Here is a 54,158-nt window from a genome sequence, read left to right as displayed (position 1 = left end):
GATCACGCGGCCGTAGTCCTTGTGGCCTTCGTAGCTCGGGTCCATCAACACCAGCGCGCGGCGGGTCGAGGGCGGCACCTGGCCCTTGAGCCCATCGAAGCCGTCGGTGTCATACACCTCGGCACCCTTCACGGCGCCGATGTACGAAGCGAGGATGCGGTGGTCGGTGGGGTGCAGCTCGAACAGGCGCAACTGGTCTTGCGCGCGCAAGAGCATTTGCGCGAAGGCCGGGGAGCCGGGGTATTGCTCGAGCCGGCCGTCGGCGTTGAACTGGCGCACCAGCGCCACGTAGTCGGCCACGGCGGGAGGCAGGTCGGTGCGGTCCCAGAGGCGAAGAATGCCTTGCTCGAATTCGCCCTTCTTCTGCGCGTAGCGGCCTTCGAGCGAATAACCACCGGCACCGGCGTGGGTGTCGATCACGCGGTAGGGCTTGTCCTTGCCGTTCATGTAGCGCAGCACGAGCGTGAGCACGGTGTGCTTGAGCACGTCGGCGTGGTTGCCCGCGTGAAAGGCGTGTCGGTAGGCGAGCATGGTGTTTCCAGGAATCCGGAGCGGACTGTATCGCGCCCGCCTTCGCGCGAGGCGTCTATAGCCGGTTTGCGTCAACTCCGTTGCCGGCAATGTTGTTGTCGCCGGCCCTAGCATCGGCTCATTCAACTTCAACACCAAAGCATGACCAGCCTCTTCGAACCCACCCGCTTCGGCGACATCGCTACTGCCAACCGCATCGTGATGGCGCCGCTGACGCGCGACCGCGCCGGCCCCGGCCAGGTGCCTACGCCGATGATGGCGACCTACTATGAGCAGCGTGCGAGCGCCGGGCTGATCGTCACAGAAGCGACGCAGATCTCGGCCGAAGGCCAGGGTTACCTCGACACGCCCGGCATCTACAGCGCCGAGCAGGTGGCCGGCTGGCGCCGCGTGACCGACGCCGTGCACGCGAAGGGCGGCAAGATCGTGGTGCAGCTCTGGCACGTGGGGCGCATCTCGCACGTGTCGCTCCAGCCGAACGGGCAGCCGCCGGTCTCGAGCACGGCGCGGCGTGCGGTCGGCAAGACCTTCACGGCCAAGGGCTTCGAAGACGTGTCGGAGCCGCGCGCCTTGCGGCTCGACGAGCTGCCGCGCATCGTGGCCGAATACCGGCAGGCGGCGCGCAACGCGATCGATGCCGGCTTCGACGGTGTCGAGGTGCACAGCGCCAACGGCTACCTGCTGGAGCAGTTCCTGCGCGACAGCGTCAACGACCGCACCGATGCGTACGGCGGCCCGAAAGAGAACCGGGCGCGTCTGCTGATCGAAGTGATGACGGCTATCGTCGCCGAGATTGGCGCCGGCCGCACCGGCGTGCGCCTGTCACCGGTCACACCGGCCAACGATGCGAAGCAGGACAGCGACGCGCAGGGTCTGTTCAACCACGTGGTCGAGCAGTTGGCACCGTTGAAGCTCGCGTTCATCCACGTCGTCGAAGGCGCAACCGGCGGCGCGCGCGACGTGGCGCCGTTCGACTACGCCGCGCTGCGCAGCCGCTTCAAGAGCGGCAACGAACACGGCGCGTGGATGGTCAACAACGGCTACACACGCGCCATGTCGCTCGACGTGGTGGCCAGCGGTGCGGCCGACCTCGTGGCTTTCGGCAAGCCTTTCATCAGCAACCCGGATCTCGTGCGCCGGCTGCGTGAAGACGCGCCGCTCGCGCCGCTGAACCGCGACACGCTGTACGGCGGCGGCGCGGCGGGTTACATCGACTACCCGCCGCTGGAGATGGTGCCCCTCGCCTGACGGTTACGTCAGGCGATCCCCCGAGGGGATGCGGGCCGGCTTGGGGCGGCCCGGCGCTCGGCCCGCCACCGCCGCGCATGTTCAGGCGGGGATGCGCAGCAGCTGCCCCGGATAGATCTTGTCCGGGTGGCTCAGCATCGGCTTGTTGGCCTCGAAGATCTTCGGGTACTGGTTGGCGTTGCCGTACATGGCTTTCGCGATGGCCGAGAGCGTGTCGCCGCGCACCACGGTGTAGTAGCGCGACTCGTCGGCCGGCTCGCGCACCACCAGCATGTCGTTGACCTGGGCCACGCCGTGCACGTTGCCGCAGCACAGCACGACCTTCTCTTTTGTCGCCTGATCGGCGGTTTCGCCCGACACGGTCACGGCGCCGCTGGCGCCGTCGAAACTCACGTCGAGCCCGTCGACTTTCAGGCCTTGCGTGTTGATGTAGCCGGCGATCGCGGTGGCCGCAGTCTGGTTCGCGGCATCGGCCTGGGCCTGCAGCGCGGCGGCATCAGGCGCAGCGGCGGCGGCCGGCTTGCTGCCGAAGAGTTTTTCGCCGGCGTCCTTGAAGAAACTGATGAGGCTCATGGCATTCTTTCGTGGTGAGGTGGATCGAAGGGCGAGCGATAGCAGCGGCGGGAGCCGCAACAGCGCTACCGGCAATGTAATTGCGGGCTGAATCAGGGCGTGTAGGACGCCGCCGTTGATGCCACAAGCGGCGCGCAAGTTGCCGTCAGCGTCGCCCACCCGAGACACGCGCGCGGAACAGTTCCGTGATGCCGACTTCGCGCGGGCCCGGTATCACCTCGAAGCTCTCTCCGGCGCGCAGCGTGCCCGCGACCCGCACCGCCAGGTAGAAGCCGCACCACGCGTTTGCGACCATGAGTTTCGAGGCCTGGTTGAAGCCCATCACGGCGTTGAACTTGAAACACGGGTAGCGCGGTTCGCTGACGGCGAGCTCGCAGTCGGCGAAGCGCAGCACGTCGCCGATCCACACGCCGGTTTCGAGCAGGCCTTGCAGCGTGAGGTTCTCTCCCATCGAACCGGGCGGCAGCACCGCTTCCCAGGCCGCCACTTTCGCCTGCGCGCGCACCGTCTGCCAGAAACCGTAGTGTTCGACCGGGTAGGCATAGACGGCCTTGCTCAGGCCGCCGTGCACCGACAGGTCGGCCTGCTCGTCGCCCGCCAGGCCCAGGGCCCGCACCTCGACCGGGCCGGCGACCGCGCGCTTGACGATGCCGCTCATCACTTCGCGGCCGTCGATGACGAGCGGGTGGGCGGCGGCGATGTTCAGGCTGACGACGGAAGCCGGCATGGCTCAGGCCGCAGCCGCCTTGTAGCCACGGTGCCCGGCCGCCACGCGCCGCCCCTTCGGCCCGCCGACCCAGTCGACGAACAGCTTGCCCGCGGGGTGGTTGGCGCGGAAGGGGCGCATCACGTGCACCGGCTCGGCCAGCAGCGGGTCGGCGTCGACCAGCACGGCCAGCGGCGCGCCGCCATACGCCGCCCACACGCCGCGTTCGACCAGCGCATAGGCGTTGAGCGCACGCGCCTGCGCCGCCAGGCCGATCGCCGGTTCGGCCATCGTGTACCAAGGCGCGGCAGGCGTGGCCTTGGCCGCGCGCCACAGCGCCTGTTCGGCCAGGTGGGTGCCCGAGCCGTCGTTGGCCGACAGGAAACTCAGCGACCCCGGCGTCGCGGCCACGGCCTCGCGGAGCTGGGTCAACGCCTGCGCCACGTCCTTGCCACCGGCAATGCCGGCCGGGTCGCGCACCTTGCCTTTGACCGCCGGCCCGACGATCACGTACTCGCCCCGGGCAACCAGGCGACGGTCGTGCACCAGCGTCTGCTTTTCGAGCCTGGCCTCGGCCTCGGGTGCGTTGCAGAGAACGGCATCGATCTCGCCCCGCTCGACGGCCGCCAGCAGCGCCTGCGCCGGGCTGCGCACCAGCTCGACGGGCACGCCGGTGTCGCGGCCGAAACCCTGGCGCAGCGCCTGCGCCAGGCCCGAATCCACGAGTGCGTTGTCCGCGCCGAAGCGCAAGGGGTCGGACAGCGCTCGGCGCTGTTGGCCCCAGGCAGAAGTCAGGGGCGCAGCCAAGCTGCCCAGCAGGAAGATTCGGCGCGAAGTCATGGCGCCGATTATTGCTTCGCAGCAAAAAAAGCGCGGGGGCCGCTCGGACCTGAAGCTGGATGGGAGAGGCCCGCATGAACCCATGCCGGAATTGCATGACCCCCCGAATATCGGTGGTTACGACGACATTACACTCGCCCGACAATTCTTCGACCGAGCTGGCCCACAGACGCACGCGCCCTCACCCGGGCCCAGCGTGAAACTCGCCGTAACCCACCCGTTGCGGCGAGGGGCCCAGCTTCCCCTTTTGCCCGCAGCGGCATTGGGCAAGTCGCTCCAGGCCTGTGCCCCGCAGGCTGCGCCGGTTTGCCCAATCCCGCTTTTTTTGACTTCAATGATTGGACTTCCGATGAACCGTCCCGTGCTGGAAGGCTTGCGCCTGAACGTTCCCGCCTACGTGCGCCACGCCAAGCTGATCGACTGGGTGGCCAGCATGGCGGCGCTGACCGAAGCGAAAGAGGTTTACTGGTGCGACGGCAGCACCGCCGAATACGACCGCCTGTGCGCCCAGCTCGTCGCCGCCGGCACGTTCAAGAAGCTCAACCCCGAACTGCGCCCCAACAGCTACCTCGCCTGCAGCAGCCCGAGCGACGTGGCGCGTGTCGAAGACCGCACCTTCATCTGCTCGGCCAAACAGGAAGACGCCGGCCCGACCAACCACTGGATGGCGCCCGAGCAGATGCGCGCGCTGCTTCAGACCGGCCAGGCCGACGGCACGCCGGCGCTCTTCAAGGGCAGCATGCGCGGCCGCACGATGTATGTGGTGCCGTTCTCGATGGGCCCGCTGGGCTCGCCGATCGCCCACATCGGCGTCGAGCTTTCCGACAGCGCCTATGTCGCCGTCAACATGCAGATCATGACCCGCATGGGCCGCAAGGTGCTCGACGTGCTCGGCACCGACGGCCATTTCGTGCCTTGCATCCACACCGTCGGCGCGCCGCTCGAAGCCGGCCAGAAAGACGTGGCCTGGCCGTGCAACGACACCAAGTACATCGTGCACTACCCCGAAACGCAGGAAATCTGGAGCTACGGCTCGGGTTATGGCGGCAACGCGCTGCTCGGCAAGAAGTGCTTCGCGCTGCGCATCGCGTCGACCATGGGCCGCGAGCAGGGCTGGCTCGCCGAGCACATGCTGATCCTGGGCGTGACCTCGCCCGAAGGCAAGAAGCACCACGTGGCCGCCGCGTTCCCCAGCGCCTGCGGCAAGACCAACTTCGCGATGCTGATCCCGCCGGCCGGCCTGTCGGGCTGGAAGGTCACGACCATCGGCGACGACATCGCCTGGATCAAGCCCAACGCCGACGGCCGCATGTACGCCATCAACCCCGAAGCCGGTTATTTCGGCGTGGCCCCGGGCACCAACGACAAGACCAACTTCAACTGCATGGCCAGCCTGAAGCGCGACGTGATCTTCACCAACGTGGCGCTCACCGACGACGGCGACGTGTGGTGGGAAGGCATGACCGAGCAGCCGCCCGCCCACCTGATCGACTGGCAGGGTAAGGACTGGACACCGGCCATCGCGAAAGAAACCGGCGCCAAGGCAGCCCACCCGAACTCGCGCTTCACCGTGGCCGCCGCCAACAACCCGGCACTCGACCCGGAGTGGGACAACCCCGCCGGCGTGCCGATCGACGCTTTCATCTTCGGCGGCCGCCGCTCGACCACCGTGCCGCTCGTGACCGAAGCCCGCAACTGGGTCGAAGGCGTGTACATGGCCGCGACCATGGGCTCGGAGACGACCGCCGCGATGGCCGGCGGCAACGGCGCCGTGCGCCGCGACCCGTTCGCGATGCTGCCGTTCATCGGCTACAACATGAGCGACTACTTCCAGCACTGGCTCGACATCGGCGCGAAGCTCGCCGCCAGCGGTGCCACGCTGCCGAAGATCTACTGCGTGAACTGGTTCCGCAAAGGCGCCGACGGCCAGTTCGTCTGGCCGGGCTACGGCGAGAACATGCGCGTGCTGCAGTGGATGATGGAGCGCGTGGCGGGCACGGCCGGTGGCGTCGAAAACGCTTTCGGCACCACGCCGAGCTACGCCGACCTGAACTGGTCCGGGCTCGACTTCAGCCGCGCCCAGTACGACACCGTCACAAGTTTCGACCGCGATGCCTGGAAGACCGAGCTGGGCCTGCACGAAACCTTGTTCCAGCAGCTGGCGTATCACCTGCCGGCAGACATCCTGGCCAACAAGGCCCGCTTCGAAGAGCGCTTGGCCGCCTGAGTCGCCAGTCGCCTACGCAAAAGGCCGACATTGCCGGCCTTTTGTCTTTCAGCGCGAGGGCGCTCGGTCGCGGTAGACCGACGCGACAGCGCGCAGCAATTGAACCATCACTGCAGCGGCGGCGAGAGCGCCTCGCGGCGTTTGAACCCGGGCTGGAACACGAATTTGCAAGGTGGTCATGACGAGATCCTCTATGGGGTGGATCGGCCGGCACGATCAGCCGTGCAGCCCTTCGTGGCGCGCCGCGGCGGCGTACAGGTCAGAAGCGAAACCCGGGTCGGTCTTCGAGTACGAATAGGCCAGGTCGCGCACCTTCTGGGCTTCTTGCGAGGCCTTGTCGGCCGCCGTCAGCACCAGCGGTGCCGAGGTGAACCAGCTGCGCAGCGCCGCCGGGGCGAGGCCGGCCAGTGCCGACAGGGCGTGGTGGCTGAAACGGCTGCGTTGCACTTTCAGGTGCAGGGTGGTGGTGTTCATGGTGTGTTTCCTTGGGTTCTGGTGGGGCCGGCGTGCGGCGTTCGCACGATCTGGCCGATGATTGTTGGTAGTTGCCGCGTTAGCGAGTGCTTGCTCAATAAGAGCGTTCGCAAGCCGCGCGCAGTTCCTTGGCGAGTTCGGGCTGGTTGACCTCGTACTGGTTGGCCAGCACCCGCAATTCGCGGCGGGCCCGGGCGCGGCCGACTTCCTCGAGCCACTTCCACAGCGAGGCGCCGACCCGTGCGGCGAAGCCCGGGGCTTCGGCACGCGCCGGCAGCGAAGTCATCGGCACAGGCGTGATCAAAGTGTTCATTCGGATTCCCTTCAGCAGCAGCACGGACTCTCCGCGCTTCGATGGCAGTACATTAGGGTTAACCCGCAAATTGCACCAGACAATGTTGTGAATCTTCGATATTCGCGCCGCTTATGCCTTCCACCGCCGCCCTGAACTTCCGCACGCTCGACCTGAACCTGCTCCGCGTCTTCGACGTGGTGATGGCGGAACGCAACCTCACGCGCGCCGCCGAACGCCTCTCGCTCACGCAGCCTGCGGTGAGCAACGCCTTGAAGCGCCTGAAAGAATCGGTAGGTGAAGACTTGCTCACACGCGCGGCGTTCGGCGTCAAGCCGACCCCGCGTGCCGAAGCCTTGTGGCCGGAAGTGCGGGCCGCGCTGGGCAACCTGCGTGACGCGCTCGCACCCGACGCGTTCGACCCGCAGGCCGACGCCACCAGCTTTCGCCTCGCGATGGCCGACGCCACCGCCGCCGCTTTCATGCCGACGCTGGTCGGCGAGATCGAGAATTCCAGCGCGCTGGTCGACCTGCGCATCCTGCCGCTGACCAGCCGCGACCCGCGCCCCGTGCTCGAGCGCGGCGACGCCGACGTGGCGATCGGCTCGTTCCCCGAAGTGCTCTCGGAATTGCGCGCACTCGGCGGCGAAGCCCGCTTCCACCACGAACGACTGAGCCAGAGCGACTACGTGTGCGTCATGCGCCAGGGCCACCCCCTCGCCAAGGGCCGCCTGTCGCTCGACGCCTACTGCAGCGCGCACCACCTGCTCGTCAGCCTGTCGGGCCGCGCTCATGGCCTGGCCGACCAGGCCTTGGCTGCGCTGAACCGCGAACGCCGCATCGTGCTGACCGTGAACCAGTACTTCACGGCCGGCCGGGTGGTCGCCAACAGCAACTTGCTGACAGTGTTGCCGGCGTTCTTCGTCGAGTCGACCGGCTTCCGCGAGAAAGTTGTCACCCGGCCCCTGCCGTTCGGCCTGCCCAGCCTCTTCGTCGACATGCTGTGGCACCAGCGCCACGACCGCACGAGCAGCCACCAGTGGCTGCGCCAGCGCCTGACCGACGCGGCGCGCTCCGCGCCGGGCTGACCGGGCCGCGAACGGCGCCGGCGTGCGGCGCGGTTGACGGCGCCGCCGACTTCTTGCATGCTCGCGGCAAAGTGGTCTAGACCACTTTGCCCACCGCCTGCCTGAAAGCCGCCGCCCATGAACTCCAGCACCGACCTGAACTCCATCGCCGACGCCGCCGCGCGCGGCGCCCGCTCTGCCCCGGGCCGCGTGGTACGCGCGCCGCGCGGAACCACACTGTCGTGCAAATCGTGGCTCACCGAGGCGGCCTACCGCATGCTGCAGAACAACCTCGACCCCGACGTGGCCGAGCGCCCCGAAGAGCTGGTGGTCTACGGTGGCATCGGCCGCGCCGCACGCGACTGGGCCTGCTTCGACAAGATCCTCGAGTGCCTGCGCACGCTCGAAGGCGACGAGTCGCTGCTGATCCAGTCGGGCAAGCCGGTCGGTGTGTTCAAGACGCACGCCGACGCGCCGCGGGTGCTGCTCGCCAATTCGAACCTGGTGCCGAAGTGGGCCACGTGGGAGCACTTCCACGAGCTCGACCGCCAGGGCCTGTTCATGTACGGGCAGATGACGGCCGGGTCTTGGATCTACATCGGCACCCAGGGCATCGTGCAAGGCACCTACGAAACCTTCGCCGAAGCCGGCCGCCAGCATTACGGTGGCAGCCTCGCCGGGCAATGGATCCTGACCGCCGGCCTCGGCGGCATGGGCGGCGCGCAACCGCTGGCCGCCACCTTCGCCGGTGCGGTGTCGCTGAACATCGAGTGCCGGCAGTCAAGCATCGACTTCCGTCTGCGCACACGCTACGTCGACGAGCAGGCCACCGACCTCGACGACGCGCTCGCCCGCATCGCGAAGTACACCGCCGAGAAGAAGGCCGTCTCGATCGCGCTGCTCGGCAACGCCGCGCGCATCGTGCCGGCGCTGGCAGAGCTCTTCAAGAACGGGGCCGTCGGCCTCACACCACGCCCGGCGCTGGTGACCGACCAGACCTCGGCGCACGACCTGATCCACGGTTACCTGCCGTCTGGCTGGTCGGTCGACGAGTGGCTGGCCGCGCAGGCCGACTCGTCGCGCCATGCCGAGCTGAAGGCCGCCGCAGCGAAGAGTTGCGCCGAGCATGTGAAGGCCATGTTGCAGTTCCAGGCGATGGGCGTGCCCACGGTCGACTACGGCAACAACATCCGCCAGGTGGCCTTCGACGAAGGGCTGAAGAACGCGTTCGACTTTCCCGGCTTCGTGCCCGCCTACATCCGACCGCTGTTCTGCGAAGGCAAGGGCCCGTTCCGCTGGGTTGCGCTGTCGGGCGACCCCGAAGACATCCACAAGACCGACCGCAAGATCAAGGAGCTGTTCCCGAACAACCAGCACGTGCACCGCTGGCTCGACATGGCGGGCGAACGCATCGCGTTCCAGGGCCTGCCGGCGCGCATCTGCTGGCTCGGCCTGGGCGAACGCCACCTGGCCGGCCTGGCCTTCAACGAAATGGTGAAAAGCGGCGAGTTGAAAGCGCCGATCGTGATCGGCCGCGACCACCTCGACACCGGTTCCGTCGCGAGCCCGAACCGAGAAACCGAGTCGATGAAAGACGGCACCGACGCCGTGTCCGACTGGCCGCTGCTGAACGCGCTGCTCAACTGCGCCGGCGGCGCCACCTGGGTGTCGCTGCACCACGGCGGCGGCGTGGGCATGGGCTACTCGCAGCACTCGGGCATGGTGATCGTGGCCGACGGCAGCGACGACGCCGCGAAGCGCCTGGCGCGCGTGCTCGTGAACGACAGCGGCTCGGGCGTGATGCGCCACGCCGACGCCGGCTACGAGCTGGCGGCGCAGACGGCGCGTGCGCAAGGCTTGAAGCTGCCGATGCTCGGCGCGTGAGTTCGTCGCCCGAGCGCTTCGACCTGCGCCGCATCGAACCGCAGCCGTGGAAGAACGGCGCGGGCATCACGCGCGAGATCGCGGTCGGGCCGAAGGGTGCCGGCGCGAACGACTTCGAGTGGCGAATCAGCCTGGCCGAAGTCGAACGTGACGCTCCGTTCTCGGCGTTCCCCGGCATCGACCGCTGCATCGTGTTGCTGCGCGGCGCCGGCATGCGGCTGCGTTCAGAGCAGGGCGATCTCGACCACCCGCTAGACCAGCCGCTCGTGCCGTTTCACTTCAGCGGCGACACGCCGCTGTCGGCCACGCTCGTCAGTGGCCCGAGCAGCGACTTCAACGTGATGACGCGACGCGGCGCGTGGGTTGCGGAGCTGACGACGCACCACGCTGCCTTCGAGCCGGCACGAGCCGGTGCCTTGCTGCTGCTGTGCTGCGAAGGCGAATGGCGTGTCGACGCCGCATCACGCGAAACACTGGGGCCGATGCAGGCCTTGCTGTGGCGCGAACCCACGCCCCGAATCCGCGCGTCACCGCCACCCGGCGGCGCGCTGTTGCTCGTGCGTTTGTGCCACGATCAAGCCCCATGACCGCGCCCCCCGACCCGCAGCGTTCGCTCTTCGCCGCCCACGCCCTGTTGCCGCAAGGCTGGGCCAGCGATGTGCTGCTCGGCTGGGACGCGAGCGGCACACTGACCGAGGTGCGCAGCGTCGATGCTTCGGCCGCAGCGCCGCTGCCGCGTGCCCGCGGGCCGGTCGTCGCGGGCATGCCCAACCTGCATTCGCACGCTTTCCAGCGGGCCTTCGCCGGCCTGTCGGAATACCGCAGCGCGGGCAGCGACAACGACAGCTTCTGGACCTGGCGTGACCTGATGTACCGCTTCGCACGCTCGCTCTCGCCCGAGCAGCTCGAAGACATCGCGACCCACCTGTACATCGAGATGCTGCAGGCCGGCTACACCTCGGTCTGCGAGTTCCAGTACCTGCACCACAGCGCCTCTGGCCAGCCCTACGGCGACCCGGCAGAAATGTCGCTTCGCCTGCTCACCGCCGCGCGGCGCGCCGGCATCGATATCACGCTGCTGCCGGTGCTGTACCAGAACGCCGGCTTCGGCGGCCTGCCACCGCGCGCCGACCAGCGGCGTTTCATCAACAGCGTCGACGGCTTGTTGCGCATCGTCGAGCGCAGCCGCGCGCAGGGCGCACGCACCGGCGTGGCGCCGCACTCGATTCGCGCCGTGACGCCGCCAGCGCTCGCCGAACTGGTCTCGGGCTTGAACTCGATCGACCCCAGCGCACCGATCCACATCCACATCGCCGAGCAGGCGCAGGAGGTGCAGGACTGCCTTGCCTGGAGCGGCCAGCGCCCGGTGCAATGGCTGCTCGATCATGCGGCCGTCGATGCCCGCTGGTGCCTGGTGCACGCGACCCACATGAACGCCGCCGAAACACGCGCTGCCGCCGCCAGCGGCGCAACGGCCGGCGTCTGCCCGAGCACCGAAGCGAACCTCGGCGACGGTGTGTTCGACGCGGTCGGCTGGGCAGCAGCCAGCGGCTACTGGGGTGTCGGTTCCGACAGCCACGCCAGCGTCGATGCGGCCGAAGAACTGCGGCTGCTCGAATACTCGCAGCGCCTCACGCGCCAGCAACGCAACGTGCTCGCGAGTGCTCGCCACCCGCAGGTGGCCGACCACCTCTGGCTCGCCGGCGCCAGCGGCGGCGCGCGCGCCAGTGGCCGCCCGGTCGGCACGCTCGCGGTCGGCGCGCAGGCCGACTTCGTCGTGCTCGACACCTCGCAGGCGCTCGCCGGCCTGAGCCCGTCGCAGACGCTGGCGAACCACGTCTTCGCCAGCCAGGGCCGCAACACCGTGCGCGACGTGTGGGTGGGTGGCCAGCAGCGCATCATCCATGGGCAGCATGCGCTCGAAGGCCCATCGTGCGAACGTTTCGTCGCCGCACGAAGCCAATTGCTGCGCGAGGTCTGAATCGCCATGACGAACACCCAGCCGCCCCACATCGACCTGCTGATCCGCAATGCGCGCGTGGTCACCTGCGCCGACGACGCCTGCAGCGTTTCGGCGGCCGGCATCGTGGCCGTCACGGGTGGCCGCATCGTCGGCGTCGGCCGCGCCGACCAGCTGAACGCGGCTGTGCCGGTGCACACCGAACTCGACGCCGAAGGCGCGCTGCTCACGCCCGGCCTGATCGACTGCCACACCCACCTCGTGTACGCCGGCGACCGCGCGCGCGAGTTCGAGATGCGCTTGCAGGGCGCCAGCTACGAAGACATCGCCAAGGCCGGCGGCGGCATCCTCTCCACTTTGCGCCAGACGCGCGACGCGCAAAGCGCCGATCTGCTCGCGCAGTCGGCACGCCGGCTGCGCAGCCTGATGCAGCACGGCGTGACCACGGTCGAGATCAAGTCGGGCTACGGGCTGTCGCAGAAGGCCGAGCTGAAGTGCCTGCACGTGGCGCGCGAACTCGGTGAGCACTTTCCCGTCGACGTGCGCACCACGCTGCTCGCCGCCCACGCGGTGCCGCCCGAATTCACGGGCCGGCCCGACGCCTACATCGACGAGATCGTCGAACACATCCTGCCCGAAGCGGCCAGGCTGAAGCTCGCCGACGCGGTCGATGCCTTCTGCGAAACCATCGGCTTCACGCCAGCGCAGACACGCCGCGTGTTCGAGGCGGCGCGCGCGCAGGGCTTGCCGGTCAAGCTGCACGCCGAGCAGCTCTCGAACCAGGGTGGCGCGGCGCTCGCGGCCGAGTTCGGCGCTTTGTCGGCCGACCATCTCGAGCACCTCGACGAAGCCGGCGTGATCGCGATGGCGCGTGCCGGCACCGTGGCGGTGATGCTGCCCGGCGCGTACTACTTCCTGCGCGACACCCAGCCCCCGCCGATCGCGCTGCTGCGCCAGCACGGCGTGCCGATGGCCGTGTCGACCGACTGCAACCCCGGCACGAGCCCGAGCACCCACCTGCCGCTGATGATGAACATGGCGTGCACGCTGTTCCGGCTGACCCCGGCCGAGACACTGCTCGGCGTCACCCGCCACGCGGCCACCGCACTCGGGCTGTCGGCCACGCACGGCAGCGTCGAAGTGGGCAAGCAGGCCGACCTGTGCCTGTGGAATGTCGACCACCCGGCCGAGCTGTCTTACGCGATCGGCGCGAGCCCGCTGCGCGCGCGCATCCACCGCGGTGTGCAGACGGCGCTGCTCTGAAGCAGCCGCGCCGTTCGATCAGCCGGCGCGCGCTTTCATCACCGCGTCGAGCATGCCCTGAAGCAGCGGCTGCACCTGGGCCGCCAGGTCGGGCCGGTAGGCGAACGGCGCCGTTTCGTCCATGTAGGTGCTCTGGCACATCTCGAGCTGCAGCGCGTGCACGCCGCTTTTCGGCGCGCCGTAGTGCCGCGTGATGTGGCCGCCCTTGAAGCGGCCGTTGCTCACAAACGTGAACGCCGGCTGCCCTTGCAGAACCGCCTCGACCGCCGCCTGCAGATGCGGCGCGCAGGACTGCCCGTCGGCCGTGCCGAGGTTCATGTCGGGCAGCTTTCCGTCGAAGAAACGGGGCAGCCGGCTGGCGATGGAATGCGCGTCCCACAGCACCACCGAACCGTGCGCGGCGCGCAGGCGATCGAGCTCGGCACGCAGCGCGTCGTGGTACGGCTGCCAGTAGCGCCCGCGGCGCTCTTCGACTTCGGCCGCCAGGGGCACCTGGCCGGGCAGGTACAGCGGCTCCTTGCGAAAAGTGTCGAGCGGCAGCAGCCCGGTCACGTCCTGGCCCGGGTACAGGCTCGTGCCTTCGGGCGGGCGGTTCAGGTCGATCACGTGGCGAGCGAAGCGGGCGGCGAGCAGGCTCGCGCCCATCTCTCTGGCAAAGGCGTAGAGCTGCGGCAGATGCCAGTCGACGTCGGCGAGCTGCAGCGCCTGGGGCGTCATGCGCGCCGCCAGCGCGTCGGGGATCTGCGTTCCGGCGTGCGGAAACGACACCAGCAAGGGCAGGGTGCCGCGGTGCAGCGTGTAGAGCGTCGAATCCATGGGCGGCGGGCTCCGAAGTGGTCTAGACAAGTCAGGGCCAAAGTGTAGACTCCGGCACGCGCCTTGCATCAGGCAGCGCACCCCACCCCACGCCCAGGAGAGATGATGACCTTCAAGCTTGCCCAGCTCGCTGCCCTAGCCGGCCTGATCGCCGCCGCGCCCGCTTTCGCCCAGGACACCAAGGTCACGATCGCCATGTCGGGCTGGACCGGCTTCGCCCCTCTCACGCTCGCCAAGGAGGCAGGCCTGTTCAAGAAGTTCGGCCTAGACGTGTCGATCAAGAAGATCCCGCAGAAAGACCGCCACCTCGCCATCGCTTCGGGCGACGTGCAATGCGCCGCCACCACGGTCGAAACCTGGGTCGTCTGGAACGCCAACGGCGTGGCCACCACGCAGATCTTCCAGCTCGACAAGAGTTACGGCGCCGACGGCATGGTCACGCGCAACAGCACCGCCAAGATCGCCGACCTGAAAGGCAAGACCATTGCCGCGTCGGCCCCCGGCACCGCCCCGTACTTCACGCTGGCCTGGATGCTGAAGAAGAACGGCCTGTCGGTCAAAGACGTGAAGGTCGTGACGCTCGAGCCGCAGGCCGCCGCCAACGCTTTCGTGGCCAACGCCGGCGACCTCGACGCCGCCATGACCTACGAGCCCTACCTGTCGACCGTGCGCGCCAAGCCCGAAGCCGGCAAGATCATCGCGACCACGCTCGACTACCCGATGATCATGGACACCTTCGGCTGCACGCCGAAGTTCCTGCAAGAGAACCCGAAGGCCGCCAAGGCGCTGGCCGACGGTTATTTCGCCGCGCTCGACATGATCAAGAGCGACCCGAAGAAGTCGTTCGAGATCATGGGCGCCGACGTCAAGCAGAGTGGCGAAGCCTTCGAGAAATCGCAGGCCTACCTGCGCTGGCAAGACCGCGCGGCGAACCAGAAGTTCTTCGCCAGCGAACACGCCACGTTCAGCAAGGAAGCGGCCGACCTGCTGCTCGAGATCGGCAGCATCAAGGCGCTGCCCGACATGAAGGCGCTGGCCGACACCAGCTTCATCAAGTAAGACCGGCAGCGACCGCTTGAAGCCGCTGCGCGAGGTCAGCCCGGGCCGCCGAACGGCCCTGGGCGTCCTCTTCTTCGTGCTCTTCTTCGCCGTGTGGGGTGTGGCCACGCTCGGCGGCTTCGTGCCGAAGACCTTTCTGGCCGACCCGATCATGATGGTCAAGTCGGGCTGGGTGCTGCTCACCGAGCAGGGCTTCGCGAAAGACATCGGCTACACGATCTGGCGCGTGCTCGGTGGCTTCATCCTCGCGGCGCTCGTCGCCGTGCCGCTCGGCGTGTTGATGGGCGCCTACAAGGGCATCGAGGCCTTCTTCGAGCCCTTCGTGTCGTTTGCGCGTTACCTGCCGGCGTCGGCGTTCATTCCGCTGCTGATCCTGTGGGCCGGCATCGGCGAAGCGCAGAAACTATGGCTGATCTTCATCGGCTCGTTCTTCCAGCTCGTGCTGATGATCGCCATGCAGGTCGGCGGCACACGGCGTGACCTGGTCGAGGCGGCCTACACGCTCGGCGCGAGCGACTTCGGCATCGTGAAAAGGGTGTTGATCCCGGCCGCCGCGCCGCAGATCGCCGAAACGCTGCGCCTCGTGCTCGGCTGGGCCTGGACGTACGTGATCGTGGCCGAGTTGATCGGCGCGTCCAACGGCATCGGCCACATGATCACCGACAGCCAGGCCTTGCTGGCCACCGACCAGATCATCTTCGGCATCATCACGATCGGCGTGATCGGGCTCGTGTCCGACGTGGCCTTCAAGCGCGCCAACCGCGCGATGTTTCGCTGGGCGGCGCTGTGAGCTCGCTGGGCCGCCCCAAGAGCGAACACCGGAATGCGTAGCATGCAGGTTTCCTCATGAGCAAGCTGTCGATTCAAGGCGTGGGCCGAACCTTCCCCGGTGTGAACGGCGGCCAGCCTACGCTGGCGCTGCAACCCACGAGTCTCGAAGTCGCGAACAACGACTTCATCACCGTGCTCGGCCCGTCGGGTTGTGGCAAGTCGACGCTGCTGCGCATCGTTGCCGGGCTCGACACACCGACGGTCGGCCAGGTGCTGCTCGACGGCCAGGCCGTGACCGGCCCGGGCGCCGACCGCGGCATGGTGTTCCAGAGCTACACGCTCTTTCCGTGGCTCACCGTGCGCGAGAACATCTGCTTCGGGCTGCGCGAGAAAGGCATGTTGCCGGCGGCGCAGGCTGAGATCGCACAACGGTTCATCGCCGAGGTCGGACTCACCGGTTTCGAAGCGCACTTTCCCAAGCAGCTGTCAGGCGGCATGCAGCAACGTGTGGCGCTGGCGCGGGCGCTGGCCAACGACCCGAAGATCCTGCTGCTCGACGAACCTTTCGGCGCGCTCGACAACCAGACCCGCGCATTGATGCAGGAGCTGCTGCTGTCGATCTGGGAACTGCACAAGAAGACCGTATTGTTCGTGACGCACGACATCGACGAAGCGATCTTCATGGCCAACCGCTGCGCCGTGTTCAGCGCGCGGCCAGGGCGCATCAAGAACGAACTCGCGATCGACCTGCCGTACCCGCGCCACTACACCGTGAAGACGACGCCGCGCTTCTCGGAGCTGAAGGCAATCGTCACCGAAGACATCCGCGTCGAGAGCCTCAAGGCGGTGTTGATGGAGCACTGACGCGCCGCGTCAGCGCGGCGCCGTCACCCCTTGCTCGACGAGCACGGTGGCCGCTTCGATGTCGGGCGCGATCAGCCGGTCCACGCTCAGGCGCGGCACCTTCACGCGCAGGCGCGCCAGCAGCGCCTCGATCGCGTCGGACGACTTCAGCGGCCGGTGAAACTCCAGCGCCTGCGCCGCGCACAACCACTCGATGCCGACCACGCCAGCCGTGTTGTCGAGCATCGTGTGCAGGCGCCGCGCCGCGAAGGTGGCCATCGAGACATGGTCTTCCTGGTTGGCCGAGGTCGGCAGCGAGTCCACGCTTGCCGGGTGCGCGAGCGACTTGTTCTCGGAAGCGAGCGCGGCCGAGGTCACCTGCGCGATCATGAAGCCCGAGTTGAGCCCGCCGTGTTCGACCAGGAAGGCCGGCAGGCCCGAGAGCACCGGGTCCATCAGCATGGCGGTGCGGCGCTCTGCCAGCGCGCCGATCTCGGCGATCGCCAACGCCAGGTTGTCGGCGGCGAACGCCACCGGCTCGGCGTGGAAGTTGCCGCCCGACAAGGCCTGCAGCGAGTCGGCGAAGACGAGCGGGTTGTCAGAGACGCCGTTGGCTTCGATCAACAAGATCTTCCACGCGTGTTCGGCCTGGTCGAGGCAGGCGCCCATCACCTGCGGCTGGCAGCGGAGGCAGTACGGGTCTTGCACGCGGTCGCAGTCGAGGTGCGAGACCCGCAAGGCGCTGCCTGCGAGCCAGGCGCGGTAGCGCGCCGCCACCTCACGCTGGCCGAGCTGGCCGCGCGCGGCGTGGATGCGGTCGTCGAACGGGGTGTCGGAGCCTTTGGCCGCGTCGACCGTCATCGCGCCCACGGCCACCGCCGCGTCGAACACGCGCCCGAGGCGTTGTGCGGCGTGGATGGCGAGCGCCGTCGAGGCCTGCGTGCCGTTCAGCAGCGCCAGCCCCTCTTTGGGGCCGAGCTCGATCGCGCTCAGCCCGGCGTGGGCCAGCGCCTGCGCGGCCGGCACGCGCGCGCCGTTCACGAAACCTTCACCGACCCCGATCAGAAGCGAACTCATGTGTGCCAGCGGCGCCAGGTCGCCCGAGGCGCCGACCGAGCCCTTTTCGGGCACGACCGGCAGCACGTCGGCGTTCAGCAGCGCGAGCAGCGCATCAATGACCTCGGGCCGCACGCCCGACACACCGTGCGCGAGGCTCGCCGCCTTCAGCAGCAGCATCAGGCGCACCACCGGCGCACTCATCGGCTTGCCCACGCCGGCGCAGTGCGACAGCACCAGGTTCTTCTGCAATTGCGCCAGGTCGGCGTCGGCGATGCGGGTCTGCGCCAGTTTGCCGAAGCCGGTGTTGATGCCGTAGACCGGTGCGTTGCGCGCCACCAGCTCGCGCACCGCAGCCACGCTGGCCTCGATCGCCGGCCGGGCCGAAGCCGCGATCGACCAGCGCGCACCACCGCGGGCCGCCTGTTCGAGCAAGGCCCTGTCGAGATGCCCCGGGGTGATGGTGTGCTGCGGAGTGGTCATCGAAGGCGCCCTCAAGTGGTCTAGACAACTTTAGCACGCACCTGACTAGAATGGCTCGATGCAAGCCACCCGCACCCTGCCCTACGCCACCGTCAAGGCCTCGCTGCGTGAACGCATCGCGCGCGGCGGCTGGCAGCCGGGCGTGCGCCTGCCGTCGGAGCGTGAGCTGGTGCAGGAATTCGGCTGCGCCCGAATGACCGTGCACCGCGCGCTGCGCGAGCTCGAGGAAGAAGGCCTGATCGAGCGCCGCCAGGGCTCGGGCTCGTTCGTCGCCGAGCTGCACCCGATCTCGAACCTGCTGCGCGTTCGCGACATCGCCGAAGAGATTCGCGAACGTGGCCACAGCCACAGCACCCGCGTGCTCGGCGTCGCACGCGAGAAGGCCGACGCCGCCACCAGCGCGGCGATGCGCCTGCCCCGTGGCGCGGTGGTGGTCCATGTGCGGCTCGTGCACCTGGAGAGCGGCGTGCCGATCCAGCTCGAAGACCGGCACGTGAACCCGATGCTCGCGCCCGACCTGATGAACTGCGATTTCACGCAAGTCACGCCCTCGCACGTGCTGTTCGAACACGCGCCGCTGACCGAAGCCGAGCAGGTGGTCGAAGCGGTGCTGGCGACGAAAGAACAGGCCCGGTTGCTCGACGTGGCCGAGGGCAGCGCGCTGCTGATGGTCTCGCGGCGCACCGTGTCGCAGGGGGCGGTGGCTTCGATCGCGCGGCTTTACCACCCTGGTGCGCGCTACCGGCTGATCGGGCAGTTCTCGGTATGAGCACAATGGCGGACGCATCTCACCGAACGTCACCCGAAAGCCACCATGCCGCCGAACCCCCTGCCCACCAACGCCACCCGCGCGCATGACCTGACCGACGCCGAGTTCGCCGAGCTCGACGACCTGCTCGCCGCCACCCCCGAACCGCTGGAGCCGCTCGACGCGGTGATGCTCGACGGTTACCTGTGCGGCGTGATCGTGCAGCCGGTGTTGCTCGAATCGGCCACCTGGCTCGCGCACGTGTTCGACTTCGACGGCACGCCGCTGCCCGACGATGTCGACGCGACCTGGCTCGCCCGCACCACCACGCTGATCCTGCGCCGGCACGCGGCGCTGAACCGCGCGATCGAAGAAGACGGCTGGTTCGACCCGCTGGTGCTGGAATTCGACGACGAACATCCGCGAGAGCCGGTGCCCGAAGGCGAGGCCGATCCGATGGCCGGCCTGAGCCCGGTGTCGCAGTCGCTGATGCCCTGGGCCGCCGGTTTCCAGCACGCGACCGTCGTGTTCCCCGACCTGGCCGAGATGCCAGATGACGCGGTGATGGCCGCACTCGCCCGCATCTACAGGCACCTGCCGGCCGAAACGCCGGAAGAGATCGAGGTGGTTGCCACGCTCGACCGCGAGCACCCGCTGGCCACGCTCGACGAGGCGATGGAAGACATGGTCGTCGCGATCGCCGACCTGCAAGACCTGACGCGCGAGCAGCGCTACAAGGTCGAGACCGTGAAGCGCGAAACGCCGAAGGTCGGCCGCAACGACCCATGCCCTTGCGGCAGCGGAAAGAAGTTCAAAGTCTGCCACGGCGCGACTTGAGTCTTGCGCTTTCAGCTTCTCTCTGACCTGCACCTCGAAACCGAGGTCTACGAGCCCGAGCCGGCGCGAGATGCCGAGCTGCTCGTGCTGGCAGGTGACATCGACAGCAGCTGGGCCGCGCTCGAGAAGTTTCGCGGCTGGCCGGTGCCGGTGTTGATGATCGCCGGCAACCACGAGTTCGACGAGCGAGAGCTCACGCAGGCCTGGCCGGCGCTGCGCGAGCGCTGTGCGCATCTGTCGATCACCCTTCTCGAATGCGAACGCCTCGTGCTCACCGACCGCGAAGGCCAGCGCATCCGCTTCGTCGGCACCACGCGCTGGTCGGACTTCGACCTGTTCGGAGCGAAGAATCGCGAACGCGCCATGCGCGCCGCCGGCTACTTCGTGAAGATCATGCGCGCCACGCGCCGCGGCGCCGTGCTCGACGCGGCCGGCGTGCGTGAAGAATCATTGGCCTGCCGCGCCTGGCTCGAGGCCGAACTCTCGCAACCGGCGAGCGGCTGGGACAAGACCGTCGTCGTCACCCACTTCGCGCCCAGCTTCAGGAGCGCCGACCCGCGCTACGGCGCGCAGCCCGGCACCGCGAGCTTCTGCAATGCCGACGACGATTTGCTGCCGCATGCCGACCTCTGGATCCACGGCCATCTGCATTGCCAGCACGACTATCTGGTGCCACACGCGGGCGGGCAGACGCGGGTCGTCTGCAACGCGCGAGGGCACGCGGTGAAGGGTGAACCGCAAGGGCACCAGCCGCAGCTGGTCGTGCAGGTCTGAGTTGGCGCTGAAAGAGCGCGTCAGGCCGCCTGCGCCGTGGCGTGGCCACGGGCAGCCTTCGCGGGCGTGCCCACGGCCGCCAGCCCCTGGAAACAGGTCACCAGCAGCATCTCGATGATCTGATCGTTGGCGTAGTTGCCACCGGCCTTCAGCAAACCGAGAACCGGGTCGCAGGCGCGCGCGAAGATCGTGTAGAGCACCAGCTCGGGCGGCAGCGCTGCGTTGAGGCTGCCGTTCTTCTGCGCCGCTGTGATCCACACGCCGAGCAGGTCGCTGACCTGCATCAGGCGGTCGAGGTAGGCCTTGTTGCCCATCAACGCACCGCGCAGCGCCGAGTTCTGTGCCGGCAGCGAAGGCATCTCGCCGGCCAGCTGCACCTGCATGGTCCAGCGGGTGGCGGCCTTGAGCTGGTCGAGCGGCGTGGCGCGGACGTCGGTCTGCTGGGTTTCGAGCTGCGCCACGGCGCGGTCGAGCACCCGGATCATCGCCGCCGCCGCCAGCTCTTCTTTCGAGGCGAAGTGTTTGTACAGGCTCGCCTTGGCAATGCCGACATCGGCCGCGACTTCATCGACGGTCATCACGTCGAAGCCCTTTTCGGCGAGCAACCGGTTCACCGAAACGAGGATCGCCTCCTCGCGTGCACGCAGCACCTGCTCTCGAAAAGAAATCCTGCCCATCAGCCAAGTGTAAACCGCCTTGTAAATGTCTGTACGGGCCGGTCGATCAGAAACCGATCAGTATCCAAAAAGACCGTTCGGTTGCAATGGAATACCGAGTAGTTCACATTCTGCACCTCGCCGAACGTGACGCAGGTCACAAGGCGCCCTCGGCGCACCGAGCGCCCCACTTCATTCAACCTGTTCCAGGAGACCCGATCATGTTGTTTTGGCTCAAAAGACTGGCTGCCGTCTCCGCGGTGGCTTTCGTGGCGGCTTGCGGTGGCAACGACGACGACGTGGCGGCGCCGCCGGCACCGCTGAAGAACATCGTGGAAACGGCGCAGGCCAACCCCGACCTGAGCATCCTCGTCGAAGCCGTGGTGGCCGCCGATCTGGCCGGCACGCTGTCAGCGCCCGGCGGCACCTTCACGGTGTTTGCGCCCACCAACGCCGCGTTCGCCGCACTGCTCACCGAGCTCGGCGTGACCAAGGCCCAATTGCTGGCCGACAAGCCGCTGTTGACCGCCGTGCTCACCTACCACGTGCTGCCGAGCCGTGTGTTCAAGGCTGGCGTGCCGCTGGGCGCGCCGATCACCACCGTCGAAGGCGGCTATTTCAAGATCGACGAGGTCGGCAGCGACCTCGTGATCACCGACGGCCGCAACCGCACGTCGACCATCACCGCCACCGACATCAAGGCCAACAACGGCATCATCCACCTCGTCGACAAGGTGCTGCTGCCGGCCGACAAGAACATCGTGCAGACCGCGCAGGCCTTGCCCGACTTCAGCATCCTGGTCGAAGCGGTGGTCGCAGCCAACCTCGCAGACACCCTCAGCGGCGCCGGCCCGTTCACGGTGTTCGCGCCGACCAACGCCGCTTTCGCGTCGCTGCTCGCAGAGCTCGGCATCACCAAGGCGGCCCTGCTCGCCGACACCGCGCTGCTGACGAAGGTCTTGACGTACCACGTCGTGCCCGGTCTCGTGCTGAAGGCCGAGGTGCCGGTGGCCACGCCCATCACCACCGTGCAGGGCGACACCTTCACGGTGAACGCCGCGCTCGCCATCACCGACCAGCGCGCCCGCGTCTCCAACATCGTCGCGACCGACGTGCTCACCAGCAATGGCGTGATTCACGCCATCGACAAGGTGATCTTGCCGGCACCCTGATTTTCAGTTTCCCCGTTCCAACCTCAACCCCCACTGGAGTTCACCATGAAGAAGCTGTTCGTTGTTTCCGCCCTGGCGCTGGCCGCACTCTCCGCGCAAGCCAAGGACATCGTCGACACCGCCGTCGGCGCTGGCAATTTCAAGACGCTGGCCGCCGCGCTGCAAGCGGCCGGCCTGGTCGACACGCTGAAGGGCAAAGGCCCGTTCACCGTCTTCGCGCCGACCGACGCGGCCTTCGCCAAGATCCCGAAAGCCGACCTCGACGCGCTGCTGGCCGACAAGGCCAAGCTGACCGCAGTGCTGACCTACCACGTCGTTGCCGGCAAGGTGATGGCCAAGGACGTGAAGGCCGGCAAGGTCAAGACGGTTCAGGGTTCGGAGCTGACCGTGGCCACCTCCGGCGGCGTGATGGTCGACAACGCCAAGGTCACGGCCACCGACATCGTGGCCGACAACGGCGTCATCCACGTCATCGACACGGTCGTGATCCCCAAGTAAGCAGGCGGTACCGCCGGGCGGCTCACGAGGCCGCGCGGCGCTGGACGAAGGGCGCCGCCGTCTCGGGGCGCCCTTTTCCTATCTGGCGATCACTGCGCCACGACCTTGTTGCCGTTGGCCTTGTAGCGCGCGATCGACTTCTTCAGGTCGGCGTATTCCTCGCACGCGGCTTTGCAGGCCTTGTCGAGCGTGGCCAGGCGTTCTTCGGCCTTCGGCAGGTTGCCCGTCATCAGGTACAGCTCGCCCGAGTACTCGAGCGCGCCGCGGTGCGCCGGGTCGATGCGCAGCGCAGCGTCGTAGTACTTTTCGGCCGCGGCATAGTCGGGCGTCTTCGCCTTGCGCTGGCTGTAACCCATGAGGTTGTTCCAGTCGGCACTGCCGGTGTCGTTGACCTTCTTCAGCTCGTCGATGGCCGCGGCCCAGTTCTTCGCGGCGATCTGCGTGCGCGCTGCGGCGAGCTTGTCGGCCGCCGGCGCGGGGCTGGGGCTGGACACGTCGGCGGCATGGCCCGGCAGCGAGGCCAGCGCAAACAACAGGCTGGCGCCCGCAAGGCGGAGGTGGCGAGACAGGTTTTGCATGGGAGTCACTCGAGGGCCTGGCGCAAATGCCGATCGCGAGCATACGGCTTTCGTTGCGGCGGGTCAGTAGAATCGCGCCCCCGCCCCCTCGGCTGCACAGCCTGGCCCCGCCGGCCCCCCACCATGTACTGCGCCATCGACTTCGGCACCTCGAACTCGGCCATCGCCGTTCCCGACGCAAGCTCGGGCATGCGCCTGGTCGAACTCGAACCCGGCCACACGACGATGCCGACCGCCGTGTTCTATTTTGTCGAGGGCCCCGAACTCGACGGCCCGCCGCGTGCTTTCGGCCGCGCGGCCGTGGAGGCTTACGTGGACGGGCTCGACGGCCGGTTGATGCGCTCGATGAAAAGCATCCTCGGCAGCAGCCTGATCGAGCAGACCACCGACGTGGGCGGCGGCCGCGGCGTGAAGTACCTCGACATCGTTGCCGGTTACCTCAAGCACCTGAAGAACCGTGCCGAAACGCAGGCCAAGGCGCCGATCCGCCGCGCGATGCTCGGCCGCCCGGTGTTTTTTGTCGACGACGACCCGGTGCGCGACGCACAGGCACAGGCTGCTCTGGAAGCTGCTGCGGCGCTGGTCGGCTTCGACGAAGTGCATTTCCAGTACGAGCCGATCGCTGCCGCGTTCGACTACGAAACCGGCATCGACAGCGAGCAGGTCGTGCTGGTGGCCGACATCGGCGGCGGCACGTCGGACTTCTCGGTCGTGCGCGTCGGCCCGGATCGCGCCAAGCGGCTCGAACGCAAGAGCGACATCCTCGCCAACCACGGCGTGCACATCGCCGGCACCGACTTCGACCGCCGCGTCGAACTCGCCGCGATCCTGCCCGAGTACGGCTTCGGCGCCTACGGCCCGGTCATCGCCGGCGCACCGGCGCGCGAGGTGCCGAGCGGCGTGTACTTCGATCTGGCGACCTGGCACCTGATCAACACCGTCTACAGCCCCGGCCGCGTGGCCGAGTTGCGTGCCATGCGCGTGAACTACGCCAACCCGGCGCACCACGAGCGGCTGATGGTCGTGGTCGAAGAGCGCCTCGGCCACGAGCTGGCAGCGCGCGCCGAACAAGCCAAGATCGACGTGGCCGAAGGTGGCAACACGCGCATCGACCTGAGCCACACCGAACGCGCGCTGGGTGTCGACCTGAGCGAAGCGCAGGCGGTGCAGGCGCTCGACGCCGACATCGAACGCATCGTCACGGCGGCGCGAGAAGCGGCAGCGCAGGCCGGGCTGAAGCCGGCGCAGATCGACGCGCTCTACTTCACCGGCGGCTCGACCGGCCTGCGCCTGCTGGCGAGCCGGCTGGCCGGGGCTTTCCCGTCAGCGAAGGCCGTGCGCGGCGACCGATTCGCCAGTGTGGCGACCGGCCTGGGCCTGCACGCGCGGCGCTGGTTCGAGCGCTAGAGAACGGCGGCGATCGCGACCGCCGTCGCTTCAACGTTCGACGAGTTGAGACCGGCCACGCAGATGCGCCCCGAGCGCACCATGTAGAGCGCGTGCTGTTCACGAAGCGTGTCGACCTGCGCCGCACTGAGGCCGGTGTAGCTGAACATGCCACGCTGGGTCAGGAAGTACTCGAAGTCACGCCCGGGCACCTTGGCCTTCAGCACCGCGTAGAGCTTCTTGCGCATCGCCAGGATGCGCTCGCGCATCGCGCCGAGCTCGGCTTCCCACTCGCGCCGCAGCTCGGGGTCGGAGAGCACGGTCGCGACCAGCTGGCCGCCGTGGATCGGCGGGCTCGAATAGTTGCGGCGCACCGTGAACTTCATCTGCCCGAGCACGTTCACGGCCTGCGCCGCGTCGGGGCACACCACGCTGAGCGCGCCGCAGCGTTCGCCGTAGACGCTCATGCTCTTCGAGAACGAGTTGGCGATAAAGAAGCTCACGCCGGCGCTGGCCAGCGCGCGCACGGCAAAGGCATCGGCCTCGATGCCATCGCCGAAGCCCTGGTAAGCGAGGTCGAGGTAAGGGATCAGCTCGCGTTCGCGCAGCACCGGGATCAGCGTTTCCCATTGCGCGCGTGTCAGGTCCACACCGGTCGGGTTGTGGCAGCAGGCGTGCAGCAGCACCACGCTCTTGGCCGGCAGGCCACGCAAGGTGGCCAGCATGCCGTCGAAGTTCAGGCCGCCGGTGACGGCGTCGTAGTACGGGTAGGTGTTGACCGTGAGGCCCGCGCCTTCGAACATCGAACGGTGGTTGTCCCAGGTCGGGTCGCTCACCCACACCTGGCTGCCCGGGAAGTAACGCGCAATGAAGTCGGCGCCCACCTTCAGCCCGCCGCTCGAGCCGACCGACTGGATCGTCGCCACCCGATTCGAGGTGATGGCTTCGTGCCCGGCGCCGAACAGCAACTGCTGCACCGCACTGCGAAAGTTCGCCGCGCCTTCGATCGGCAGGTAGGGCTTGGGCCCGCCCTTGGCCACCACCAGCGCTTCGGCCCGCTTGACCGAACTCATCACCGGAATGCGGCCGGCGTCGTCGAAGTAGATGCCGATCGACAGGTTGATCTTGTTCGGCCGCGGGTCTTTCTGGAAGTCCTCGTTCAGGCTCAGGATCGGGTCGCCGGCGAACGGGGGGATGTGCTTGAACATGGGGCTCTCGTGAAACGGTCAGGCCGCGAGCGCGGCTTCGATGTCCTTGGTGATCGACTCGGGTTTGTCGGTCGGCGCATAACGCTTGATCACCCGGCCGTCGCGGCCGACCAGGAACTTGGTGAAGTTCCACTTGATGCCGGTGGTGCCCAGCACGCCAGGCGCTTCGTTCGTGAGCCACTTGAAGAGCGGGTGGGCTTGCGCGCCATTGACCTCGATCTTCTCCATCATCGGAAAGCTCACGCCGTAGTTCATCTCGCAGAACGAGGCGATCTCGTCGTTGCTGCCCGGGTCCTGCTTGCCGAACTCGTTGCTCGGAAAGCCCAGCACCACCAGCCCGCGGTCGCGGTAGGTTTTCCACAAGGTTTCGAGGCCACCGAACTGCGGTGTGAAACCGCAGGCGCTGGCGGTGTTCACGATCAGCAGCACCTTGCCACGCTGCGTGGAAAGGCTCGCCGTCTTGCCCTCGATCGACACGGCCTCGAAGTCGTAGACGCTGCTCGGTGCGGAAGTGGAGGCCATGGCTGTCTCGTCGAAGTGGCGGGGGTGTGCAATCCTAACGCCGCGCGTGCGCGCCCGGCGCCGCGTTCTTGACGCCGCTGCGGCCAGCGCTGAACATGCTCCGGCTCTCTGCCCTACCCATGCCCGCCGACACCCAGCCACCCTACCAGGTCGCCCTCGAAGGTTTCAGTGCCTTCGAGCGCGCTGCGATGGCGTCGTTCTTCAGGCTCGCCGACCAGCGCCTGACGGTCTACGTGCAGGCCGCCAGCCTCGACCACTGCGACCTGCTGGTGGCCGACGCCGACCAGCCCGAGGTGCTGGCCGCAGTGCTGGCCGCGGGGCGCCTCGACGACACCGTGTTCGTGGGCGCGAACCCGCCACCCGGCAGCATGGGCAGCCTGCCCCGGCCCGTCGACCCCGTGCAGATCGTGCGTGAACTCGACGCGCTGGTGGCCTGGCGGCACCACGCACAGGCCGCGCCCGACAGCGGCCCCGTTTCCCCGTTACCGGAAGAAGACATCGTGCCCGACGACCTCGATCTCGACCTCACCCTGGCCGCCGGCCCCGAGGCGCCGCTCAAACGCGGCCGCGCGCGCGTGCCGACCACCACGCAGTTCAGCGGCGGCGGGCGCGACGTGCTGGTGGTCGACGACAGCAACATCGCGCGCAAGTTCCTGAAGCAGCGCCTGGAGCATCTCGGCTACCGCGTGCAGCAGGCCAACGACGGCGAAAGCGCGCTCGAGATGATCACGCACCACCCCTTCACGCTGGTGGTCGTCGACATGGTGCTCGGGCCCCCGAACAGCGTCGACGGTCTGCAGGTCTGCCAGTTCGCCAAACAACGCCCGGCCTTCGGCACGCGCAACACACCGGCCGTGCTGGTCGTGACCGGCCAGTCGGGCTCGAGCCACCGGGTGCGCGCGTCGCTCGCCGGCTGCGACGCCTTTCTGGCCAAACCGCTGATCGAGGCCGACTTTCTCGACACGCTCGACAAGCTCGACCCGCTGTTCCGCACCGAGCAGCCCACCGGGTTCGGCTGAAAGCGCAGCGCGCGCCGCCTCAGTGCGGCTCGCGGGCCGCGAGCAGGGCAGCCAGCAGGATCAGGCTGCCGCCCAGCAGCGCCTGCAGCGTCCACTGCGCGCTGCCCAGCGCAAGCGCTGAAGCCGAAGCGAAGACCACTTCGGTCAGCATCACGATAGCAGTCACGTTCGCCGGCAAACGCGCGGCACCGTATTGCAGTGCCAGGTTGCCCAGCCCGAACAGCACGGCCATCACGAGCACCGGCAGCGCCCAGGCCAGCGCCGGCGCAGGCGGCAAGGGCACGCTGCCTTGCAGGGCCAATGCGATCACGGCCGACACCACCGCCCCGCCGACGAACATCGCCAGCGCGCGGCCTTCTTCGGGCCGGTGCGCTTCGCGCTTGAGCATCACGTTGTTGAGCGCGAAGGAAAAACCGCCAATCACCCCGAGCCAGTCGGCGAGCGTGCGCGGCAGCGGCAGTGCTTCCAGCCCGGCACCGCTGGGCCACAACACGACCGCTGCACCCGCCACGCCGAGCGCGACCCGCCAGGCCGCGCCGCGCGTGATCGGCTCGTGCAGCAGCAGCCGCGCCAGCAGCACCGCCCACACCGGCATCAGGTAGAACAGCAGGATCACGCGCACCACGTCGCCGATCACCATCGCCCAGTTGAAGGTGGCGTTGGTCGTGCCGGCCGCCAGCACCAGCAGCCAGAGCGCCGGCGCCCGCAGCACCTGCTGCACGGCGCGTGGCCGCAGCAGCACGATGACCATCACCACGGCGGTGTAGACCAGCGCGGTGGTCCAGAGCGGGTGCAGGCCGAGCGTCTCGAAGTACCGAAGCGGCCACCACGAGGTGCCCCAGACGAGCGCGTTGAGGCAGAGTGCCAGCGCGGGCAAGGAGCGCTTCGCGCTCAATGTTTGTCGCTGCGCGCGATCGCCAGCAGGTGGTCGACTTCTTCGCGGTGCTTCACGCAGTTCGACTTGTGCCAGCGCTGCACCAGCCACATCGTGAAGGCGACGACGCCGCCGAACATCGCAATCGCGGTGTAGGCCGAGAGGCCGAACTTGGTCATGCCGGTGTAGAAGGCGCCCAGGCCGAGGATGCAGGCCTGCTCGTTGAAGTTCTGTACCGCGATCGAGCGCCCCGCGCCCATCAGGTTGGCTCCGCGGTGCTGCAGCAGCGCGTTCATCGGCACCACCATGTAGCCGCCGATCGCGCCGAGCAAGATGAGGAACGGCGCCGCGACCCAGGCGTTGGTGATCAGGTTGAGGCCGATCACCAGCAGGCCGAGCGCGATGCCCAGCGGGATCACCGTGGTCGCCTGGTCGAGACGCATGCGCAGCGAGGCGACGATCGCGCCGGCCGCCGTGCCCACCACCACCACCGCGACCAGCGAGGTGGCTTGCGTGGTCGTGTAGCCGAGCGCGGCCGTGGCCCAGGCGAAGACGATGATGCGCAGGTTGCCCGACACGCCCCAGAACAGCGTGGTCGTGGCCAGCGAGATCTGGCCGAGCTTGTCGGTCCAGAGCCGCGCGTTGCAGCTGGAGAAGTCGCGCACCAGACCGGCCACGCCGTGGCCGAGCGGTTGCAGTGGCGCCTCGGTGCGCGGAATGCGCAGGTTGAAGAGCGCCGCCACGATGTAGAGGAACACGATCACCGAGATCGCCGATTCGGGCGCCGTGGTGATGCCGGTGTCGATCATCGGCAGGTCGAAGCCGAGCAGCTGGCGCGAAATGACCGGCCCGATCAGTTGCCCGCCGAGCGCGATGCCGAGAATGATCGACATGATCGTCAGGCCTTCGATCCAGCCGTTGGCCTTGACGAGCTGCGAGTTCGGCAACAACTCGGTCAGGATGCCGTACTTCGCCGGCGAGTAGGCCGCCGCACCGAGCCCGACGATCGCGTAGGCCACCAGCGGGTGGCCGCCGAAGAGCATCAGAACGCAGCCGACGACCTTGATGCCGTTCGAATAGAACATCACCTTGCCCTTGGGCACGGCGTCGGCAAAAGCGCCGAGGAAGGGCGCCAGGATCACGTAGAACAACGCGAACATCGGCCCGAGTGCCGGGATGTGCCACGACGGCGCATTCGTCGTCTTGAGCATCTCGATCGCGGCCACGAGCAGCGCGTTGTCAGCCAGCGAGCTGAAGAACTGCGCCGACATGATGGTGTAGAAACCTTTTTTCATTCTCTCCAACGGCGGCGGTTCGAGCGCGGCGTTCTATGTGTCCGCTTGTGTCTCCTGGCGGCGGCGTTATAGCACGCGCCCTCCTGGCACAGCCTGTCGAAACACCCCGGGAACGGGTGGCGGCGCAACTGCGGCTGGCAGAATTGCTCACCATGCCACGCCCCGTCGAAGCCCTGATCCACACCGAGGCACTGGCGCACAACCTGCGCCGTGCACGCACGGCGGCACCCGACGCCAAGGTCTGGGCCGTCGTCAAGGCCAATGCCTACGGCCACGGCATCGAGCGCGCGTTCGCCGGGCTGAAGGGTGCCGACGGCTTCGCGCTGCTCGACCTGAACGAAGCCGAACGCGTGCGTGCGCTCGGCTGGCGCGGCCCGATCCTGCTGCTCGAAGGCTGCTTCGAAGCGCGCGACCTCGAAGCCTGCTCGCGCCTGAACCTGTGGCACACCGTGCACCACGAAGCGCAGATCGACATGCTGGCCGCGCACAAGACGCACACGCCGCACCAGGTGTACCTGAAGATGAACAGCGGCATGAACCGGCTCGGGTTCCGGCCGGCGGCCTACCAGCATGCCTGGCGCCGCTTGAGCGGCCTGACGCAGGTCGAGAGCATCGTGCTGATGACGCACCTGTCCGACGCCGACGGCGCGCGCGGCATCGCGCACCAGCTCGCCGTGTTCGAGTCCACGACCCAAGGCCTGCCCGGCGAACGCACACTCGCCAACAGCGCCGCCACGCTGCGCTTCGCGGCGCAGCAAGACACGGTGCGCGCCGACTGGGTGCGCCCCGGCATCATGGTCTACGGTTCTTCGCCCGATTACCCGGAGCGTGGCATCGGCGACTGGGGCCTGCAGCCCACGATGAGCCTGCGCGCGCAGATCATCGCGGTGCAGGACTTGAAGGCCGGCGAACAGGTCGGCTATGGCAGCCGCTTCACCGCCGAACGCGACATGCGGCTCGGCGTCGTTGCCTGCGGCTATGCCGACGCTTACCCACGCGTCGTGCCCGACGGCACGCCGGTGCTCGTGAACGAGGTGCGCACGCGGCTCGTCGGTCGCGTGTCGATGGACATGATCACGGTTGATTTGACGCCGGTGCCCGAAGCCGGCGTGGGCAGCGTGGCCACGCTGTGGGGCGCGAGCCCGGGCGGCGCGGTCTTGCCCATCGACGAGATCGCGCTCGCCGCCGGCACGGTGGGCTACGAGCTGATGTGCGCGCTGGCGCCGCGGGTGCCAACACGCGCGGTCTGAGCTTTCGATGAGCCTGCGCGACCTCAATTCGCGCACCCGCAGCCGCCTGCGCTTCCACGGCTGGGTGCTGACGCTCTGGTGCCTGGCGCTGGGCATGCTGGCGAGTTGGCTGCTGCTGCACGTGCTGGGCTTGCGTTCGCCGGCGGCGCGGTATGCCAGCAGTGCCGTGGTGATGTATTCGCTCGGCCTCGTCGTCGGCACGCGTTACTGGCTCAGCCACTTCAGCGAATCGGTGCGCGAAGAAGCCGGCGCCCTCGGCGCCGCCGATGCCACCGAGCGGGCTCGGTTTGATGCCGAGCAGATGAGCCATAAGCCACTCGAAGGCAGCAGGAAGGCTTTCGACTGGAGCGACTTGCTTGGCGGCTTGGCCGACCTGTGCAGCTTCGAAGAGCTGTCGATCGTGCTGCTGATTCCAGCGCTGGTGCTGGCGGCGTTCGGCCTGCTGATGCTGACCGGCACCCTGCCGATGCTGCTGGTCGATGGCCTGGCCGCCCTGCTCGCCGAAATGGCGGTGCAGTTCGTGTTCGGCGCGCTGCTGGTGCGCGGCGTGATGCGCCCGCAGCACCATGACGCCGCGTTCATGCACATCGTCGGCAAGACCTGGGCGGTGGGTGTGCTGCTGGTGGTGGTGAGCGCGGCAGCCGGCTGGGGTTTGACCCAACTGGCTCCCGGCGCGGCTTCGATCGGCGACCTGTTCCGCGGCGCGCGGCCGTAGCAGCGCGCCGTGCCGAGTGCCATGCCGACCGTTGCGGAAAACGAAGTCGAGTTCAGCGCGATCCGCGCGCAGGGCGCGGGTGGGCAGAACGTCAACAAGGTGTCGAGCGCCGTTCACCTGCGCTTCGACATTCGCGCCTCTTCCCTGCCTGAGCCGATCAAACAGCGCCTGCTGGCGATGAGCGACCAGCGCATCACCGCCGACGGCGTGGTCGTGATCAAGGCGCAGACCAGCCGCAGCCAGGACATGAACCGTGCCGATGCACTGCAACGCTTGCAGACGCTGGTCGACAGCGTGGCGGTGCCGCCGAAAACTCGCCGCGCCACAAAGCCGACCTACGGTTCGAAGCAGCGTCGCCTCGAAGGCAAGAGCCAGCGTTCGGCCGTGAAGGCCGGGCGCGGCAAGGTCGGCAGCGAGTGAAGGCGCGTGACGATCAGGCGCGCTTGAACATCGCCAGCAGAAAACCGGCCGCCACGAACAGGCTGCCGAACGTGCGGTTCAGCGTCCGAATCTGGCGCGGCGACTTCAGCAAGCGCAGCAGCCGCGCGGCGAGCGCCGTGTAACCCGCCATCACGATCAGGTCGGTGAAAGCCAGCGTGGCCGCGATCACCCCGTACTGCGGCGCGAGCGCTCGAGACAGGTCGAGGAACTGCGGCACCACGGCGAGCAGGAACACCGTGCCCTTCGGGTTGGCGGCATTGATCATCCAGCCACGCAGGATCAGCGCGCGTGGCGACACGGCCGACGCTTCCGCGCTTTCGCTCACCATCGGCACGGCCGGGGCGCGCCACTGCTTGATGCCCAGCCACACGAGGTAGGCCACGCCCAGCCACTTGACGAGCGCGAAGCCGAAGCTCGACGCCGCGATCAGCGCACCCAGCCCCAGGCCGACCACCAGCACCTGCGTCCAGATGCCCAGCACCAGCCCGAAGCTCATCACGTAGCCGCGCCCGAAGCCGTGGTTCAGGCCGGCGCTCATCGCGGCCACGGCACCGGCGCCGGGCGACAGGCTGATGGCCCAGGCGGCGGCAAAAAAGGCGAACCAGGTCGAGAGTTCCATGGGCGTCATGCGCTGTGTGCGGGGCGGCGATTATCGGCCACGTGCTTGCCGCGACAATCGGCCATGGCCAAAGACAAGTCGATCTACACCTGCACCGAATGTGGTGGCACTTCGCCCAAGTGGCTGGGCAAGTGCCCGAACTGCGAGGCCTGGAACACGCTGGTCGAGTCGGTGGCCGAGGGCGCGCCGAAGAACCGCTACGCCACCGGCGCGCGCGGGCTGGTGGCGAGCCAACCGGTCGCCACGCTGTCGGAGATCGAAGCCAGCGATGTCGACCGCCAGCCCACCGGCATCGACGAGCTCGACCGCGTGCTCGGTGGTGGCATCGTGGCCGGCGGCGTGGTGCTGATCGGCGGCGACCCGGGCATCGGCAAGTCGACACTGCTGCTGCAGGCGCTCGATTCGCTTTCGCGCAACATGAAGACGCTGTACGTCACCGGCGAAGAGAGCGGCGCGCAGGTGGCCTTGCGCTCGCGCCGGCTCGGCCTGGGGGCATCGCAGGTGCGGGTGCTGGCAGAAATTCAGCTGGAGAAGATCAGCGCCACGCTCGAAGCCGAGCAGCCTTCGGTCTGCGTGATCGATTCGATCCAGACGATGTACAGCGATCAACTCTCGTCGGCGCCCGGCTCGGTGGCGCAGGTGCGCGAGTGCGCGGCGCAGCTGACACGGCTGGCGAAGAGCAGCGGCATCACGATCGTGCTGGTCGGCCATGTCACGAAAGAAGGCGCGCTCGCTGGCCCGCGCGTGCTCGAGCACATCGTCGACACGGTGTTGTACTTCGAGGGCGACACGCATTCGAGCTTTCGCCTCGTGCGCGCCATCAAGAACCGCTTCGGCGCGGTCAACGAGATCGGCGTGTTCGCGATGACCGAGAAGGGGCTGAAGGGCGTGTCGAACCCGAGCGCGATCTTCCTGTCCACACACGGCGAGCCGGTGGCCGGGGCGTGTGTGCTGGTCACGCTCGAAGGCACACGCCCGCTGCTCGTCGAGGTGCAGGCGCTGGTCGATTCCGGCGGGCCGAGCCCGCGCCGCCTGAGCGTGGGCATCGAGCGCGACCGCCTGGCCATGATGCTGGCGGTGTTGCACCGCCACGCCGGCATCGCCTCGAACGACCAGGACGTGTTCGTCAACGCCGTGGGCGGTGTGCGCATCAGCGAGCCGGCGGCCGACCTGGCCGTGATGCTCGCGATCCAGAGCAGCCTGCGCGGCAAGCCGCTGCCGCGCGGCTTCATCGCCTTCGGTGAAGTGGGGCTCGCCGGCGAAGTGCGGCCGGCACCGCGCGGCCAGGAACGTTTGAAAGAGGCCGCCAAGCTCGGCTTTTCGGTCGCCGTGGTGCCCAAGGCCAATGCGCCCAAGAAGCCGATCGAAGGGCTGACCATCCACGCCGTGGAACGCATCGAACAAGCCATCGATCTGGCAAGGAGCCTGTAGAAGAATGAATCCGATTCTGGGATGGGGAATGGCCGCGGCAGCCGTCGTGGCTGGTTGGTTGGGTTACGGCTGGCCGGGCGTGGCGCTGGCCGTGAGCGTGATCGCGTTCTGGTTGCTGATGCAGTTCAACCGCTCGCTGCGCGTGCTGCGCAATGCCGGCAGCGCGCCGGTGGGCCACATCGACAGCGCGGTGATGCTGAACGCGAAGCTGCAAGCCGGCATGCCGATGATCAAGGTGGTGGCACTCACGAAGAGCCTGGGCCGGCGCGTGTCGGAAGAGCCCGAGCGCTGGGCCTGGGCCGACGCGGGCGGCTCCGAGGTGGTGCTCAGTTTCGACAAGGGCCTCTGCAGAAGCTGGGTGCTGAATCGGCCGGCCACGGCCTCCCCAGAGTGATGCTGTTCATCGACGCCGAGACCACGCGCCGCCACCTCGGCGCGGCCCCGCTGATCGAGGCGTTGCGGCAGATGTTCATCACCGGCTGCGAAGTGCCGCTGCGGCACACGCACACGGTCGGCGAAGGCACTTTGCTGCTGATGCCGGCCTGGCGCGGCGGGCAGCGGCTCGGCATCAAGACGGTGACGATCTTCCCCGGCAACACGGCCCACGGCCAGCCCGGCCTGCACTCGACTTACCTGCTGTTCGACGCGGCCACCGGTGTGCCGCTGGCGCAGCTCGACGGCGACCAGATCACCTCGCGCCGCACGGCGGCTGCGGCGGCGCTGGCCGCTTCGTTTCTGGCGCGTGCCGATGCGCGCCGCTTGTTGATCGTCGGCACGGGCCGGGTCGCTTCGTTGCTGGCCGAGGCGATGAATGTGGTGCGCCCGCTCACCGAGGTGGTGGTCTGGAACCACCGCGCGGCGTCGGCCGAGGCGCTGGCGGGTCGGCTGCGTGAACAAGGTTTCAACGCCCGCGCCAGCACCGACCTGGCTGCGGCCGTGGCCGCGGCCGACATCGTCAGCTGCGCCACGCTCTCGACCAACGCCTTGATCCGCGGCGAGTGGCTGCAGCCCGGCACGCACCTCGACCTGATCGGCAGCTTCACGCCGGCCATGTGCGAGGCCGACGCGGCGTGTTTCGGGCGCAGCCGCGTGTATGTGGACACGCCCGAAGCGCTCGCGAAGTCGGGCGACGTGCTGCGCGCCGTCGACGCCGGTGCTTTCAAGCCCGACCAGCTCGCCGGCACGCTGGCCGAGCTCTGCCGGGGCAGCCGGCCGGGCCGTGACAGCCCAACGCAGATCACGCTGTTCAAAGCCGTCGGCAGCGCGCTCGAAGACCTGGCCGCGGCCGAGCTCGTGTGGGGCGGCGTGCAGGCCGACTCGGTATCCTTGGCGCCTGCCCCTCACAGCGACCCCAACTCATGACTGACACCCCGCGCGAGATCCTTCTGTACTGGGAAGACTTTCCCGCCGGCAACGTGCGCGAGTTCGGCAACATGCCGGTCACCCGCGAAGCCGTGCTGGCCTTCGCGCAGCAGTTCGACACCCAACCTTTCCACATGGACGACGCGGCCGCCGAAGCCTCGCACTTCGGCCGGCTCGCGGCGAGCGGCTGGCACACCTGCTCGATGGCGATGCGCATGTTGTGCGACGACTATCTTCTGGTGTCGAGCAGCATGGGTTCGCCTGGCATCGACAACCTGCGCTGGATCAAACCCGTGTACCCCGGCGACACGCTGCGCGTGCGGCTCACCGTGCTCGCGTCGCGGCCGATGGCAAGCCGTGCCACGGTCGGGCTCACGCAGTTCGGCTGGGAAGTGCTGAACCAGGACGGGGTCGTTGTCTTGACGATGCAAGGCTGGAACATGTTCGGCCGCCGCGAGGCCGCCGCGGCCTGACACCGCCATGAGCGCCGGCAACGACGACAGCGAGCGCACCGTCACCGGCCCCGTGGCGCGCGATGGCGCGGCGTCGGATTTCGCGCAGAGTTCGTCGATGTCGGTGCACACGCTGCCCGAAGGCACGCGCATCCGCGACTACAAGATCACCGGGCTGATCGGTGAAGGCGGCTTCGGCATCGTCTACCTCGCCTACGACGTGTCTTTGCAGCGCCGCGTGGCGATCAAGGAATACCTGCCGTCTTCGATGGCTTCGCGCGCGAACGCCTCGATGGCGGTGGTGGTGAAGTCGGCGCGCCACCAGGAAACGTTTGCGCTCGGCCTGAAGAGCTTTCTGAACGAAGCGCGGCTGCTCGCGCGCTTCGACCACCCGTCGCTGGTGAAGGTCTACCGTTTCTGGGAAGAGAACAACACCGCCTACATGGTGATGCCTTTCTATGAAGGGCCGACGCTGAAGAAGGTGCTCGCCGATCTGGGCCACGCGCCCGACGAGGCAGCCCTGCGCACCTGGCTGCGCCCGCTGCTCGACGCGCTCGCGGTGATGCACGAGGCGCATTGTTTTCACCGCGACATCGCGCCCGACAACATTCTGCTCACCGCCAGCGGCCCGCTGCTGCTCGACTTCGGCGCGGCACGCCGCGTGATCGGCGACATGACGCACGCGCTCACGGTGGTGCTCAAGCCCGGCTTCGCACCGATCGAGCAGTACGGCGAAAGCTCGGCCATGACCCAGGGCGCGTGGACCGACCTGTACGCGCTGGCCAGCGTGGTCTATGCGGCCGTGACCGGGCACGCGCCGGTGTCGTCGGTCGAGCGGCTGATGGACGACCGGCTGCGGCCCTTGTCGGAACTGGCGGCCGGGCGCTACAGCGAGCCTTTCCTGACCGCCATCGACGCGGCACTGGCCTTGCGCCCGGCCGACCGGCCGCAGACCGTGGCCGCGTTCCGCGCCCTGCTCGACGGGCGCGAGGCGCAGCTGGAGCCTTCGGTCGGCTTCGCGTCGACCTTCGCGGCGTCGCTCGACTCGGCCTTGCCCGAAGCCACGCTGCCGCCAGGGCGCGTGACGGCGCCCGACATCTCGCTGGACAGCGTGCCACCGGCGCCCGCTTCAGCCGGGCAAGGCGCGGCACGGCCGGGCCGCGGGCGTGGGCTTGCGCTGCTCGGTGCGGCCGCGCTGCTCGTGCTGGCGGGCGCGGGCTACTACTTCGGCGGCGCGCGTGAGGCCGGGCCGGTGGCCCAACCTGCGGTGGAAGCCGCGGCACCCACCGCTTCGGTCTCCGCCGCTTCAGCGCCTGCGGCAACGGCGCTCACACCCACGGCGGTGCCGGCGCCGATCGTCGCCGCGCCCGCACCCGCGCCGGTGGTCGAAACCCCGGCGCCGCCGTCGCAGGCGTCCCCGGCATCGACCAGCGCCGCGCCCGCCGTGAGCGCCGCGCCGAGCAAACCGAAGCGCGAAACGCGCGTCGTGGAACCCCGCGTCGTCGAGCCGCGCCCGGCCGCCGCCGAGCCCGCGCCGAAACCAGCCCCCACGAACGCAGCGGTCAACAAGGCGAGGTGCAGTGATATTCTGCAAAAGGCCTCTCTGGAGCCGCTCACGGCCAGCGAGGCCGAGTACCTGAAGAAGGAATGCCGATGATGCTCACCTCCTTGCTGCGCCATCGCGGCGTGTCCGCTCTGCTGGCTGCCGGCTGTGCCCTGTTGATCGCCGGCTGCGCCGCACCGCAAGCCACCTCGTCGAGCACTGAGCTGCCGTTCGAAGAGGCCGTCGCACAAGCCACCGACGGGCTCGTGTCGCAAACCCAGAAGTTGCCCGCGTTCCTGGCCAAGGTCGAAGCCAGGATCGCCAAACGCGGCGTCGTGCTCGACCCGATGCTCGACGCCAGCAGCGGCCAGCAGACCAACGCCACGCAGTTGCTCGAAAAGCGCGTCACCGAGCGCATGGGCTCGAAGTTCGATTCGATCGAGATCCTGCCGTTCCAGAGCGCCAACCTCGGCAAGGCGCAATACCTGCTTACCGGCACGATGACACGCGTGCAGGCCGGCAAGGGCAAAGGCCCGCTGCAGATCAACCTCGCGCTCACCGAACTGAAGAGTGGCAACGTGGTCGCGCAAGCGTCGGCACTGGCGCGCGACGAAGGCCTGAACCACACGCCGCTGCCTTATTACCAGGACAGCCCGGTGCTCGTGAAAGACCAGGTGATCGACGGTTACGTGAAGACCTCGGCCACGCCGCCCGGGCAGCGCGCCGACGCTTACTACATCGAGCGGGTGGCCGTGGCCACCGTCATCAGCGACGCGACCGCGCTCTACAACGCCGAGAAGTACCAGGAAGCACTGGCCCAGTACCGCGCTGCCGGCGGCGCGCCGGGTGGCGAACAGCTGCGCGTGCTCAACGGCATCTACCTCGCCAACACCAAGCTCGGCCGCACCGCAGAAGCAGAACTCGCGTTCGGCAAGGTCGTGGCCTACGGCATCAGCTACAACCAGCTCGGTGTGAAGTTCCTGTTCAACCCGGGCAGCACGGTGTTCTGGTCCGACCCCAAGGTGAGCGGCCCCTACACGATGTGGCTGCGCCAGATCGCCAAGGAAGGCACGGCCGCGAAAGCCTGCATGAACATCGTCGGCCACACCAGCCGCACAGGTTCGGAAGCGACCAACGACACGCTCTCGATGCAACGCGCCAGCTACATCCGCCAGCGCCTGAGCGCCGAAGCCGCGCCGCTGGGCGAGCGCGCCAAACCGAGCGGCATGGGCTTTCGCGAGAACATCGTCGGCAGCGGTACCGACAACTCGGTCGACGCGCTCGACCGCCGGGTCGAATTCAAGATCGTGCCCTGCGGCTGAGCAGGCGCTCAAACCACCCGGGCCCGCCTTCGCCGCGGGCCTTTTTCATGGGCGCTCGCCGATCGCTCAGCGCAGGCGTTAAGGGTTTGTACGTGTGTACAACAATGTTGTACAAGCGTGCAATGCCGACATGGGTTCCACCGCCGTCGCCGCCAAACCGGCTCGCAGCCACCGCATGGCCGAGCCGCGTGCCGACCGCAAGGCCGCGATCCTGCTGGCCGCTGAAAAGCTCTTTGCCCAGCGCGGCTACCACGCCGTCACGATCCGCCAGATTGCCGACGCGGCCGCGGTGCCGCTCGCGCTGGTGGGTTATTACTACGGCCAGAAACACGAGCTGTTCCACGCCATCTTCGCGCACTGGAACCGCACGATCGAAGAGCGGCTCGATCGTTTGCGCAGCGTGGCCGCCGACGCACCCGCCGACGATGCGCTGCGACTCATCATCGAAGCCTTCACCGGCCCGGTGTTGCGCTTGCGATCGAGCAGCGAAGGCGAGTACTACGCACTGCTGGTGGCGCGCGAGCTGTACCACGCGCTCGAAGAAACCGACCGTGTGCTGCGTGCCTACTTCGACCCGATGGCGCACGCGTTCATCGACGCCCTGCACCAGCGCCTGCCGCACGCCAGCCGCGCGCAGGTGGCCTGGGCCTACCAGTTCTCGCTCGGCGCGCTGCTGCACCACCTGAGCGACGAGCGCATCGTGCGTCTGTCCAAAGGCGCGTGCGACCCGCGCGACCCGGCGGGCGGGCAGATGCTCGTGAACTTCATCGTCGGCGGCATCCGCGCCGCGCTGCCTGCACCCGCGCCCACAACCACACCCAAGACCAGAAGGAGACAAGGAACATGAAACGCCGCACCCTCGTGACCGGCCTGGCCGCTGCCGCCGCCGGCACCTTCACCCTGCCCGCCTGGAGCCAGGCCACGACGAAGATCGTCTTCGGCTACACCGCCGTCAGCGATTTCGCGTCGGTCTTCGTGGCGGCCGAGCAAGGCTACTTCGCCAAACGAAAGCTCGACGTCGAGCTGAAGTTCATCCCGCTCAATTCGACCATTCCGGCCGCGCTGCAGTCCGACTCGCTGCAGATCGGCGGCCCCACGCCTTCGGTCTTCCTGCAGGCGGTCGACGGCGGGCTCGACCTCGTGGTGCTGGCCGGTGGCGGGGTCACGTCGAAAACGATGACCGGCTTCGGGCTCGTGGCGCGCGCCGGCGCCGGCATCCGCACGGCGCAAGACTGCGTGGGCAAGAAGATCGGCGTGCCGGGCCTCGGCGCCTTCTTGCACGTGACCTTCCGCGCCTGGCTCAAGCAGAGCGGCGTCGACTACAAGAAGGTGACCTTCATCGAGGCTTCGTTCCCGCAGCATGCCGATCTGCTGCGCGGCGGCTCGATCGACGCCGTGGTCACCGCAGACCCGTTCATGAGCCGCATCACCGAGAGTGGTGCGGGTTATGTGGCCTCGTACTACTCGACCTTCCTCAGCGAGGGCAACCACACGATCGTGCACGCGGCCAAGCGCGAATGGGCGCAGAAGAACCCGGCAGCGGCCAAGGCCTTCCGCGAATCGGTGCAGGAGGCCGCGGCCTTCATGCAGCAGCCGAAGAACAGCGATGCCGTGCGCGCCGCGATCGGCAAGTACATCAAGCTGCCGCCCGAGGTGATCGCGAAGATGCAGATCTCGCCACCCGGCCCGCTGGTGAACGAAAAGCAGCTCAGCTACTGGGTCACGATGATGAAGGACCAGGAGATGCTCAAGAGCGAACTCAAGGTCGCGCAGCTGCTGAACCCGTGAGCCTTCCTTTCCTCAGCTTCGACCGCGTCACCATCCACCTGGGTGGCCGCGAAATCCTCTCGCCGACGTCGTTCGAGGTGGCGCGCGGCGAATTCGTCTGCATCGTCGGCCCGAGCGGCTGCGGCAAGACGACGCTGCTGCGCGCCGCCAGCGGGCTGGTGGCCGCCAGTGGTGGTGAAGTGCGCCGCAACGGCGCGCTGGTGACGCAGCCTTCGCGTGAAGTCGCTTTCGTGTTCCAGGACTACGGCCGCGCGTTGTTGCCGTGGCGCACGGTCGAAGGCAACGTGAGCCTGGCGCTCGAGGCCGCGGCCATCGCGGCCGACCAGCGCCCGCCCCGCATCGCCGACGTGTTGGGCAAGGTCGGCCTCGCGAAACACGCCCACAAGTTCCCGGTGCAACTCTCGGGCGGCATGCAACAGCGTGCGCAGATCGCGCGCTGCCTCGCACAGAAGCCCGAGCTGTTGATGATGGACGAGCCCTTCGGCGCCCTGGACGCGCTGACGCGCCAGAGCCTGCAGGACGAAGTGGCGCGCCTGGTGCGCGACGACGGCCTGACGGTGCTCTTCGTCACCCACGACCTCGACGAAGCGATCTACCTCGGCGACCGCGTGATCGCGCTGCAGGCCAACCCCGGGCCGGGCCGACCGAGCCTGGCGAAGATGATCGACGTGAAGATCCCGCGGCCTCGCGACCAGCTTGCTACCCGCGAGCATCCCGAATTCCTGAACCTGCGGCGCGAGCTGTTCGCTTTCATCGAGCAGGGGCATGACTAAGCTGATCTCGCTGCTGCGCCCATGGTGCTTCCCGCTCGCTGCGCTGGCGCTGTTCGAGCTCTACGTGCGCACGGCTGCAGCGGGCAGCGATTCGATCGCGCCGCCGAGCGCTGCGCTGCTCGCGTTCGGCAAGGCGGCCGCAGACGGCTCGCTGCTGCAGGCCACCACCTTCACGCTGGTGTCGGCAGCGGTCGGGCTGCTGGTCGGCGGCTCGCTCGGCGTGTTGCTCGGCATCGCGCTCGGTCTGTCGAAACGGGCCGCGCAGATGAGCTCGCTGTCGATCGAGATGCTGCGGCCGGTGCCTTCGGTCGCGCTCATTCCGCTGGCGATGCTGGTGTTCGGCTTCGGCTACCGCATGGAGTTTTCGGTGGTCGCATTCGCCTCGTTCTGGCCGATGCTGGTGCTCACGCAGGCCGCGGTCGCACAGGTCGAGCCACGCCTGCTCGAAGTGAGCCACGTGCTCGGCCTGAGCGCCACGCAACGCTGCTTCAAGATCGTGCTGCCGGCCATCGTGCCGCGCCTGTTCGTGGCTTTGCGGCTCGGTGTCGCGGTCGCGCTGGTGGTGGCCGTCACCGTCGAGATCGCAGCCAACCCGAACGGCATGGGCTACGCGATGATGATCGCGCAGCAAAGCCTCGACCCGGCGCTGATGCTCGCGTGGCTGGGCTGGATCGGCGTGGTCGGCTTCGTCATCAACGCGGCGGCCGTGTGGCTGCAGCGGCGCGTGGCGCTGCGCATGGGTGTTCAGCCATGAACACCAACCGTTCGTCGACATGGTTCGGCTCTTTGGCCGTGCTGCTGTCGTTGATCGCACTGTGGTGGGCCGCCAGCCACGCCGGCTGGATCAGCCGCGTGTTCCTGCCCACGCCGGAAGCCACGCTCGCGAGCCTGCGCGAAGGCTTGATGGGCGGTGAACTCGCCGCGTTCACCCTCGCCACGGTGCAACGCATGTTCCAGGGCTGGCTGCTCGCGTCGTTGATCGGCATCGCGCTCGGTGCGTTGATCGGCATCTCACCCGCGGCGCGCGCCTGGCTGCAACCCACGCTCGAATTCGTGCGCCCGCTGCCGGCCTCGGCCCTGTTGCCGCTGGCGATCTCGCTGTTCGGCCTGAACCCGGCGATGGTGCTCTTCGTCGTGGCCTTCGGCGCGATGTGGCCGGTGCTGCTGGCCACGGTGCACGGTTTCGCGAACGTCGAACCGCGCCTGCTCGAAGTGGCACGCTGCCTGCAACTCGGGCGGGCCGCGTTCGTGTGGAAGGTGGGCTTGCCGAACGCCTTGCCCGACATCCTGGCCGGCATGCGGCTGTCGCTCACGGTGTCGCTGATCGTCGCCGTGGTGGGCGAGATGATCGCGTCGCAGGCGGGCCTGGGCCAGGCGATTCTTCTGGCGGCGCGCGCGTTCCGCGCCAGCGAGCTCTTCGCCGGCATCGTGCTGCTCGGCCTGATCGGATACGTGAGCAATGCCTTGCTGAGCTTCGGCGAACGCAGGCTGTTGAAATGGCAAACGCCCTGAACGGGCCTGAAAGGAACAAGATGCCCCGCACCTTCGTCGACCTGTCGATCTATCTCGAGAACGACGTGCTCTCCGACCCGCCGGCCTTCGCGCCCAAGATCGAGTACTTCACGCACGACAACACCTATGCGCAGATCGAGCCCTTCTTCCCCGGGCTGAAGAAAGAAGACCTGCCCGACGGCGAAGGCTGGGCCGTCGAGCTGGTGCACTTGTCCACGCACAACGGCACGCACCTCGACGCGCCGTATCACTTTCATTCCACGATGAACAAGGCGCTCGGTGAGAAAGAGCGTGCGATCGCGATCCACGAGGTGCCGCTGGAATGGTGCTTCCAGCCTGGTGTGAAGCTCGACTTCAGGCATTTCGCCGACGGTTATGTGGTGACTGCGGCCGACGTCGAAGCCGAGCTCGCGCGCATCGGCCACACGATCACGCCGCTCGAGATCGTGGTCGTCAACACCCGCGCCGGCTCGCGCTACGGTTCGCCCGACTACGTGTCGTCGGGCTGCGGCATGGGTTACGAAGCGACCATGTACCTGCTCGAACGCGGCGTGCGCCTCACCGGCACCGACGCCTGGAGCTGGGACGCACCCTTCGTGCACACCGCGAAGAAGTACGGCGAGAGCCACGACGCGTCGCTGATCTGGGAAGGCCACAAGGCCGGGCGCGACATCGGCTACTGCCACCTCGAGAAACTGCACAACCTCGAAGCGCTGCCGCCGAGCGGCTTCTACATCTCGTGCTTCCCGCACAAGATCCGCGGCGCTTCGGCGGGCTGGACGCGCGCCGTGGCGATCTTCGACGACAAGCTGATGGCGGCCTGACCATGGAACTCAACCACACGCACGACGCCCGTCGCAGCAGCTGGCTCGCTTCGGCCAACGTGGCCGGCAACGACTTCCCGATCCAGAACCTGCCCTTCTCGGTGTTTCGCCGCCAGGGCACGAGCGAAGCTTTTCGCGGCGGCGTGGCGATCGGCGATCAGGTGATCGACCTGGCCGCGGTGACTCGCGCCGCGTGCCTGCAAGGCCCGGCGGCACAAGCCGCAGCGGCGTGCGCCCAGCCGGCGCTGAACGACTTCTTCGCGCTCGGCCCTGCGGCCTGGAGCGCACTGCGCCACGGCTTGTTCGCGCTGCTGGAAAGCTCGGCCACCGGCGCGCACGTCGACGCCTTGCGCGCCTGCCTCGTGCCGCAAGCCGATGTGCAATACAGCGTGCCGGCGCGCATCGGCGACTACACCGACTTCTACACCTCGGTGCACCACGCCGCCAACATCGGCAAGCTGTTCCGCGGCGGCGACGACGTGCTCACGCCGAACTTCCGCTGGATCCCGATCGGCTACCACGGGCGCGTGTCGAGCATCGGCGTCAGTGGCCAGACCTTCCGCCGGCCGATGGGTCAGGCCCTGCCGCTGAACGGCACCACCCCCGTCTACGGCCCCTGCGCGCGGCTCGACTACGAGCTCGAACTCGGCATCTTCATCGGCCAGGGCAACGCGGCCGGCGAACAGATCGCGCTCGATGCGACGGTGAACCACGTCTTCGGCATCTGCCTGCTCAACGACTGGTCGGCACGCGACATCCAGGCCTGGGAGTACCAGCCGCTCGGGCCGTTTCTGGCGAAGAACTTCGCGACCACGATCTCACCCTGGATCGTGACGATGGAAGCGCTGGCGCCGTACCGGCAAGCCTGGGACCGCCCGGCGAACGAACCGCAGCCGCTGGCCTATCTCGACTCGGCCGCCACGCGTGCCGAAGGCGCGCTCGACATCCAGCTCGAAGTCTGGCTCGAGAGCGCCACGCGCCGCGCCGCCGGCATCGGTGCCACACGCCTCACGCACACGAGCTTCAAGCACCAGTACTGGACGGTCTCGCAGATGGTGGCGCACCACACGGTCGGCGGCTGCAACCTGCAGCCGGGCGACCTGCTCGGCAGCGGCACCATCTCGGGCCCCACGCTCGACCAGGCCGGCGCGATGATCGAACTCACCGCCTCGGGCCGCAACCCGCTGACGCTCGACGCCGGCCATGGCGCGACCGAGCAGCGCGGCTTTCTGCAAGACGGTGACGCGGTGATCCTGAAAGGCTGGTGCGAAAAGCCCGGCCACGCCCGCATCGGTTTCGGCGAGAACCGCGGCACGGTGTTGCCCGCGCTCGGCAGCTGATCAGGCCGCGACGCTGCTTTCGCTGCGCTGCTTCAGCAGCGTTTCCAGGCAGTGCTCGCGCACGCCGTAGTACGACTTGATCTCCTCGACCTGGCGCCAGGCCTCGCCGGCGTTGCCGGCCGCCTGGCGCTTCACTGCCAAGATCATCTTGTTCTTGTTGGTGTGTTCCAGCGCGATGAACTCGAACACCTGCGTGTCGTAGCCGCAGGCGTCGAGCATCAGAGCGCGCAGGCCATCGGTCAACATCTCGGCTTCCTGGGCCTGGTGGATGCCGTGTTTCAGGATCGGCCGCAGCGGGTGCGGGCTCAGCAGCTGCGGGCGCAGCTCCTTGTGGCAGCACGGCGAGCACATGATGATCGAGGCACCGGCGCGGATGCCGGTGTGGATCGCGTGGTCGGTGGCGGTGTCGCAGGCGTGCAGCGCGATCATGATGTCGGCCGGTTCGGGCGCGCGACTGCGCACGTCGCCCTGTTCGAAGCGCAGGCCGTCGAGCCCCAGGCGCTGCGCGGCGCCGCTGCACAAGGCCACCATGTCGTCGCGCAACTCCACGCCGGTCACACGCGCCGGCAGGCCGAGCGAGTGGCGCAGGTAGTCGTGCATGGCGAAGGTGAGGTAGCCCTTGCCGCTGCCGAAGTCGAGCACCTCGAGGCGCGCGGCGCGCTTCAAAGCCGACGATTCCAGCGCGTTGTCGAGCACCTCGATGAACTTGTTGATCTGCTTCCACTTGCGCGCCATCGCCGGCACGAGCTGGTGCTGCGTGTTGGTCACGCCCAGCTCAGTGAGGAAGGCGCGGTCGAGGTCGAGAAAGCGGTGCTTTTGGCGGTCGTGGGCGGCGGGCGCGACGCTCGCGCTCGACTTGCCGCGCATCAGCGTCTGGCGACCCTTCTTGCTGACCATCAACTGCACTTCTTCGGTGGTGGTGAACAGGTGGGCGTGGCTGAACGTGGTGTCGAGCAGCTCGCGCAGCTGGCGCACGGCGTCGGGCGCGGGCAGGTTCTTCGTGATGTCGCGGGTCTTGTGCGTGAACACGAACGACACGACCGCTTCACCCTTCAGCAGCACCGGCCGCGCCGACACGCGCACCAGGTCGCCGGCGGCAGCGCGCGGTTTGCCGAGCACGAGCTTGACGAACGCCCCCGCGGCGATCGCCTGTTCGAACAGCGCGGCCAGGGCGGTGGTGGGTTCTTCGGTCATGGCCTGCTAGTGTAGGCACCCATGGCCACGCGCAAGACCACGCCCCGATCGCACCACTACAGCGTCTACGTGATCGAGCTGTCGGACCGGGTCTGGAACGTGGCGCGGTTTCGCGAGGCGAACCCCGGCTACCAGCTCGGCAAACCTTTTGTCTACGTCGGCATGACCGGGCTCGACCCCGACCTGCGTTTCGACCGCCACATGGCCGGCGTCCAGTCGAACCGCTTCGTGCGCGAGTACGGCGTGCGCCTGCTGCCGCAGCTGTACGAGGTCTACAACCCCATGCCTTACCGCGGCGCCTGCGAGATGGAAGTCGAGCTCGGCATCGCATTGCGCGAACGCGGTTTCGGGGTCTGGCAGGCTTGAGCGATCATCGCTGAATGGAGCACGCGAACTTCGCCCTGTTCGACACCGCGGTCGGCCCGTGCGGGCTGGTGTGGGGCGCGCGCGGCCTGGCCGGTGTGCTGCTGCCCGAGGCCAACGCCGCCGCCACCCGGGCGCGTGCACGCCAACGCTACGGCGGCGCAACCGAAGCCGATGCGCCGCCCGAGATCCGAAAGGTGATGCGGCGCATCGTCGGCTTGTTGAGCGGCGAGGCTGATGCGCTGCAAGACATCGCGCTCGACACCTCGGCGCTGCCACCTTTCAATCTGCGCGTCTACGAACTCGCGCGAGGCATCCTGCCCGGCCAGACCCTCACTTACGGCGAAGTCGCGGCCCGGCTCGGTGACCCGCTGCTGGCGCGTGCGGTCGGCCAGGCGCTCGGCGCCAACCCGTTCCCGATCATCGTGCCGTGCCACCGTGTGCTGGCCGCGGGCAACAAGTCGGGCGGCTTTTCGGCGCCAGGCGGTGCGCGAACCAAGCTGCGCCTGCTGGAAATCGAAGGCGCGCCGCTGGGTGCGGGGCCGGGCCTGTTCGACAGCGTGTGAGGCTCAGGCCGCGAGCGCGGCGCTCTGCCGTTCGCTCGCGCCGAACGCACGCACCAGTTGCGCGAGGTCGAGCTTGTCGCCCAGCACCTGGGCCATCTTCGGCGTGCACAAGGCGGCCACGCGCGAGAAGCTGAACCAGCCGAAGCCGTCCATCTCGGGCAGCTGCTTGCCCGAATAACGCTCGGAGAAGTGGCTTTCGCAGCGCAGGGTGGCGATGTCGAACCGCGCCGTGCGCGTGGCGAAGAGATGCAGGTCTTTCTTGTTGGTGTACGCGAAGCGGCCCAAGTCGATCAGCTCGGCAGCGGCCAGGCGCAGCCCGGTTTCTTCACGCGTTTCGCGCAGGGCGGCCTGCAGCGGGTTTTCGCCGTCGTCGATGCCCCCTTTGGGCAAGTCCCAGTGGTTCTGGCCGGTGACGTGGCACAACAGCAGCTCGTGGTCGTCGTTGACGATCACGACACCACAACTCAGGCGCTTGGGGGCGAAGAACTCCATGGACAACATCTTTGGCGGGTCAAACAGGCAGATACGCAGGATCTGCGCCCGAGTCTGACACCGCCACGCGGAGGTGGTTCGCGCAAAAGCGGGGCAAATTTCTCGCTGATCGTATTTGGCTGGCACGGCGCAGGTGAGCGCATGCCTTCAGCCACCGCCGCGGGTGGCCTTGGCGGCAGGCTTTGTCGCGGCAGGCGCGGCGACACGGATCCGACGGATCGACTCGAAGCCGCGCAACAAAGGCTCGGTGGGCGCCTTCGCCGCGCGCGCCGCGGCGCCACGCAGCGCTGCGCCCGCCACGAAGCCCGTGGCCAGAACCTCCAGCGCCCGCGCGTGGTACTTCTGCCGGTCGGCCAAGCCGTTCGTGCCGCCGTTGATGCGGCGGGTGATCTTGAGAAAGTCGCCTGCGTCGGCGAGTTCGTTCAGGCCGTTCGACTTCCAGTACAAGCCCGCCGTGGCGAAAGCGATCGCGGGTGTGGCCGCGAGCTCGGGCTGGGCCGCCAGGTCGACGCCGAGCAGCGCGCCGTACTTCGTGTAGTTGAAGCGGCCGGTGATCTGGATCGGACCTCGCCCCTTGAAGCGCTTGCCATCGCCTGCTTGCGTATTGCCCAGGCGCGCGGCCAGCGTGCCGGGCGGTTCATATCGGCGCTGCGCGTCGGTCGGGCCCCAGATCTCTTCCATCCACCGGAACTCGCCCGATTCGTGCGCCAGCTGCGCGATGAACGCGGCCGTGCGTGCCATCGTGTCGACACCATAGGCCTGCATCGCGCGGTTCAGGTGCGGCAGCAAGAGTTGCAGCTTCGCCGCCGCGAGCCGGGGCATGATCTGCTGAAGCTGGGTGTCGGTGAGCATGGTCGTCTCCTGCGGCGGCGCGCCGGCCGGGGCACGGCGATCTGACCACAAGCCTTGCCGCGCTCGTATCCCTAGAGGCGGCGCACCGGCCCCGCCTGTTGTGGGCCGCGCGCGCGGCGGATAGACTGAATTCAGACCATCAGAAAGCCGAGGGGGCTCGCATGTTCAAGACCATCGCCATCGTTGTCGTCGTGTTGATCGCCGGCGTGCTTGCGTTCGCAGCAACGCGGCCCGACGCCTTTCGCGTCGAACGCTCGGTGACGATCAAGGCACCGCCCGAGAAGATCTACCCGTACATCGACGACTTCAACCGATGGTCGGTCTGGTCACCGTGGGAGAAGCTCGACCCCGCGATGAAGCGCACGTTCAGCGGCGCGCCGGCCGGGAAGGGCGCGGTCTATGCCTGGCAGGGCAACGGCAAGGTCGGCGAAGGCCGCATGGAGATCCTGGAGTCGTCGCCTTCGAGCAAGCTGCTGATCAAGCTCGATTTCATCAAGCCTTTCGAAGGCCACAACACCGCCGAGTACACGCTCGTTCCTGCAGGCGATTCGACCCGGGTCACCTGGGCGATGTACGGCCCCGCGCCCTACATCAGCAAGCTGATGGGCGTGTTCGTCAGCATGGACAGCATGATCGGCAAGGACTTCGAGGCCGGGCTCGCGAACCTGAAAGCGGCGGCCGAGAAGTGAGGCGGCGGGCCGTTGATCGGCATCGACAAGCGGCTCGCTGCGATGCCTTGAATGCATTGCATCGACGGGGTCGATGACACGTGCGGGTTAGTGCGGTGAGGTGGTGCAAAGCGAGAGACCAACCAGCGTTTTGCTGAGCGCAGCGGTGATGGATTTCCCTCGCCGTCGTTGACGCTGGCGATGGCCGCCGCCGACACTCGATCGATGGAACTGCGCCACCTTCGCTACCTTGTCGCTCTGGCCGAATGCCTCAACTTCACGCGCGCGGCCGAGCGGATGCACGTGACTCAGTCGACGCTCTCGCACCAGATCCGCAAGCTCGAAGACGAGATCGGTCGCGTGTTGATCGACCGCAACCCGACCGGCTTGTCGATGACCGAGGACGGCGAAACCTTTCTCGAATACGCCATCAACGCACTGCGTGAAGTCGACCGCGGTGTGGGAGCGCTGCGACAGGGCGGCGGCGCCATCGACGACGAATTGCGCATCGGCGCAACCAACACGTTCAACTTCGGCTTCATTCCGAAATGCGTGGCCACGTTCCTGGAACGGCACCCCGATGCCCGGGTCGTGGTCGAGGAGCTGTCGGCCGACGAGATCAGGCGCAAGGTCGGCTCCGGCGAACTTCACCTTGGCATCGCGTACCGGCCCGGAGAGCCCAGCGAGCTGGTGTTCGAGCCGCTGCACAACGAAGAAATGGTGCTGGTGGTCGGCCGCGACCATCCGTTCGTGCGCCGCAAGCGGGTGCGCCTGGTCGAGCTGCATCGGCAACGCCTCGTCTTGCTGCCGAAGTCTTTCGCGACGCGCATCATGTTGCAAGAGTGCCTGTTGGCCGCCGGCGCCGAGCCGATCGTGTGTGTCGAGATGAACACCATCGCGCCCATGCTCGAACTCGTTGCGGCCACGCGCATCGGCGCCATCGTCGCTGCGCATGCCGTTCGCGGCCACCCTGATTTGCGCTGCGTGCCCATCGAAAGCCCCACGCCGATCCGCGTGCCAGGGATTCTTCGACGACGCGAAGAAAGGCAGTTGCCGCCCGTGCGCGCCTTCTCTTCGATCGTGCGCAAACTCGCGCGCAGCCGTGAGCACATCGGAGGCAAGCGATAAGGCTGCGGTGCCCTGCAGATGGGCCTGCTCGCGCGTCAGGGTAAGAACCTACATCGACGCGATCGATGGCGCCCATGGAGATTCATCATTTCAGCGCAGGCACACAAACTCTTATTCTGAAGTCGCTGAACAAGCGATGACACGCACCCGATGCGTGCCGTCCCACACGACATCAGGAGACAAACTTGGACAAGAAAACACTGAAGCCAGCGGACATGTCGCGCCGTGGCATGTTGAAGGTCGGCACCCTCTCGGGTGTCGCGGCATTCGCAGCGGGCTGCGGCGCCGGCGCCTCGGGGCCCGCCAACGGTGACTGCACCACGCCGCCGGCGGCCGTCACCGACAACGCAGCCGACTTCGTCCTGGTGAACGGGCGCATTCACACGATGGACGACGCAGGCACGATCGCCACGGCCGTGGCGATCAAGAACGGCAAGTTCAGCGCGGTGGGTGCCAGCGCGCGCGCAGACAACCCGCGCGCGAAAGTGATCGACCTCGGTGGGCGCACCGTGATCCCGGGTGTGATCGAGGCGCACGACCACATCGTGAGTCTGGCGAACCGCCCCGGTTACCACACGCCGATCGAAAGCGCCGCATCGATCGCCGAGCTGCAAGCCATCTTCGCGGCCCGCCGGCCATTCGTGCCCGAAGGTCAGTTCATGACGGCGATGGGTGGCTGGAACCCGGTGCAGTTTGCCGACGTGCGCCGCAACCCGACACGTGCCGAGCTCGACGCCGCGGTCTCCGATCGGCCGGTGATGATCTTCCGCCAGTTCACCGGGCCGGTCATCGTCAACAGCATGGCCAAGGCCTTCTTCGAGAGCGTGACATCACCGCTCGCCGGGCCGGTGGTCGTTTCCGACGACGGGCTGATCGCTGCCGGCCTGCCTTCGACCACGGCGCTCTACCACCTGCGTGTGCGCCAGACCTTCGAAGACAAGAAGCGCAGCACGATCGATGCGATGGCTTTCTCGGCCGCCGTGGGCGTGACCGCGCACCTCGACGAGACCCTGTTCCCGACGCCAGGCCCGCTCGCGCCGACACAATCGCTCTCGAATCTCGACCAGTACCGCATGTACGACTCGTGGTTGGCGCTGCATCGCGAAGGGCGCGCCTTCGTTCGTTTGCAGATGAACTTTCTGCAGAACCAGAACGACCCGGCGTTGCCTGAACTGAAAGAGCGCCTGCGCAACCAGTTCCAGTTCTTCGGCGACCCGATGATGATGACCGGCTCCATCGGCGAGTGGGCGGCACCCATCGGTTCAGGCGCGGTGTGGCAAGAAGCGCAACGCCTGGTGGCCCAGGCCCAGTGGCGAAACGAGAACGCCGTGTCGTCGCTGGCGCAACTGCAGCAGGTCGTCGAAGCCTACGAGGCCGTCGACGCCGAGTTCGGCATTCGCGACCTTCGCTGGATGGTGCACCATGTGCCCTTCGTGAGCGCCGACCTGCTCACGCGGCTGAAGAACATGTCGTGCGGTGTACAGATCGGCGCGTTCCGCTGGACCGGGTCGGGGCCGAACGACACGGCCGTCGGGCCGCTGTTCAGGACGATCCTCGATCACGGCATTCAGACCGGCATTCACGGCGACGGCGTCCACATCGCCCCACTCAACCCCTTCACGCACATCTACTACGCGGTCACGGGTCTGAACTCGTATGGTGTGCAGGTCAATCCCGGGCAGCACCTGACGCGCCAGGAAGCCCTGCGGCTCTTCACCCGCGGCAACAGTTGGTTCCTTCGCCTGGAAGACAAGATCGGGTCGATCGAAAGCGGCAAGCTCGCCGACCTGCTGGTGCTCGATCGTGACTATTTCAGCGTGCCGGACGAAGAGATCAAGAAGGTGCGCCCCGTGTTGACGGTGGTGAACGGCGTGGTCGCGCACGACACCGGCGTGCTGGGCGCCCACGGCGCGCCGCAACGCGACTACACGGGGCAGGACGATCGCCGCGGGCGTTGGGACAGGCCGTGATACGCGGGGTCACCGACGCAGAGGCCTGAGCGGCTCACTCAAACGTCGATGTTCCCCGCCCGCAGCGCGTTCGTCTCGATGAAGTTGCGGCGGGGTTCGACCTCGTCGCCCATCAGCATCGTGAACACACGGTCGGCTTCGAGCGCGTCGTCGATCTGCACGCGCAGCAGGCGCCGCACGGCTGGGTCCATCGTGGTCTCCCAGAGCTGCGACGGGTTCATCTCGCCCAGACCCTTGTAGCGCTGGCGGCCGACCGCGCCTTCGGCCTGCTGCAGCAGCCAGCTCATCGCTTCGCGGAAGTCGCCGACCCGGGCCTCTTTCTGGCGTTCGCCTTCGCCGCGGCGCACCACCGCATCGGCGCTCACCAGCCCGCGGAAGGTCTGGCCAGCCTGGCTCAGCGCTTCGTAGTCGGCGCCGTGCACGAAGTCGGCGCTGATCACGCTGCTCTTCACGTTGCCGTGGTGCATGCGGCTGACGCGCAGGATGTGCTTGTCCATGCGCGCATCGAATTCGGCGCTGACTTCGGCATCGTGCAGCGCGGCTTTCAGGGCCACGGCCGAGGCTTCGGCCGCTTCGAGCGTGTCGATGTCGAGTGCCAGGCCATTGGCCATCGCGCGCAGCGCTTCCACGTCCATCCAGTTCGACAGGCGCTCGACCACGTTCTTGGCCAGCACGTACTGGCGCGCCAGCGCTTCGAGCGTGTCGCCTTGCAACACGGCCGCGCCGGGCACGCCGGTGTCGAGCTTGGCGTCCTTGAGCGCCACCTTGAGCAGGTAGGCGTCGAGCTCGTGACCGTCTTTCAGGTACTGCTCGTCCTTGCCGAGCTTGACCTTGTAGAGCGGCGGCTGCGCGATGTAGACGTGGCCACGCTCGACCAGCTCGGGCATCTGCCGGAACAGGAACGTGAGCAGCAAGGTGCGGATGTGCGCGCCGTCCACATCGGCATCGGTCATGATGATGATGCGGTGGTAGCGCAGCTTGTCGGGGTTGAAGTCGTCGCCACCCATGCCCTTGCCGATGCCGGTGCCCAGGGCGGTGATCAGCGTCAGGATTTCATTGCTGGTCAGCAGCTTTTCATAGCGTGCCTTCTCGACGTTCAGGATCTTGCCGCGCAAGGGCAGGATCGCCTGGAACTTGCGGTCGCGGCCCTGCTTCGCGCTGCCACCGGCCGAGTCGCCCTCGACGATGTAGATCTCGCACAGCGCCGGGTCTTTTTCCTGGCAATCGGCCAGTTTGCCGGGCAGGCCCATGCCGTCGAGCACGCCTTTGCGGCGAGTCATCTCGCGGGCCTTGCGCGCAGCTTCGCGGCCGCGCGCGGCGTCGATGATCTTGCCGCAGATCAGCTTGGCGTCGGCGGGGTTCTCTTGCAGGTAATCGGTCAGCGCCTTGCTGACCGAGTCTTCGACCGGGCCGCGCACTTCGCTGCTGACGAGCTTGTCTTTTGTCTGGCTGCTGAACTTCGGCTCGGGCACCTTCACGCTGAGCACGCAGCACAGGCCTTCGCGCATGTCGTCGCCCGTGACTTCGACCTTGGCCTTCTTGGCCAGTTCGTTGTCGTCGATGTACTTGTTGATGACCCGCGTCATCGCGGCGCGCAGGCCGGTCAGGTGGGTGCCGCCGTCACGCTGCGGAATGTTGTTGGTGAAGCACAGCACGTTCTCGCTGTAGCCGTCGTTCCATTGCATCGCCACGTCGGTGGTGATGGTCGTGCCCTGTTCGCTCTGCTTCTCGCCCGACGCGCCGAACACGGTCGGGTGCAGCACCTTCTTGCCGGTGTTGATGAATTCGACGAAACCGCGCACGCCACCCGCATAGGCAAACGTGTCTTCCTTGTTGTTGCGCTCGTCGACGAGGCGGATCTTCACGCCGTTGTTCAGGAAGCTCAGCTCGCGC

At 67.8% G+C, this 54,158-nt stretch carries 57 protein-coding genes (1 of these 57 running past the window's edge); 38 read left to right on the top strand and 19 right to left on the bottom strand.

The genetic code is table 11. The features are described 5' to 3' along the window. A protein-coding gene (locus tag AC30PD_RS18330; protein ID WP_489537115.1) for a 23S rRNA (adenine(2030)-N(6))-methyltransferase RlmJ crosses the window boundary here: on the bottom strand, positions 1 to 531 show its 5' portion. The gene continues 312 nt to the left of window position 1, outside the view; 531 of the gene's 843 nt are visible here — the first part of the coding sequence; it begins with the start codon at positions 529 to 531; the stop codon falls past the left edge of the window. Between the two features lie 141 nt (positions 532 to 672). On the opposite strand from AC30PD_RS18330, the gene AC30PD_RS18325 reads away from it, so the two are divergent. Beyond that, positions 673 to 1,779: an alkene reductase gene (locus tag AC30PD_RS18325; RefSeq protein WP_489537114.1), complete on the top strand. Its 1,107-nt coding sequence runs from the start codon at positions 673 to 675 to the stop codon at positions 1,777 to 1,779. An 81-nt stretch (positions 1,780 to 1,860) separates the two neighbouring features. On the opposite strand, the gene lysM is transcribed toward AC30PD_RS18325, so the two are convergent. From lysM to AC30PD_RS18310, 3 genes are all read right to left on the bottom strand, one after another. Next, positions 1,861 to 2,352 carry a peptidoglycan-binding protein LysM gene (gene lysM, locus AC30PD_RS18320; protein ID WP_489537113.1) on the bottom strand — a complete coding sequence of 164 codons (492 nt, stop codon included), beginning with the start codon at positions 2,350 to 2,352 and terminating at the stop codon, positions 1,861 to 1,863. Between the two features lie 145 nt (positions 2,353 to 2,497). Next, positions 2,498 to 3,079, bottom strand: a complete 582-nt coding sequence (locus tag AC30PD_RS18315) for an MOSC domain-containing protein (protein ID WP_489537112.1) — start codon at positions 3,077 to 3,079, stop codon at positions 2,498 to 2,500. A 3-nt stretch (positions 3,080 to 3,082) separates the two neighbouring features. After that, on the bottom strand, positions 3,083 to 3,898 hold the full coding sequence (locus tag AC30PD_RS18310) for a substrate-binding domain-containing protein (RefSeq protein ID WP_489537111.1): 816 nt from the start codon (positions 3,896 to 3,898) through the stop codon (positions 3,083 to 3,085). Between the two features lie 349 nt (positions 3,899 to 4,247). On the opposite strand from AC30PD_RS18310, the gene AC30PD_RS18305 reads away from it, so the two are divergent. Next, positions 4,248 to 6,125 (top strand): phosphoenolpyruvate carboxykinase (GTP), encoded by a 1,878-nt coding sequence (locus AC30PD_RS18305; RefSeq protein ID WP_489537110.1) that lies wholly within the window; start codon positions 4,248 to 4,250, stop codon positions 6,123 to 6,125. Positions 6,126 to 6,341: 216 nt separating this feature from the next. Here the strand turns inward: AC30PD_RS18305 and AC30PD_RS18300 are convergent, their stop codons facing one another. Continuing rightward, positions 6,342 to 6,599 (bottom strand): hypothetical protein, encoded by a 258-nt coding sequence (locus AC30PD_RS18300; protein WP_489537109.1) that lies wholly within the window; start codon positions 6,597 to 6,599, stop codon positions 6,342 to 6,344. A 94-nt stretch (positions 6,600 to 6,693) separates the two neighbouring features. Further along, positions 6,694 to 6,912, bottom strand: a complete 219-nt coding sequence (locus tag AC30PD_RS18295; protein ID WP_489537108.1) for a hypothetical protein — start codon at positions 6,910 to 6,912, stop codon at positions 6,694 to 6,696. Between the two features lie 113 nt (positions 6,913 to 7,025). Here AC30PD_RS18295 and AC30PD_RS18290 point away from each other — a divergent pair, with 113 nt between their 5' ends. The 5 genes from AC30PD_RS18290 (at position 7,026) to hutI (ending at position 13,065) form a co-directional block, all read left to right on the top strand. Then, entirely contained in the window at positions 7,026 to 7,979 is a 954-nt protein-coding gene (locus AC30PD_RS18290; protein ID WP_489537107.1) for a LysR family transcriptional regulator, read from the top strand. A gap of 117 nt (positions 7,980 to 8,096) precedes the next feature. After that, complete coding sequence (hutU, locus tag AC30PD_RS18285; RefSeq protein WP_489537106.1) at positions 8,097 to 9,842, top strand: urocanate hydratase; 1,746 nt, start codon at positions 8,097 to 8,099, stop codon at positions 9,840 to 9,842. Continuing rightward, positions 9,839 to 10,429: a HutD/Ves family protein gene (locus AC30PD_RS18280; RefSeq protein ID WP_489537105.1), complete on the top strand. Its 591-nt coding sequence runs from the start codon at positions 9,839 to 9,841 to the stop codon at positions 10,427 to 10,429. The genes hutU and AC30PD_RS18280 overlap by 4 nt, the downstream gene beginning before the upstream one ends. Beyond that, positions 10,426 to 11,823, top strand: a complete 1,398-nt coding sequence (locus AC30PD_RS18275; RefSeq protein WP_489537104.1) for a formimidoylglutamate deiminase — start codon at positions 10,426 to 10,428, stop codon at positions 11,821 to 11,823. Before AC30PD_RS18280 ends, AC30PD_RS18275 begins: the two co-directional genes overlap by 4 nt. A gap of 6 nt (positions 11,824 to 11,829) precedes the next feature. Further along, a complete protein-coding gene (gene hutI / locus AC30PD_RS18270) occupies positions 11,830 to 13,065 on the top strand; it encodes an imidazolonepropionase (RefSeq protein WP_489537103.1) in 1,236 nt (411 codons plus the stop codon). 18 nt (positions 13,066 to 13,083) lie between these two features. Here the strand turns inward: hutI and hutG are convergent, their stop codons facing one another. Next, a complete protein-coding gene (gene hutG, locus AC30PD_RS18265) occupies positions 13,084 to 13,881 on the bottom strand; it encodes an N-formylglutamate deformylase (RefSeq protein WP_489537102.1) in 798 nt (265 codons plus the stop codon). Between the two features lie 105 nt (positions 13,882 to 13,986). Between hutG and AC30PD_RS18260 the strand changes: the two genes are divergently transcribed. From AC30PD_RS18260 to AC30PD_RS18250, 3 genes are read left to right on the top strand one after another with little or no spacing between them, the layout of a single operon-like run. Continuing rightward, positions 13,987 to 14,940 carry an ABC transporter substrate-binding protein gene (locus AC30PD_RS18260; RefSeq protein WP_489537101.1) on the top strand — a complete coding sequence of 318 codons (954 nt, stop codon included), beginning with the start codon at positions 13,987 to 13,989 and terminating at the stop codon, positions 14,938 to 14,940. Between the two features lie 16 nt (positions 14,941 to 14,956). Further along, on the top strand, positions 14,957 to 15,730 hold the full coding sequence (locus tag AC30PD_RS18255; RefSeq protein ID WP_489537100.1) for an ABC transporter permease: 774 nt from the start codon (positions 14,957 to 14,959) through the stop codon (positions 15,728 to 15,730). A 56-nt stretch (positions 15,731 to 15,786) separates the two neighbouring features. Beyond that, the gene (locus tag AC30PD_RS18250) at positions 15,787 to 16,575 is read left to right on the top strand and encodes an ABC transporter ATP-binding protein (protein WP_489537099.1); all 789 of its coding nucleotides are present in this window, start codon (positions 15,787 to 15,789) and stop codon (positions 16,573 to 16,575) included. Positions 16,576 to 16,584: 9 nt separating this feature from the next. Here AC30PD_RS18250 and hutH read toward each other — a convergent pair whose 3' ends face one another. Then, positions 16,585 to 18,093 (bottom strand): histidine ammonia-lyase, encoded by a 1,509-nt coding sequence (hutH, locus tag AC30PD_RS18245; protein ID WP_489537098.1) that lies wholly within the window; start codon positions 18,091 to 18,093, stop codon positions 16,585 to 16,587. Positions 18,094 to 18,151: 58 nt separating this feature from the next. Here hutH and hutC point away from each other — a divergent pair, with 58 nt between their 5' ends. The 3 genes from hutC to AC30PD_RS18230 are packed head-to-tail and all read left to right on the top strand — an operon-like array spanning position 18,152 to position 20,452. Further along, a complete protein-coding gene (gene hutC, locus AC30PD_RS18240) occupies positions 18,152 to 18,862 on the top strand; it encodes a histidine utilization transcriptional repressor HutC (RefSeq protein ID WP_489537097.1) in 711 nt (236 codons plus the stop codon). A 45-nt stretch (positions 18,863 to 18,907) separates the two neighbouring features. Then, positions 18,908 to 19,678 carry a UPF0149 family protein gene (locus AC30PD_RS18235; RefSeq protein ID WP_489537096.1) on the top strand — a complete coding sequence of 257 codons (771 nt, stop codon included), beginning with the start codon at positions 18,908 to 18,910 and terminating at the stop codon, positions 19,676 to 19,678. A gap of 3 nt (positions 19,679 to 19,681) precedes the next feature. Next, positions 19,682 to 20,452: a metallophosphoesterase gene (locus AC30PD_RS18230; protein ID WP_489537095.1), complete on the top strand. Its 771-nt coding sequence runs from the start codon at positions 19,682 to 19,684 to the stop codon at positions 20,450 to 20,452. Positions 20,453 to 20,472: 20 nt separating this feature from the next. Here the strand turns inward: AC30PD_RS18230 and AC30PD_RS18225 are convergent, their stop codons facing one another. Continuing rightward, positions 20,473 to 21,129, bottom strand: coding sequence for a TetR/AcrR family transcriptional regulator (locus AC30PD_RS18225; protein ID WP_489537094.1), 657 nt, complete (start codon positions 21,127 to 21,129; stop codon positions 20,473 to 20,475). A gap of 200 nt (positions 21,130 to 21,329) precedes the next feature. Here AC30PD_RS18225 and AC30PD_RS18220 point away from each other — a divergent pair, with 200 nt between their 5' ends. After that, complete coding sequence (locus AC30PD_RS18220; protein WP_489537093.1) at positions 21,330 to 22,280, top strand: fasciclin domain-containing protein; 951 nt, start codon at positions 21,330 to 21,332, stop codon at positions 22,278 to 22,280. Between the two features lie 45 nt (positions 22,281 to 22,325). Next, positions 22,326 to 22,778 carry a fasciclin domain-containing protein gene (locus AC30PD_RS18215; protein WP_489537092.1) on the top strand — a complete coding sequence of 151 codons (453 nt, stop codon included), beginning with the start codon at positions 22,326 to 22,328 and terminating at the stop codon, positions 22,776 to 22,778. A gap of 89 nt (positions 22,779 to 22,867) precedes the next feature. On the opposite strand, the gene AC30PD_RS18210 is transcribed toward AC30PD_RS18215, so the two are convergent. After that, entirely contained in the window at positions 22,868 to 23,356 is a 489-nt protein-coding gene (locus AC30PD_RS18210; protein WP_489537091.1) for a tetratricopeptide repeat protein, read from the bottom strand. Between the two features lie 123 nt (positions 23,357 to 23,479). Here AC30PD_RS18210 and AC30PD_RS18205 point away from each other — a divergent pair, with 123 nt between their 5' ends. Further along, a complete protein-coding gene (locus AC30PD_RS18205; RefSeq protein WP_489537090.1) occupies positions 23,480 to 24,763 on the top strand; it encodes an Hsp70 family protein in 1,284 nt (427 codons plus the stop codon). Here the strand turns inward: AC30PD_RS18205 and AC30PD_RS18200 are convergent. Together AC30PD_RS18200 and AC30PD_RS18195 are read right to left on the bottom strand one after the other, a co-directional pair. After that, positions 24,760 to 25,950 (bottom strand): amino acid aminotransferase, encoded by a 1,191-nt coding sequence (locus tag AC30PD_RS18200; protein ID WP_489537089.1) that lies wholly within the window; start codon positions 25,948 to 25,950, stop codon positions 24,760 to 24,762. The genes AC30PD_RS18205 and AC30PD_RS18200 overlap by 4 nt on opposite strands. A gap of 18 nt (positions 25,951 to 25,968) precedes the next feature. Continuing rightward, a complete protein-coding gene (locus AC30PD_RS18195; protein ID WP_489537088.1) occupies positions 25,969 to 26,472 on the bottom strand; it encodes a glutathione peroxidase in 504 nt (167 codons plus the stop codon). 119 nt (positions 26,473 to 26,591) lie between these two features. On the opposite strand from AC30PD_RS18195, the gene AC30PD_RS18190 reads away from it, so the two are divergent. After that, the gene (locus tag AC30PD_RS18190; protein WP_489537087.1) at positions 26,592 to 27,491 is read left to right on the top strand and encodes a response regulator; all 900 of its coding nucleotides are present in this window, start codon (positions 26,592 to 26,594) and stop codon (positions 27,489 to 27,491) included. 19 nt (positions 27,492 to 27,510) lie between these two features. Here the strand turns inward: AC30PD_RS18190 and AC30PD_RS18185 are convergent, their stop codons facing one another. Together AC30PD_RS18185 and lplT are read right to left on the bottom strand one after the other, a co-directional pair. After that, entirely contained in the window at positions 27,511 to 28,368 is an 858-nt protein-coding gene (locus AC30PD_RS18185; RefSeq protein WP_489537086.1) for a DMT family transporter, read from the bottom strand. 14 nt (positions 28,369 to 28,382) lie between these two features. Then, positions 28,383 to 29,660, bottom strand: coding sequence for a lysophospholipid transporter LplT (gene lplT / locus AC30PD_RS18180; protein ID WP_489537085.1), 1,278 nt, complete (start codon positions 29,658 to 29,660; stop codon positions 28,383 to 28,385). Positions 29,661 to 29,812: 152 nt separating this feature from the next. Here lplT and alr point away from each other — a divergent pair, with 152 nt between their 5' ends. The 3 genes from alr to arfB are packed head-to-tail and all read left to right on the top strand — an operon-like array spanning position 29,813 to position 32,045. Continuing rightward, the gene (alr, locus tag AC30PD_RS18175) at positions 29,813 to 30,910 is read left to right on the top strand and encodes an alanine racemase (protein ID WP_489537084.1); all 1,098 of its coding nucleotides are present in this window, start codon (positions 29,813 to 29,815) and stop codon (positions 30,908 to 30,910) included. 7 nt (positions 30,911 to 30,917) lie between these two features. Then, on the top strand, positions 30,918 to 31,625 hold the full coding sequence (locus tag AC30PD_RS18170) for a hypothetical protein (protein WP_489537083.1): 708 nt from the start codon (positions 30,918 to 30,920) through the stop codon (positions 31,623 to 31,625). A 21-nt stretch (positions 31,626 to 31,646) separates the two neighbouring features. Continuing rightward, on the top strand, positions 31,647 to 32,045 hold the full coding sequence (gene arfB, locus AC30PD_RS18165) for an alternative ribosome rescue aminoacyl-tRNA hydrolase ArfB (RefSeq protein WP_489537082.1): 399 nt from the start codon (positions 31,647 to 31,649) through the stop codon (positions 32,043 to 32,045). A gap of 13 nt (positions 32,046 to 32,058) precedes the next feature. Here the strand turns inward: arfB and AC30PD_RS18160 are convergent, their stop codons facing one another. Beyond that, entirely contained in the window at positions 32,059 to 32,685 is a 627-nt protein-coding gene (locus tag AC30PD_RS18160; RefSeq protein ID WP_489537081.1) for a LysE family transporter, read from the bottom strand. A gap of 63 nt (positions 32,686 to 32,748) precedes the next feature. On the opposite strand from AC30PD_RS18160, the gene radA reads away from it, so the two are divergent. The 13 genes from radA (at position 32,749) to fahA (ending at position 45,032) form a co-directional block, all read left to right on the top strand. Further along, complete coding sequence (radA, locus tag AC30PD_RS18155; RefSeq protein WP_489537080.1) at positions 32,749 to 34,116, top strand: DNA repair protein RadA; 1,368 nt, start codon at positions 32,749 to 32,751, stop codon at positions 34,114 to 34,116. Positions 34,117 to 34,120: 4 nt separating this feature from the next. Continuing rightward, positions 34,121 to 34,510 carry a hypothetical protein gene (locus tag AC30PD_RS18150; RefSeq protein ID WP_489537079.1) on the top strand — a complete coding sequence of 130 codons (390 nt, stop codon included), beginning with the start codon at positions 34,121 to 34,123 and terminating at the stop codon, positions 34,508 to 34,510. After that, entirely contained in the window at positions 34,510 to 35,478 is a 969-nt protein-coding gene (gene lhpI, locus AC30PD_RS18145) for a bifunctional Delta(1)-pyrroline-2-carboxylate/Delta(1)-piperideine-2-carboxylate reductase (protein ID WP_489537078.1), read from the top strand. Before AC30PD_RS18150 ends, lhpI begins: the two co-directional genes overlap by 1 nt. After that, entirely contained in the window at positions 35,475 to 35,951 is a 477-nt protein-coding gene (locus AC30PD_RS18140; protein ID WP_489537077.1) for a MaoC family dehydratase, read from the top strand. Before lhpI ends, AC30PD_RS18140 begins: the two co-directional genes overlap by 4 nt. Before the next feature lie 7 nt (positions 35,952 to 35,958). Next, positions 35,959 to 37,587: a serine/threonine protein kinase gene (locus AC30PD_RS18135; RefSeq protein ID WP_489537076.1), complete on the top strand. Its 1,629-nt coding sequence runs from the start codon at positions 35,959 to 35,961 to the stop codon at positions 37,585 to 37,587. After that, positions 37,584 to 38,795 carry an OmpA family protein gene (locus tag AC30PD_RS18130; protein ID WP_489537075.1) on the top strand — a complete coding sequence of 404 codons (1,212 nt, stop codon included), beginning with the start codon at positions 37,584 to 37,586 and terminating at the stop codon, positions 38,793 to 38,795. Before AC30PD_RS18135 ends, AC30PD_RS18130 begins: the two co-directional genes overlap by 4 nt. A gap of 130 nt (positions 38,796 to 38,925) precedes the next feature. Beyond that, entirely contained in the window at positions 38,926 to 39,642 is a 717-nt protein-coding gene (locus AC30PD_RS18125) for a TetR/AcrR family transcriptional regulator (RefSeq protein WP_489537074.1), read from the top strand. Beyond that, positions 39,639 to 40,583 (top strand): ABC transporter substrate-binding protein, encoded by a 945-nt coding sequence (locus tag AC30PD_RS18120; RefSeq protein ID WP_489537073.1) that lies wholly within the window; start codon positions 39,639 to 39,641, stop codon positions 40,581 to 40,583. Before AC30PD_RS18125 ends, AC30PD_RS18120 begins: the two co-directional genes overlap by 4 nt. Next, on the top strand, positions 40,580 to 41,356 hold the full coding sequence (locus AC30PD_RS18115; RefSeq protein ID WP_489537072.1) for an ABC transporter ATP-binding protein: 777 nt from the start codon (positions 40,580 to 40,582) through the stop codon (positions 41,354 to 41,356). The genes AC30PD_RS18120 and AC30PD_RS18115 overlap by 4 nt, the downstream gene beginning before the upstream one ends. Next, positions 41,349 to 42,110, top strand: a complete 762-nt coding sequence (locus tag AC30PD_RS18110) for an ABC transporter permease (protein ID WP_489537071.1) — start codon at positions 41,349 to 41,351, stop codon at positions 42,108 to 42,110. Before AC30PD_RS18115 ends, AC30PD_RS18110 begins: the two co-directional genes overlap by 8 nt. Beyond that, complete coding sequence (locus tag AC30PD_RS18105; protein ID WP_489537070.1) at positions 42,107 to 42,868, top strand: ABC transporter permease; 762 nt, start codon at positions 42,107 to 42,109, stop codon at positions 42,866 to 42,868. Before AC30PD_RS18110 ends, AC30PD_RS18105 begins: the two co-directional genes overlap by 4 nt. A 20-nt stretch (positions 42,869 to 42,888) precedes the next feature. Beyond that, positions 42,889 to 43,692, top strand: a complete 804-nt coding sequence (locus AC30PD_RS18100) for a cyclase family protein (RefSeq protein ID WP_489537069.1) — start codon at positions 42,889 to 42,891, stop codon at positions 43,690 to 43,692. Between the two features lie 2 nt (positions 43,693 to 43,694). Further along, positions 43,695 to 45,032, top strand: a complete 1,338-nt coding sequence (gene fahA / locus AC30PD_RS18095; protein ID WP_489537068.1) for a fumarylacetoacetase — start codon at positions 43,695 to 43,697, stop codon at positions 45,030 to 45,032. Here fahA and AC30PD_RS18090 read toward each other — a convergent pair whose 3' ends face one another. Next, positions 45,033 to 46,226, bottom strand: a complete 1,194-nt coding sequence (locus tag AC30PD_RS18090) for a class I SAM-dependent methyltransferase (RefSeq protein ID WP_489537067.1) — start codon at positions 46,224 to 46,226, stop codon at positions 45,033 to 45,035. Positions 46,227 to 46,247: 21 nt separating this feature from the next. Here AC30PD_RS18090 and AC30PD_RS18085 point away from each other — a divergent pair, with 21 nt between their 5' ends. Both AC30PD_RS18085 and AC30PD_RS18080 read left to right on the top strand, forming a co-directional pair. Continuing rightward, positions 46,248 to 46,592, top strand: a complete 345-nt coding sequence (locus tag AC30PD_RS18085) for a hypothetical protein (protein WP_489537066.1) — start codon at positions 46,248 to 46,250, stop codon at positions 46,590 to 46,592. Positions 46,593 to 46,606: 14 nt separating this feature from the next. Next, on the top strand, positions 46,607 to 47,155 hold the full coding sequence (locus AC30PD_RS18080; RefSeq protein ID WP_489537065.1) for a methylated-DNA--[protein]-cysteine S-methyltransferase: 549 nt from the start codon (positions 46,607 to 46,609) through the stop codon (positions 47,153 to 47,155). A 3-nt stretch (positions 47,156 to 47,158) separates the two neighbouring features. Here the strand turns inward: AC30PD_RS18080 and AC30PD_RS18075 are convergent, their stop codons facing one another. Then, the gene (locus tag AC30PD_RS18075; RefSeq protein ID WP_489537064.1) at positions 47,159 to 47,647 is read right to left on the bottom strand and encodes an NUDIX hydrolase; all 489 of its coding nucleotides are present in this window, start codon (positions 47,645 to 47,647) and stop codon (positions 47,159 to 47,161) included. Positions 47,648 to 47,794: 147 nt separating this feature from the next. After that, entirely contained in the window at positions 47,795 to 48,499 is a 705-nt protein-coding gene (locus AC30PD_RS18070) for a glycoside hydrolase family 19 protein (RefSeq protein WP_489537063.1), read from the bottom strand. Between the two features lie 161 nt (positions 48,500 to 48,660). Here AC30PD_RS18070 and AC30PD_RS18065 point away from each other — a divergent pair, with 161 nt between their 5' ends. The 3 genes from AC30PD_RS18065 to AC30PD_RS18055 all read left to right on the top strand — a co-directional run bounded on the left by AC30PD_RS18065 (position 48,661) and on the right by AC30PD_RS18055 (position 52,265). Then, a complete protein-coding gene (locus AC30PD_RS18065; protein WP_489537062.1) occupies positions 48,661 to 49,188 on the top strand; it encodes an SRPBCC family protein in 528 nt (175 codons plus the stop codon). Positions 49,189 to 49,392: 204 nt separating this feature from the next. After that, a complete protein-coding gene (locus tag AC30PD_RS18060) occupies positions 49,393 to 50,295 on the top strand; it encodes a LysR substrate-binding domain-containing protein (RefSeq protein ID WP_489537061.1) in 903 nt (300 codons plus the stop codon). 185 nt (positions 50,296 to 50,480) lie between these two features. Further along, the gene (locus tag AC30PD_RS18055) at positions 50,481 to 52,265 is read left to right on the top strand and encodes an amidohydrolase (protein ID WP_489537060.1); all 1,785 of its coding nucleotides are present in this window, start codon (positions 50,481 to 50,483) and stop codon (positions 52,263 to 52,265) included. 38 nt (positions 52,266 to 52,303) lie between these two features. On the opposite strand, the gene AC30PD_RS18050 is transcribed toward AC30PD_RS18055, so the two are convergent. Then, a partial coding sequence (locus AC30PD_RS18050; protein WP_489537059.1) for a DNA gyrase subunit B occupies positions 52,304 to 54,158 on the bottom strand: 1,855 nt, incomplete at its 5' end.

Origin of the sequence: Rhizobacter sp. (genome assembly GCF_032229685.1) — a bacterium.
Taxonomy (GTDB): Bacteria; Pseudomonadota; Gammaproteobacteria; order Burkholderiales; family Burkholderiaceae_C; genus LMDS01.
Note: the sequence above shows the minus strand (reverse complement) of the source record. Positions and strands in the feature narration are given on the sequence as shown.

Bases quoted from the DNA above. Each gene is read 5' to 3' on its own strand.
- arfB (WP_489537082.1), top strand. From the start codon at position 31,647: ATGCCGACCGTTGCGGAAAACGAAGTCGAGTTCAGCGCGATCCGCGCG.
- AC30PD_RS18305 (WP_489537110.1), top strand. From the start codon at position 4,248: ATGAACCGTCCCGTGCTGGAAGGCTTGCGCCTGAACGTTCCCGCCTAC.
- AC30PD_RS18060 (WP_489537061.1), top strand. From the start codon at position 49,393: ATGGAACTGCGCCACCTTCGCTACCTTGTCGCTCTGGCCGAATGCCTC.
- AC30PD_RS18310 (WP_489537111.1), bottom strand. From the start codon at position 3,898: ATGACTTCGCGCCGAATCTTCCTGCTGGGCAGCTTGGCTGCGCCCCTG.
- AC30PD_RS18295 (WP_489537108.1), bottom strand. From the start codon at position 6,912: ATGAACACTTTGATCACGCCTGTGCCGATGACTTCGCTGCCGGCGCGT.
- AC30PD_RS18300 (WP_489537109.1), bottom strand. From the start codon at position 6,599: ATGAACACCACCACCCTGCACCTGAAAGTGCAACGCAGCCGTTTCAGC.
- AC30PD_RS18085 (WP_489537066.1), top strand. From the start codon at position 46,248: ATGGCCACGCGCAAGACCACGCCCCGATCGCACCACTACAGCGTCTAC.
- lhpI (WP_489537078.1), top strand. From the start codon at position 34,510: ATGCTGTTCATCGACGCCGAGACCACGCGCCGCCACCTCGGCGCGGCC.
- AC30PD_RS18275 (WP_489537104.1), top strand. From the start codon at position 10,426: ATGACCGCGCCCCCCGACCCGCAGCGTTCGCTCTTCGCCGCCCACGCC.
- AC30PD_RS18105 (WP_489537070.1), top strand. From the start codon at position 42,107: ATGAACACCAACCGTTCGTCGACATGGTTCGGCTCTTTGGCCGTGCTG.
- hutU (WP_489537106.1), top strand. From the start codon at position 8,097: ATGAACTCCAGCACCGACCTGAACTCCATCGCCGACGCCGCCGCGCGC.
- AC30PD_RS18190 (WP_489537087.1), top strand. From the start codon at position 26,592: ATGCCCGCCGACACCCAGCCACCCTACCAGGTCGCCCTCGAAGGTTTC.
- AC30PD_RS18315 (WP_489537112.1), bottom strand. From the start codon at position 3,079: ATGCCGGCTTCCGTCGTCAGCCTGAACATCGCCGCCGCCCACCCGCTC.
- AC30PD_RS18125 (WP_489537074.1), top strand. From the start codon at position 38,926: ATGGGTTCCACCGCCGTCGCCGCCAAACCGGCTCGCAGCCACCGCATG.
- AC30PD_RS18120 (WP_489537073.1), top strand. From the start codon at position 39,639: ATGAAACGCCGCACCCTCGTGACCGGCCTGGCCGCTGCCGCCGCCGGC.
- AC30PD_RS18110 (WP_489537071.1), top strand. From the start codon at position 41,349: ATGACTAAGCTGATCTCGCTGCTGCGCCCATGGTGCTTCCCGCTCGCT.
- AC30PD_RS18250 (WP_489537099.1), top strand. From the start codon at position 15,787: ATGAGCAAGCTGTCGATTCAAGGCGTGGGCCGAACCTTCCCCGGTGTG.
- AC30PD_RS18135 (WP_489537076.1), top strand. From the start codon at position 35,959: ATGAGCGCCGGCAACGACGACAGCGAGCGCACCGTCACCGGCCCCGTG.
- AC30PD_RS18235 (WP_489537096.1), top strand. From the start codon at position 18,908: ATGCCGCCGAACCCCCTGCCCACCAACGCCACCCGCGCGCATGACCTG.
- AC30PD_RS18140 (WP_489537077.1), top strand. From the start codon at position 35,475: ATGACTGACACCCCGCGCGAGATCCTTCTGTACTGGGAAGACTTTCCC.
- AC30PD_RS18160 (WP_489537081.1), bottom strand. From the start codon at position 32,685: ATGGAACTCTCGACCTGGTTCGCCTTTTTTGCCGCCGCCTGGGCCATC.
- AC30PD_RS18215 (WP_489537092.1), top strand. From the start codon at position 22,326: ATGAAGAAGCTGTTCGTTGTTTCCGCCCTGGCGCTGGCCGCACTCTCC.
- AC30PD_RS18260 (WP_489537101.1), top strand. From the start codon at position 13,987: ATGACCTTCAAGCTTGCCCAGCTCGCTGCCCTAGCCGGCCTGATCGCC.
- hutC (WP_489537097.1), top strand. From the start codon at position 18,152: ATGCAAGCCACCCGCACCCTGCCCTACGCCACCGTCAAGGCCTCGCTG.
- AC30PD_RS18130 (WP_489537075.1), top strand. From the start codon at position 37,584: ATGATGCTCACCTCCTTGCTGCGCCATCGCGGCGTGTCCGCTCTGCTG.
- AC30PD_RS18225 (WP_489537094.1), bottom strand. From the start codon at position 21,129: ATGGGCAGGATTTCTTTTCGAGAGCAGGTGCTGCGTGCACGCGAGGAG.
- alr (WP_489537084.1), top strand. From the start codon at position 29,813: ATGCCACGCCCCGTCGAAGCCCTGATCCACACCGAGGCACTGGCGCAC.
- AC30PD_RS18090 (WP_489537067.1), bottom strand. From the start codon at position 46,226: ATGACCGAAGAACCCACCACCGCCCTGGCCGCGCTGTTCGAACAGGCG.
- AC30PD_RS18075 (WP_489537064.1), bottom strand. From the start codon at position 47,647: ATGGAGTTCTTCGCCCCCAAGCGCCTGAGTTGTGGTGTCGTGATCGTC.
- AC30PD_RS18195 (WP_489537088.1), bottom strand. From the start codon at position 26,472: ATGGCCTCCACTTCCGCACCGAGCAGCGTCTACGACTTCGAGGCCGTG.
- hutH (WP_489537098.1), bottom strand. From the start codon at position 18,093: ATGACCACTCCGCAGCACACCATCACCCCGGGGCATCTCGACAGGGCC.
- fahA (WP_489537068.1), top strand. From the start codon at position 43,695: ATGGAACTCAACCACACGCACGACGCCCGTCGCAGCAGCTGGCTCGCT.
- AC30PD_RS18325 (WP_489537114.1), top strand. From the start codon at position 673: ATGACCAGCCTCTTCGAACCCACCCGCTTCGGCGACATCGCTACTGCC.
- AC30PD_RS18205 (WP_489537090.1), top strand. From the start codon at position 23,480: ATGTACTGCGCCATCGACTTCGGCACCTCGAACTCGGCCATCGCCGTT.
- AC30PD_RS18170 (WP_489537083.1), top strand. From the start codon at position 30,918: ATGAGCCTGCGCGACCTCAATTCGCGCACCCGCAGCCGCCTGCGCTTC.
- lysM (WP_489537113.1), bottom strand. From the start codon at position 2,352: ATGAGCCTCATCAGTTTCTTCAAGGACGCCGGCGAAAAACTCTTCGGC.
- lplT (WP_489537085.1), bottom strand. From the start codon at position 29,660: ATGAAAAAAGGTTTCTACACCATCATGTCGGCGCAGTTCTTCAGCTCG.
- AC30PD_RS18100 (WP_489537069.1), top strand. From the start codon at position 42,889: ATGCCCCGCACCTTCGTCGACCTGTCGATCTATCTCGAGAACGACGTG.
- hutI (WP_489537103.1), top strand. From the start codon at position 11,830: ATGACGAACACCCAGCCGCCCCACATCGACCTGCTGATCCGCAATGCG.
- AC30PD_RS18220 (WP_489537093.1), top strand. From the start codon at position 21,330: ATGTTGTTTTGGCTCAAAAGACTGGCTGCCGTCTCCGCGGTGGCTTTC.
- AC30PD_RS18070 (WP_489537063.1), bottom strand. From the start codon at position 48,499: ATGCTCACCGACACCCAGCTTCAGCAGATCATGCCCCGGCTCGCGGCG.
- hutG (WP_489537102.1), bottom strand. From the start codon at position 13,881: ATGGATTCGACGCTCTACACGCTGCACCGCGGCACCCTGCCCTTGCTG.
- AC30PD_RS18210 (WP_489537091.1), bottom strand. From the start codon at position 23,356: ATGCAAAACCTGTCTCGCCACCTCCGCCTTGCGGGCGCCAGCCTGTTG.
- AC30PD_RS18065 (WP_489537062.1), top strand. From the start codon at position 48,661: ATGTTCAAGACCATCGCCATCGTTGTCGTCGTGTTGATCGCCGGCGTG.
- AC30PD_RS18290 (WP_489537107.1), top strand. From the start codon at position 7,026: ATGCCTTCCACCGCCGCCCTGAACTTCCGCACGCTCGACCTGAACCTG.
- AC30PD_RS18200 (WP_489537089.1), bottom strand. From the start codon at position 25,950: ATGTTCAAGCACATCCCCCCGTTCGCCGGCGACCCGATCCTGAGCCTG.
- AC30PD_RS18150 (WP_489537079.1), top strand. From the start codon at position 34,121: ATGAATCCGATTCTGGGATGGGGAATGGCCGCGGCAGCCGTCGTGGCT.
- AC30PD_RS18080 (WP_489537065.1), top strand. From the start codon at position 46,607: ATGGAGCACGCGAACTTCGCCCTGTTCGACACCGCGGTCGGCCCGTGC.
- radA (WP_489537080.1), top strand. From the start codon at position 32,749: ATGGCCAAAGACAAGTCGATCTACACCTGCACCGAATGTGGTGGCACT.